At 64.3% G+C, this 55,362-nt stretch carries 50 protein-coding genes, 1 tRNA gene and 4 pseudogenes (2 of these 55 only partly in view); 29 read left to right on the top strand and 26 right to left on the bottom strand.

Annotated elements, in window-relative coordinates; genetic code table 11:
* From IVA92_RS24875 to IVA92_RS24850, 6 genes and pseudogenes are all read left to right on the top strand, one after another.
* Positions 1-764, top strand: partial view of a metal ABC transporter permease gene (locus IVA92_RS24875; RefSeq protein ID WP_247277710.1) — the 3' portion only. Its footprint begins 106 nt before the window's first position; the window shows 764 of its 870 coding nt (coding positions 107-870); its start codon lies beyond the left edge, outside the window; its stop codon occupies positions 762-764.
* 2 nt (positions 765-766) lie between these two features.
* Entirely contained in the window at positions 767-1,630 is an 864-nt protein-coding gene (locus IVA92_RS24870) for a zinc ABC transporter substrate-binding protein (protein WP_247277709.1), read from the top strand.
* A gap of 54 nt (positions 1,631-1,684) precedes the next feature.
* Positions 1,685-2,722: a GTP-binding protein gene (locus tag IVA92_RS24865; protein WP_247277708.1), complete on the top strand. Its 1,038-nt coding sequence runs from the start codon at positions 1,685-1,687 to the stop codon at positions 2,720-2,722.
* Positions 2,722-3,741: a WD40 repeat domain-containing protein gene (locus tag IVA92_RS24860; RefSeq protein ID WP_247277707.1), complete on the top strand. Its 1,020-nt coding sequence runs from the start codon at positions 2,722-2,724 to the stop codon at positions 3,739-3,741. Before IVA92_RS24865 ends, IVA92_RS24860 begins: the two co-directional genes overlap by 1 nt.
* A 30-nt stretch (positions 3,742-3,771) precedes the next feature.
* Positions 3,772-4,486 (top strand): annotated as a pseudogene (locus tag IVA92_RS24855) (MgtC/SapB family protein).
* A 101-nt stretch (positions 4,487-4,587) separates the two neighbouring features.
* The gene (locus tag IVA92_RS24850) at positions 4,588-4,917 is read left to right on the top strand and encodes a hypothetical protein (RefSeq protein ID WP_247277762.1); all 330 of its coding nucleotides are present in this window, start codon (positions 4,588-4,590) and stop codon (positions 4,915-4,917) included.
* Positions 4,918-5,031: 114 nt separating this feature from the next.
* On the opposite strand, the gene IVA92_RS24845 is transcribed toward IVA92_RS24850, so the two are convergent.
* The 5 genes from IVA92_RS24845 to IVA92_RS24825 all read right to left on the bottom strand — a co-directional run bounded on the left by IVA92_RS24845 (position 5,032) and on the right by IVA92_RS24825 (position 9,866).
* On the bottom strand, positions 5,032-6,474 hold the full coding sequence (locus IVA92_RS24845) for a homospermidine synthase (RefSeq protein ID WP_247277706.1): 1,443 nt from the start codon (positions 6,472-6,474) through the stop codon (positions 5,032-5,034).
* A 49-nt stretch (positions 6,475-6,523) separates the two neighbouring features.
* Positions 6,524-6,913 carry a RidA family protein gene (locus IVA92_RS24840; RefSeq protein ID WP_247277705.1) on the bottom strand — a complete coding sequence of 130 codons (390 nt, stop codon included), beginning with the start codon at positions 6,911-6,913 and terminating at the stop codon, positions 6,524-6,526.
* Positions 6,914-7,060: 147 nt separating this feature from the next.
* Positions 7,061-7,648 (bottom strand): N-acetyltransferase, encoded by a 588-nt coding sequence (locus IVA92_RS24835; protein WP_247277704.1) that lies wholly within the window; start codon positions 7,646-7,648, stop codon positions 7,061-7,063.
* Between the two features lie 130 nt (positions 7,649-7,778).
* The gene (locus tag IVA92_RS24830; protein WP_247277703.1) at positions 7,779-8,921 is read right to left on the bottom strand and encodes a type III PLP-dependent enzyme; all 1,143 of its coding nucleotides are present in this window, start codon (positions 8,919-8,921) and stop codon (positions 7,779-7,781) included.
* Positions 8,922-9,611: 690 nt separating this feature from the next.
* The gene (locus IVA92_RS24825) at positions 9,612-9,866 is read right to left on the bottom strand and encodes a hypothetical protein (protein ID WP_247277702.1); all 255 of its coding nucleotides are present in this window, start codon (positions 9,864-9,866) and stop codon (positions 9,612-9,614) included.
* 138 nt (positions 9,867-10,004) lie between these two features.
* Between IVA92_RS24825 and IVA92_RS24820 the strand changes: the two genes are divergently transcribed.
* The 3 genes from IVA92_RS24820 to IVA92_RS24810 are packed head-to-tail and all read left to right on the top strand — an operon-like array spanning position 10,005 to position 13,827.
* Complete coding sequence (locus IVA92_RS24820; RefSeq protein ID WP_247277701.1) at positions 10,005-12,086, top strand: M3 family metallopeptidase; 2,082 nt, start codon at positions 10,005-10,007, stop codon at positions 12,084-12,086.
* Positions 12,086-12,724, top strand: a complete 639-nt coding sequence (locus tag IVA92_RS24815; RefSeq protein ID WP_247277700.1) for a DUF1007 family protein — start codon at positions 12,086-12,088, stop codon at positions 12,722-12,724. The genes IVA92_RS24820 and IVA92_RS24815 overlap by 1 nt, the downstream gene beginning before the upstream one ends.
* Positions 12,721-13,827: a nickel/cobalt transporter gene (locus tag IVA92_RS24810; RefSeq protein ID WP_247277699.1), complete on the top strand. Its 1,107-nt coding sequence runs from the start codon at positions 12,721-12,723 to the stop codon at positions 13,825-13,827. The genes IVA92_RS24815 and IVA92_RS24810 overlap by 4 nt, the downstream gene beginning before the upstream one ends.
* Before the next feature lie 70 nt (positions 13,828-13,897).
* Here IVA92_RS24810 and IVA92_RS24805 read toward each other — a convergent pair whose 3' ends face one another.
* Complete coding sequence (locus IVA92_RS24805) at positions 13,898-14,296, bottom strand: MAPEG family protein (RefSeq protein ID WP_247277698.1); 399 nt, start codon at positions 14,294-14,296, stop codon at positions 13,898-13,900.
* An 80-nt stretch (positions 14,297-14,376) separates the two neighbouring features.
* Here IVA92_RS24805 and hemH point away from each other — a divergent pair, with 80 nt between their 5' ends.
* The 3 genes from hemH (at position 14,377) to IVA92_RS24790 (ending at position 17,095) form a co-directional block, all read left to right on the top strand.
* The gene (hemH, locus tag IVA92_RS24800) at positions 14,377-15,414 is read left to right on the top strand and encodes a ferrochelatase (protein WP_247277697.1); all 1,038 of its coding nucleotides are present in this window, start codon (positions 14,377-14,379) and stop codon (positions 15,412-15,414) included.
* Positions 15,415-15,633: 219 nt separating this feature from the next.
* Positions 15,634-16,635, top strand: coding sequence for an SPFH domain-containing protein (locus IVA92_RS24795; protein WP_247277696.1), 1,002 nt, complete (start codon positions 15,634-15,636; stop codon positions 16,633-16,635).
* Between the two features lie 16 nt (positions 16,636-16,651).
* Positions 16,652-17,095 carry an NfeD family protein gene (locus IVA92_RS24790; protein ID WP_247277695.1) on the top strand — a complete coding sequence of 148 codons (444 nt, stop codon included), beginning with the start codon at positions 16,652-16,654 and terminating at the stop codon, positions 17,093-17,095.
* A gap of 174 nt (positions 17,096-17,269) precedes the next feature.
* Here the strand turns inward: IVA92_RS24790 and IVA92_RS24785 are convergent, their stop codons facing one another.
* Positions 17,270-17,593, bottom strand: coding sequence for a helix-turn-helix domain-containing protein (locus IVA92_RS24785; protein WP_247277694.1), 324 nt, complete (start codon positions 17,591-17,593; stop codon positions 17,270-17,272).
* An 83-nt stretch (positions 17,594-17,676) separates the two neighbouring features.
* Between IVA92_RS24785 and IVA92_RS24780 the strand changes: the two genes are divergently transcribed.
* Positions 17,677-18,228 (top strand): carboxymuconolactone decarboxylase family protein, encoded by a 552-nt coding sequence (locus tag IVA92_RS24780; RefSeq protein ID WP_247277761.1) that lies wholly within the window; start codon positions 17,677-17,679, stop codon positions 18,226-18,228.
* Between the two features lie 159 nt (positions 18,229-18,387).
* Here the strand turns inward: IVA92_RS24780 and IVA92_RS24775 are convergent, their stop codons facing one another.
* On the bottom strand, positions 18,388-19,395 hold the full coding sequence (locus tag IVA92_RS24775) for a KpsF/GutQ family sugar-phosphate isomerase (RefSeq protein WP_247277693.1): 1,008 nt from the start codon (positions 19,393-19,395) through the stop codon (positions 18,388-18,390).
* A 192-nt stretch (positions 19,396-19,587) separates the two neighbouring features.
* On the opposite strand from IVA92_RS24775, the gene IVA92_RS24770 reads away from it, so the two are divergent.
* Entirely contained in the window at positions 19,588-21,342 is a 1,755-nt protein-coding gene (locus IVA92_RS24770; protein ID WP_247277692.1) for an outer membrane beta-barrel protein, read from the top strand.
* A 202-nt stretch (positions 21,343-21,544) separates the two neighbouring features.
* Here the strand turns inward: IVA92_RS24770 and IVA92_RS24765 are convergent, their stop codons facing one another.
* Positions 21,545-22,996 carry a glutamate synthase subunit beta gene (locus IVA92_RS24765; RefSeq protein ID WP_247277691.1) on the bottom strand — a complete coding sequence of 484 codons (1,452 nt, stop codon included), beginning with the start codon at positions 22,994-22,996 and terminating at the stop codon, positions 21,545-21,547.
* Between the two features lie 155 nt (positions 22,997-23,151).
* Positions 23,152-27,885, bottom strand: a complete 4,734-nt coding sequence (gene gltB / locus IVA92_RS24760; protein WP_247277690.1) for a glutamate synthase large subunit — start codon at positions 27,883-27,885, stop codon at positions 23,152-23,154.
* Between the two features lie 489 nt (positions 27,886-28,374).
* On the opposite strand from gltB, the gene IVA92_RS24755 reads away from it, so the two are divergent.
* The gene (locus tag IVA92_RS24755) at positions 28,375-29,157 is read left to right on the top strand and encodes a hypothetical protein (protein ID WP_247277689.1); all 783 of its coding nucleotides are present in this window, start codon (positions 28,375-28,377) and stop codon (positions 29,155-29,157) included.
* Between the two features lie 139 nt (positions 29,158-29,296).
* Here the strand turns inward: IVA92_RS24755 and IVA92_RS24750 are convergent, their stop codons facing one another.
* A complete protein-coding gene (locus IVA92_RS24750; RefSeq protein ID WP_247277688.1) occupies positions 29,297-30,067 on the bottom strand; it encodes an alpha/beta hydrolase in 771 nt (256 codons plus the stop codon).
* A gap of 312 nt (positions 30,068-30,379) precedes the next feature.
* A complete protein-coding gene (locus IVA92_RS24745) occupies positions 30,380-30,847 on the bottom strand; it encodes an Hsp20 family protein (RefSeq protein ID WP_247277687.1) in 468 nt (155 codons plus the stop codon).
* 206 nt (positions 30,848-31,053) lie between these two features.
* On the opposite strand from IVA92_RS24745, the gene IVA92_RS24740 reads away from it, so the two are divergent.
* A complete protein-coding gene (locus IVA92_RS24740) occupies positions 31,054-32,001 on the top strand; it encodes an alpha/beta hydrolase (protein ID WP_247277686.1) in 948 nt (315 codons plus the stop codon).
* A gap of 93 nt (positions 32,002-32,094) precedes the next feature.
* On the opposite strand, the gene IVA92_RS24735 is transcribed toward IVA92_RS24740, so the two are convergent.
* Both IVA92_RS24735 and IVA92_RS24730 read right to left on the bottom strand, forming a co-directional pair.
* A complete protein-coding gene (locus tag IVA92_RS24735; RefSeq protein WP_247277685.1) occupies positions 32,095-34,869 on the bottom strand; it encodes a di-heme-cytochrome C peroxidase in 2,775 nt (924 codons plus the stop codon).
* A 173-nt stretch (positions 34,870-35,042) separates the two neighbouring features.
* Positions 35,043-36,839, bottom strand: a complete 1,797-nt coding sequence (locus IVA92_RS24730; RefSeq protein WP_247277684.1) for a tetratricopeptide repeat protein — start codon at positions 36,837-36,839, stop codon at positions 35,043-35,045.
* Between the two features lie 210 nt (positions 36,840-37,049).
* On the opposite strand from IVA92_RS24730, the gene IVA92_RS24725 reads away from it, so the two are divergent.
* Together IVA92_RS24725 and IVA92_RS24720 are read left to right on the top strand one after the other, a co-directional pair.
* The gene (locus IVA92_RS24725; protein ID WP_247277683.1) at positions 37,050-37,682 is read left to right on the top strand and encodes a LysE family translocator; all 633 of its coding nucleotides are present in this window, start codon (positions 37,050-37,052) and stop codon (positions 37,680-37,682) included.
* A 13-nt stretch (positions 37,683-37,695) separates the two neighbouring features.
* Positions 37,696-38,160, top strand: coding sequence for a GFA family protein (locus tag IVA92_RS24720; RefSeq protein ID WP_247277682.1), 465 nt, complete (start codon positions 37,696-37,698; stop codon positions 38,158-38,160).
* Between the two features lie 29 nt (positions 38,161-38,189).
* Here the strand turns inward: IVA92_RS24720 and IVA92_RS24715 are convergent, their stop codons facing one another.
* Positions 38,190-38,942 carry a sulfite exporter TauE/SafE family protein gene (locus IVA92_RS24715; protein ID WP_247277681.1) on the bottom strand — a complete coding sequence of 251 codons (753 nt, stop codon included), beginning with the start codon at positions 38,940-38,942 and terminating at the stop codon, positions 38,190-38,192.
* A 91-nt stretch (positions 38,943-39,033) separates the two neighbouring features.
* Here IVA92_RS24715 and IVA92_RS24710 point away from each other — a divergent pair, with 91 nt between their 5' ends.
* From IVA92_RS24710 to IVA92_RS24695, 4 genes are all read left to right on the top strand, one after another.
* Positions 39,034-39,924 carry a LysR substrate-binding domain-containing protein gene (locus IVA92_RS24710; protein ID WP_247277680.1) on the top strand — a complete coding sequence of 297 codons (891 nt, stop codon included), beginning with the start codon at positions 39,034-39,036 and terminating at the stop codon, positions 39,922-39,924.
* A 506-nt stretch (positions 39,925-40,430) separates the two neighbouring features.
* Positions 40,431-41,216: a succinate dehydrogenase iron-sulfur subunit gene (locus IVA92_RS24705; protein WP_247277679.1), complete on the top strand. Its 786-nt coding sequence runs from the start codon at positions 40,431-40,433 to the stop codon at positions 41,214-41,216.
* Between the two features lie 76 nt (positions 41,217-41,292).
* A complete protein-coding gene (locus IVA92_RS24700; protein WP_247277678.1) occupies positions 41,293-41,784 on the top strand; it encodes an NUDIX hydrolase in 492 nt (163 codons plus the stop codon).
* Complete coding sequence (locus IVA92_RS24695) at positions 41,781-42,641, top strand: SIR2 family protein (RefSeq protein WP_247277677.1); 861 nt, start codon at positions 41,781-41,783, stop codon at positions 42,639-42,641. The genes IVA92_RS24700 and IVA92_RS24695 overlap by 4 nt, the downstream gene beginning before the upstream one ends.
* A gap of 8 nt (positions 42,642-42,649) precedes the next feature.
* On the opposite strand, the gene IVA92_RS24690 is transcribed toward IVA92_RS24695, so the two are convergent.
* The 3 genes from IVA92_RS24690 to IVA92_RS24675 are packed head-to-tail and all read right to left on the bottom strand — an operon-like array spanning position 42,650 to position 43,929.
* Positions 42,650-43,243, bottom strand: coding sequence for a hypothetical protein (locus tag IVA92_RS24690; protein WP_346015567.1), 594 nt, complete (start codon positions 43,241-43,243; stop codon positions 42,650-42,652).
* Positions 43,218-43,661: a patatin-like phospholipase family protein gene (locus IVA92_RS35625; RefSeq protein WP_249797078.1), complete on the bottom strand. Its 444-nt coding sequence runs from the start codon at positions 43,659-43,661 to the stop codon at positions 43,218-43,220. Before IVA92_RS35625 ends, IVA92_RS24690 begins: the two co-directional genes overlap by 26 nt.
* A 34-nt stretch (positions 43,662-43,695) precedes the next feature.
* Positions 43,696-43,929, bottom strand: coding sequence for a DUF3551 domain-containing protein (locus IVA92_RS24675; RefSeq protein WP_247277675.1), 234 nt, complete (start codon positions 43,927-43,929; stop codon positions 43,696-43,698).
* Between the two features lie 140 nt (positions 43,930-44,069).
* Between IVA92_RS24675 and IVA92_RS24670 the strand changes: the two are divergent.
* Positions 44,070-44,318: pseudogene (locus IVA92_RS24670) on the top strand (hypothetical protein); the annotation flags it as partial.
* Positions 44,319-44,329: 11 nt separating this feature from the next.
* Here IVA92_RS24670 and IVA92_RS24665 read toward each other — a convergent pair.
* The 3 genes and pseudogenes from IVA92_RS24665 to IVA92_RS24655 form a co-directional block, all read right to left on the bottom strand.
* Positions 44,330-45,299, bottom strand: a pseudogene (locus tag IVA92_RS24665) (tripartite tricarboxylate transporter substrate binding protein).
* Between the two features lie 21 nt (positions 45,300-45,320).
* Positions 45,321-46,103: a histidinol-phosphatase gene (gene hisN / locus IVA92_RS24660; RefSeq protein ID WP_247277674.1), complete on the bottom strand. Its 783-nt coding sequence runs from the start codon at positions 46,101-46,103 to the stop codon at positions 45,321-45,323.
* 520 nt (positions 46,104-46,623) lie between these two features.
* Entirely contained in the window at positions 46,624-47,514 is an 891-nt protein-coding gene (locus IVA92_RS24655; protein ID WP_247277673.1) for an N-formylglutamate amidohydrolase, read from the bottom strand.
* 329 nt (positions 47,515-47,843) lie between these two features.
* Between IVA92_RS24655 and IVA92_RS24650 the strand changes: the two genes are divergently transcribed.
* The 5 genes and pseudogenes from IVA92_RS24650 to IVA92_RS24630 all read left to right on the top strand — a co-directional run bounded on the left by IVA92_RS24650 (position 47,844) and on the right by IVA92_RS24630 (position 49,897).
* Complete coding sequence (locus IVA92_RS24650; protein WP_007597092.1) at positions 47,844-48,203, top strand: response regulator; 360 nt, start codon at positions 47,844-47,846, stop codon at positions 48,201-48,203.
* 74 nt (positions 48,204-48,277) lie between these two features.
* A tRNA-Val gene (locus tag IVA92_RS24645) sits at positions 48,278-48,352 on the top strand.
* A 172-nt stretch (positions 48,353-48,524) separates the two neighbouring features.
* Positions 48,525-48,739, top strand: a pseudogene (locus IVA92_RS24640) (DUF2945 domain-containing protein).
* A gap of 27 nt (positions 48,740-48,766) precedes the next feature.
* Positions 48,767-49,270, top strand: a complete 504-nt coding sequence (locus IVA92_RS24635) for a DUF488 domain-containing protein (RefSeq protein ID WP_346015513.1) — start codon at positions 48,767-48,769, stop codon at positions 49,268-49,270.
* Positions 49,271-49,411: 141 nt separating this feature from the next.
* Positions 49,412-49,897, top strand: a complete 486-nt coding sequence (locus IVA92_RS24630; protein ID WP_247277672.1) for an L-2-amino-thiazoline-4-carboxylic acid hydrolase — start codon at positions 49,412-49,414, stop codon at positions 49,895-49,897.
* 303 nt (positions 49,898-50,200) lie between these two features.
* Here the strand turns inward: IVA92_RS24630 and IVA92_RS24625 are convergent, their stop codons facing one another.
* From IVA92_RS24625 to IVA92_RS24610, 4 genes are all read right to left on the bottom strand, one after another.
* A complete protein-coding gene (locus tag IVA92_RS24625) occupies positions 50,201-51,292 on the bottom strand; it encodes an enolase C-terminal domain-like protein (RefSeq protein ID WP_247277671.1) in 1,092 nt (363 codons plus the stop codon).
* A gap of 198 nt (positions 51,293-51,490) precedes the next feature.
* A complete protein-coding gene (locus IVA92_RS24620) occupies positions 51,491-52,714 on the bottom strand; it encodes an ABC transporter substrate-binding protein (protein ID WP_247277670.1) in 1,224 nt (407 codons plus the stop codon).
* Between the two features lie 153 nt (positions 52,715-52,867).
* Positions 52,868-53,797 (bottom strand): carboxylesterase family protein, encoded by a 930-nt coding sequence (locus IVA92_RS24615; RefSeq protein ID WP_346015515.1) that lies wholly within the window; start codon positions 53,795-53,797, stop codon positions 52,868-52,870.
* A 301-nt stretch (positions 53,798-54,098) separates the two neighbouring features.
* The gene (locus tag IVA92_RS24610) at positions 54,099-54,668 is read right to left on the bottom strand and encodes an alpha-ketoglutarate-dependent dioxygenase AlkB (protein WP_247277668.1); all 570 of its coding nucleotides are present in this window, start codon (positions 54,666-54,668) and stop codon (positions 54,099-54,101) included.
* 79 nt (positions 54,669-54,747) lie between these two features.
* Here IVA92_RS24610 and IVA92_RS24605 point away from each other — a divergent pair, with 79 nt between their 5' ends.
* Positions 54,748-54,888 carry a hypothetical protein gene (locus IVA92_RS24605; protein ID WP_007597071.1) on the top strand — a complete coding sequence of 47 codons (141 nt, stop codon included), beginning with the start codon at positions 54,748-54,750 and terminating at the stop codon, positions 54,886-54,888.
* Between the two features lie 382 nt (positions 54,889-55,270).
* On the opposite strand, the gene IVA92_RS24600 is transcribed toward IVA92_RS24605, so the two are convergent.
* Positions 55,271-55,362, bottom strand: partial view of a DUF892 family protein gene (locus IVA92_RS24600; protein WP_247277667.1) — the end only. 1,180 nt of this gene lie beyond the right edge of the window; the window shows 92 of its 1,272 coding nt (coding positions 1,181-1,272); its start codon lies beyond the right edge, outside the window; its stop codon occupies positions 55,271-55,273.

The raw sequence follows: 55,362 nt of genomic DNA, 5'->3' as shown, positions 1-55,362 counted from the left end.
TCCTGATGCTGCGGCGGATGAGCCTCGTCGGCGATGCCATGGCACATGCGATCCTGCCGGGCGCCGCCGTTGGCTTCCTGCTCTCCGGGCTCAACCTGTTCGCGATGACCGCCGGCGGCCTGATCGCCGGCTTTGCGGTCGCAATCCTCGCCGGTGTGGTCGCGCGCTCGACCGGGCTGAAGGAGGACGCTTCGCTGGCCACCTTCTACCTGGCCTCGCTGGCGCTCGGCGTTACCATCGTCTCGATCAAGGGGACCAATATCGACCTGTTGCATGTACTGTTCGGCAACATTCTCGCGATGGACGACCAGACGCTGCTAGTGGTGGCCTTCAACGCCACGGTGACGCTCCTGGTGCTTGCGGTGATCTACCGCCCGCTGGTGATCGAGAGCGTCGATCCCTTGTTCCTGCGCACGGTGAGTCGCGCCGGGGGCCCTGCGCATCTCGCCTTCCTCGCGCTCGTCGTGATCAACCTCGTCAACGGCTTTCAGGCGCTCGGCACGCTGCTTGCGGTCGGCCTCATGATCCTGCCGGCCGGCATTGCGCGATTCTGGTCGCGCGATCTCACCGCCATGATCTGCATCGCCGTGATTGCTGCCGCGGTTTCGGGCTATGCCGGCCTCGTGCTGTCGTTCCAGACCCGAGTGCCGTCGGGCCCTGCGATCATTCTCGTGGCGACGGTGCTCTACGTGGCCTCCGTCCTGTTCGGCCGCGTCGGCGGTATCGTCCGGCAATTGTTTCCCGGCCGGCATCTGGAAGCGTGACGATGCGGCTCATCCTGCTTTGCGCGCTGTTGCTGATCGCCTCGCCGCTGCACGCCGCCGAGCGGCTCAACGTGGTCGCGAGCTTCTCGATCCTGGCCGATTTCGTCCGCAATGTCGGTGGTGACCGGATCAATCTGACCACGCTGGTCGGCGCCGACAGCGACGTCCACGTCTACACGCCTGCGCCGAGCGATGCGAAGCGGATCGCCGATGCAAAGCTCGTCGTCGTCAACGGGCTCGGCCTCGAGGGATGGCTGCCGCGGCTCGTGCAATCCTCCGGCAGCAAGGCGACGGTCGTGACTGCAAGCGCCGGTATCACGCCCCTGAAATTGGGTTCGGCCGCAGATCCCCACGCTTGGCAGTCCATCCCCAATACCAAGATCTACGTCACCGATATCGCCAATGCGCTCGCCGCTGCTGCCCCGGATGACGCGGAGTTCTTCCGCGCTCGGGCCAAAGCCTATCTGGAAACACTCGAAGCCCTCGACAGTGAGGTCCGCGAAGCCGTGGCGAGAATCCCACTGGAGCGGCGCAAGGTGATCTCCACCCACGACGCCTTCGGCTATTTTTCCGCCGAATACGGTATCCGGTTCATCGCCCCCTTGGGCGTCTCCACGGAGACCGAGCCCAGCGCGCGCGACATCGCCGCGATCATCGGCCAGATCAAGGCCGAAAAAATCCCGGCAGTATTCCTGGAAAATATCAGCGATGACCGGCTGATCCGGCGGATCGCGGCCGAGACCGGCGCAAAGGTCGGCGGGACCCTGATTTCCGACGGTTTAACCGGCGAAAAGGGGCCTGCACCCACTTACATTGACATGGTCAGGCACAATATAAAGGCCCTGATCAGCGCGCTTGACCATTAGGGCAGGGGGCCACCCCGCCTCGCGTCGCGCGAAAGCCCGAAATCCGGAGTTGTTATGTCTGAAGTGACCTCCCCAAAAATTCCCGTGACCGTCCTGACCGGCTATCTCGGTGCCGGCAAGACCACGCTTTTGAATCGCATCCTGTCGGAAAACCACGGCAAGAAATACGCTGTCATCGTCAACGAATTCGGCGAGATCGGCATCGACAACGATCTCATCATCGGCGCCGATGAGGAAGTGTTCGAGATGAACAACGGTTGCATCTGCTGCACCGTGCGCGGCGACCTCGTGCGCATCATGGACGGCTTGATGAAGCGCAAGGGGAAGTTCGACGCCATCATCGTCGAGACCACGGGCCTTGCCGATCCCGCGCCCGTCGCCCAGACCTTCTTCGTCGACGAGGACGTGCAGAAAAACGCGCGGCTCGACGCAGTGGTGACGGTCGCCGATGCAAAGTGGTTGTCCGACCGGCTGAAAGACGCGCCCGAGGCGAAGAACCAGATCGCGTTCGCCGACGTGATCGTGCTGAACAAGACCGATCTCGTCAACAAGGGCGAGCTCGCGGAGGTCGAGGCCCGCATCCGCGCCATCAATCCCTATGCGAAGCTGCATCGCACCGAGCGCTGTTCGGTGGCGCTGGCTGACGTGCTCGATCGCGGCGCGTTCGACCTCGACCGCATCCTCGACATCGAGCCGGATTTCCTTGAGGCCGATGATCATGATCACGACCATGATCATCACCACCGTGGTCACGACCATCATCACGGCCATGGCCTGAAGCACTATCACGACGAGGACATGCAGTCGCTGTCATTGAAAACCGACAAGCCGCTCGATCCGAACGTGTTCATGCCCTGGCTCCAGAACCTGGTGCAGGTCGAGGGCGGCAAGATCCTGCGCTCCAAGGGCATCCTCGCCTTCCACGATGACGATGACCGCTACGTCTTCCAAGGCGTCCACATGATGCTGGAGGGCAACCACCAGCGGAAGTGGAAGGAGGGTGAGCCGCGCGAGAGCCGCCTCGTCTTCATCGGCCGCGAACTGCCGGAAGAGGCCATCCGCAAGGGTTTTGAGAGCTGCATCGTCTCGTGATGAAAGAGTTTACGCCGGCTCCTGATTCCGCCTCGATCGTCTCCGTCACCGACCGCGTCAAGCCGATCGCGCTCGGCATGGGCGTGACCTCGGCGCATTTCCTGGCCGATCGGGCCGCCTTCGTCGGCGGCGAGGAGAAAGTCGCGCTGGTCGACGCCAAGGGCGAGATCAGCACGGTCGCCGTGCACAGCGGCGGCATTCTCTCGACCGCCTCCGACGGCAAGCGCCTCGTCATGGGCGGCGACGACGGCAAGGTCGTGTCGCTCGATGCCAAGGGCGAGGTGACGCTGCTCGCCACCGACCCCAAAATGCGCTGGATCGATGCGGTGGCGCTGCATCCAGACGGCGCCTTAGCGTGGTCGGCTGGCAAGACGGCGAACGTCAAGAGCGGCAAGAACGAGGAGAAGTCGATCGAAGTGCCCTCGACGGTCGGCGGGCTTGCCTTCGCGCCAAAAGGCCTGCGGCTTGCGATCGCACATTACAACGGCGCGACGTTGTGGTTTCCCAACATGGCTGCCACAGCCGAATTCCTCCCGTGGGCCGGCTCGCATCTCGCCGTCACCTTCAGCCCGGACAACAAGTTCCTGGTCACCGCGATGCACGAGGCGGCGCTGCACGGCTGGCGGCTCGCCGATAACAGGCACATGCGCATGACCGGCTATCCCGGCCGCGTCCGCTCGATGTCCTGGAGCGCCGGCGGCAAGGCTCTGGCGACCTCGGGCGCCGACACCGTCATCCTGTGGCCGTTTGCCAGCAAGGACGGTCCGATGGGCAAGGAGCCCGCGATGCTCGCGCCGCTCCAGGCCCGCGTGTCCGTGGTGGCCTGCCACCCCAAGAACGATATCCTTGCCGCCGGCTACAGCGACGGCACCGTGCTGATGGTGCGGCTGGAGGACGGTGCGGAAATCCTGGTCCGCCGCAACGGCACGCCACCCGTGGCCGCGCTCGCCTGGAACGCCAAGGGCACGCTGCTGGCGTTTGCGGATGAAAATGGGGACGGCGGCCTGCTGGAGCTTTAATCTGTCATGGTCCCGGCCGTATAGGGGACCATGCGGTTTCTGACGACATTCCAGATTGCCGATTTTGCAGACACGCTGATCAGCCTGTTCACGGCCTTCGTGCTGGGGACGCTGATCGGCGCCGCGGCAGTACCGCCAGCGCACCGCGGGCCTGCGCACCAATGTGCTGGTCGCGGTCGGCGCCGCCGCCTTTGTCGATCTCGCCATGCATCTGGATGGCGCCGCCGGCGCGGTGCGGGTGATCTCCTACGTCGTCTCCGGCATCGGATTCCTCGGCGCCGGTGTCATTATGAAGCAGGGCATGGACGTGCGCGGGCTCAATACGGCCGCGACGCTATGGGCCTCCGCCGCGGTCGGCTCCTGCGCCGGGGCCGACATGGTCGCGCAGGCCGCGGCGCTGACCGTGTTCGTCATCGCCGGAAACACACTGCTGCGTCCACTCGTCAATGCTATCAATCGCATTCCGCTGAATGAGCGGGCACTGGAGGCGACCTATTACTTCAAGATAGCGGTGGCGGCCGACGCTCTGCCTGACATGCGCGACCGCCTCGTCGAGAGGTTGGAAGCCGCGAAATATTCCGTTGCTGATATCGACCTGGTGGAGATCGGCGAGGACATCCTGGAGATCGTCGCAAAGCTGGTAGCGACCGCGGTCGATCCGAACGAGCTGAACGCGGTCGCGACGGATCTCCAGCACCTTCCGGGCGTGCGCCACGCCACTTGGGAAGTCAGCACCACGGATTGAGCGCGGCGTTTTAGCGCGCAGGGGTGCGGTTCCCGCCCGGGCAGGCGCGGAACCCGCGCGCGGCCATTTCGTTGGTCCCGCGGGCAAACGCGGTGATCGACATGACAGGCAATGAGAAGCGCAGACTGAAACTCGACCTGATGATCGCCTGCTCGCTGTTCGCCGCGGGCGTCGTGGTGTCGGGCCTGTCGCTTGCGCAGATTCGCGCCGAGAACCGGATGCAGATGGCGCAGGCAACGCCACCGCTCCAGGGCACTCCTTCGGACGATCAGGGCAAGACGCCTGCGGAGTCCAAGCCCGGCGGTGATCGCCCGACCACGCCGGCTCCCGAGCCCGCACGGCCCGAATCCCAGACGCAAGGCGCGGCGACCAAGCCCGCGCTGCCGGCGGCGCCTGCGGAGAAGATCGCGCCGCCGATCAAGGAGAAATAACGACAGCCAGTTGCGGCGTCACCGCTGGGCTTGTCCCGGCCATCCACGTTCTTGGCGTCCCGCGAAAGAAAGTGCGTCGATGCCCGGGACAGGCCGGACATGACGGCAGAGCCCTCACCGCACCAGAATATTCCGGAACTGCCAGGGATCGCTCGTGTCGATGTCTTCCGGGAACAGTCCCGGACGATCGGTCAGCGGCGTCCAATCGGTGTAGAAGCCCTTCACCGGGCCGAGATAGGGCAGCTGGATTTCCAAGAGACGTTCGAAATCCATCTCGTCGGCTTCGACGATACCTTCGTTCGGATTCTCCAGCGCCCATACCATGCCGGCGAGCACGGCGGAGGTCACTTGCAAGCCGGTGGCGTTCTGGTAGGGCGCAAGCCTGCGGGTCTCTTCGATGGAGAGCTGCGATCCGTACCAATAGGCATTGTTGTCATGGCCGAACAGCAGCACGCCGAGCTCGTCGATGCCATCGACGATTTCGTTCTCATCGAGGATGTGGTGCTTTTCCTGCATCTTCGCCGCGCGGCCGAACATTTCATGCAGCGAGAGCACGGCATCGTCGGCCGGATGATAGGCATAGTGACAGGTCGGCCGATAGATCGCCGTGCCCGATGCGTCGCGCACCGTGAAGTAATCGGAGATCGAGATCGACTCGTTGTGGGTGACGAGGAAGCCATACTGCGCGCCGCGGGTCGGGCACCAGGTGCGCACGCGCGTGTTGGCGCCCGGCTGCATTAGATAAATGGCGGCGCCGCAGCCCGCTTCGTGGGTCCGCGCATTCTCCGGCATCCATTTCTCATGGGTGCCCCAACCGAGTTCTGAGGGCTGCACGCCTTCCGACAGGAAACCTTCCACCGACCAGGTGTTGACGAAGACGTCAGGCTCTTTCGGGTTCCTGGAGCGCTGGGTGTCGCGTTCGGCGATGTGAATGCCCTTGACGCCGGCCTGCCGCATCAGGTCCGCCCATTCGGCCTTGGTCTTCGGCTTGGGGGCATTGAGCTTCAGATCCGCGGCGACGTTGAGCAGCGCCTGCTTGACGAAGAAAGAGACCATGCCAGGATTGGCACCACAGCAGGAAACGGCCGTCGTGGAGCCCGCCGGGCGCGCCTTCTTGGCGGCCAGCGTCACTTCGCGAAGAGCGTAGTTGGAGCGCGCTTCCGGGCCCTTCGAAGCGTCGAAATAGAAGCCGAGCCAGGGCTCGTTGACGGTATCAATGTAGAGAGCGCCAAGTTCGTTGCAGAGCTCCATGATGTCGGTGGAGCCGGTGTCGACTGAAAGATTGACACAAAAGCCCTGACCGCCGCCTTCGGTGAGTAGCGGGGTCAGCAACTCGCGATAATTGTCCTTGGTCACGCCCTTCTGGATGAAGCGTACATTGTGCTTCTCGCAATGCGCCTTGCGGCCCTCGTCCTTGGGATCGATCACGGTGACGCGCGACTTGTCGTAATCGAGATGCCGTTCGATCAGCGGCAACGTGCCTTTGCCGATAGAGCCGAAGCCGACCATGACAATGGGACCGGTGATCTTCGCGTAGATCTGCGAGGCGGGGCTCATGGGATGGTTTCTCCGGAACGTGATGGCAGACAAAGAGTGAGGGTGTGGATCAGGCGCTGCGGCGCTTGGCGGTGACTTCGATCTCGACCTTCATCTCAGGCTTGTAGAGCGCCGAGACGACCAGAAGCGTTGCGGCCGGGCGGATGTCGCCGAGGACTTCGCCGCAGACGGCGAAATGGGCGTCAGCGTCTTTGATGTCTGTGAGGTAGTAGGTCGCGCGGACGATGTCGGCCATCTCGAAACCACCCTCCTTCAGGGCGGCTTCAATGGTCTTGAAGCAGTTGCGTGACTGGCTCGTGACGTCGGCCGGCATCGTCATGGTCGTGTAGTCATAGCCCGTGGTTCCCGCGACGAAGGCGAACTCGCCGTCGATCACGGCGCGGCTATAGCCGGCGGCCTTCTCGAACGGGGAGCCGGTGGAAATCAGGCGACGGGACATGCTCTCGGACCTCAACTGAAGGGAGGGATGTTTCGCGGGTTTAAAGGGCGTTTCTCGGGCCCGTGCAACCCCAAACGAACAGCATCAAGTCAGCAGCCGGGCATGGCCGCTGGCTGCGGCTTCGGTCGTTGCGATCACCGCAATGCCTTAGGCCGCGTGCGCCTGGAGAGCGCGAACCGCCCTCCGTTTGGGCAGGGCCGCTCCGGTCGGAACGATCATCCCTTCCGCGCCGTCGAGCGCGCCTTCCGCAAACTCGATCGCCAGCAGCCGGTTGCGCTCGAACGGGCCGGGCAGCGACAACGCGCCGGTTTTCTCGGGCGAGAAGCCGAAGCGAGCGTAGTACGGGGCGTCGCCGAGCAGGATCACGGCACCATGCCCGCGCGCCCGGGCGGCGGCCAGCGCTTGATGCATCAGCGCGGCGCCGATCCCGAGTTCGCGGCAGGCAGAGTCGACCGCCAGCGGTCCAAGGACCAGAGCGGGCCTGCCTCCGGCGCTGACGTGCCACAGCCGCACGGTTCCCACGAGCTGTCCCTCGCGCACGGCCGACAGGGCAAGGCCTGTGGCAGGCGCGCGTCCGTCGCGCAGGCGCTGGCAGGTCCGGCCATGGCGGTTCTCGCCAAAGCAGGCATCGAGCAACGCTTCACGCATCGCGACGTCGGCAGCACGCTCCGCTCGGATCGCGAACGGAGCGGCTTTCGAAGTGAGGGCGATCTGTGGCTTCCGAGGAGCAGTCATGGCGCGTCAGTCCCCGCTTGAACGGACATGCGAGAGGCACATCGGTCCAAGACGTCGTCAGAATTGAAATTGTGAGGGAGGAGCCGGCAAGCCGGCTCCCGGGTTCGTCAGGCCTCAAGAGAGAGGCGGATCAGATGTGGTACGTCTTCAGCGGCGGGATGCCGTTGAACGCCACCGACGAGTAGGTCGACGTATACGCCCCGGTGCCTTCGATCAGCACCTTGTCGCCGATCTCGAGCGTCACGGGGAGTGGATACGGGGTCTTCTCGTACAGCACGTCGGCGCTGTCGCAGGTCGGGCCCGCGAGCACGCACGGCGTCATGTCCGCACCGTCGTGACGGGTACGGATGGCGTAACGGATCGACTCGTCCATCGTCTCGGCGAGACCGCCGAACTTGCCGATGTCCAGGTACACCCAGCGCACCTCGTCCTCGTCGCTCTTCTTCGAGATGAGCACGACCTCGGATTCGATGATACCGGCATTGCCCACCATGCCGCGGCCCGGCTCGATGATGGTCTCCGGGATCTGGTTGCCGAAGTGCTTGCGCAGCGCGCGGAAGATCGACCGGCCGTAGGTCACTACCGGCGGCACGTCCTTGAGGTACTTGGTCGGGAAGCCGCCGCCCATGTTGACCATGGAGAGGTTGATGCCGCGCTCGGCGCAGTCGCGGAACACCTGCGAGGCCATCGCCAGCGCACGGTCCCACGCCTTCACCTTGCGCTGCTGCGAGCCGACATGGAAGGAGATGCCGCACGGCTCCAAACCAAGGCGCTTGGCGACGTCGAGCACCTCGACCGCCATCTCCGGGTCGCAGCCGAACTTGCGGGACAGCGGCCATTCGGCGCCGGCGCAGTCATAGAGGATGCGGCAGAACACCTTCGCGCCGGGGGCGGCACGGGCGACCTTCTCGACCTCGGCGGCGCAGTCCACCGCGAAAAGCCGAATGCCCAGCGCGAAGGCGCGCGCGATATCGCGCTCCTTCTTGATCGTGTTGCCGAAGGAGATGCGGTCGGGCGTCGCTCCAGCGGCCAGCGCCATCTCGATCTCGGCGACGGTCGCGGTATCGAAGCAGGAGCCCATGGAGGCGAGCAGGGCCAGCACTTCCGGCGCCGGGTTCGCCTTGACGGCATAGAACACGCGGCTGTCGGGCAGCGCCCTGGCGAAGCTCTGGTAATTGTCGCGCACGACCTCGAGGTCGACGACGAGGCACGGCTCGGTGTCGAGGCCATCCTTGCGGCGGTTGCGCAGGAATTCCTGGATACGTTCGGTCATGGCACTCTCCCAAACGGCCCAGCGACGGGCCCGTTCAAAACATGACGTCGGATAAGAGCGCTCTGGCCAAATCGCGCGATGGAGGCGCGACGAAGCCAAAAAACTCAAACCAGACTGTGCTGCCGTGGATTGGTTGGGAGTGTTCCCGCCCGCACACCTGGCAATGAAGGACAAGCCTTTTCAGTAGCCCGCGCCGGCGTTGGACTGCCGGTAGAGACCAAAAAAGCCCGATCCGTCGTTGCTTTAAGTCGCGTCCCCCGTTGAGAGCGGGGTGCGCCGGTTCGCCTCCGGCTGCCAGTCACGGTTGCAAAGAGTGAAGTCACCTTCGACAAGGCATCCCTTGAGAGAGATGCTGGGCGCTCCGGGTTTGCTTTCAGTCCGTCGGCTTTTCAGTCTTTCGACTTTCAAGTCTTCCGGCTTCTGCACGTCCGAAGAGCCCCTCGGCTTCTTCACCCCTTGGCGGCTGTCCGGCCTCTTGTCCGGATACCTACCGACTGACACACGACCACAGGCACGTGCGAAATTGGGCAAGTCCGCACATAAGCGTTTTGAATCGGCTTCGCAAGAATTTTTTTAGGCTGAGAACAGAATTGCCTAACATCTACTTGCGCAGTGCTGCGCGAGCGACGCGGAAGATGAACACGTGTTAAGTTTTCTGTGCCGCGCGCGCGTGTCTGTCGCGCGCGAGCTTCAGCGGCGCGTCGTGAACGGCTCGATGCGCTGAGCTGTGCGGATGAACGCGGTCATCACCAGCACGCCGAGTGCGAACAGCACGGCCTGGAGGATGTGCGCGCCCTGGTCGCCGAGCCCGAACAGGATCGCGAGCGCCCAGCCGCCGGCAAACGCCGCGCCGAACACCTCCGCGCCGATCAGGATGGCGGCGCTGATAACGGTGATGACGCTCGGCCAGGCGATCTGGCGGGAAGAGGAGGCAGGCGCGTTCATGAGTTCAGGGACCCCGTGTCTTCGAGGGCCGCAATCTCCCCGAAAAGGCGGTCGGGAGCAAGGGCAAACGGCCCAAAAAAGCCCCATCGCGTGCTATAGCTGGCCACAACAAATTCGGCTCAAAAACCGGGACTTGTGATGTCAGAACTCCGCCAAATTACGGATGCCGAGACCAACCCGCTCCTGAAGGCCTGGGTGACGCCGTTCGCGACCCCGCCTTTCGACGAGATCAAGCCGGAGCATTTCCTGCCCGCCTTCGAGCAGGCCTTCGCCGACCATGCCGCCGAGATCGCGGCGATCACCAACGATCCGGCCGCCCCCGACTTCGCCAACACCATCACGGCGCTGGAGCGCTCGGGCAAGCTCTTGAACAAGGTCGCGGCGGTTTTCTACGACCTCGTCTCGGCGCATTCCAACCCGGCCATCCTGGAGATCGACAAGGAAGTCTCCTTGCGGATGGCGCGGCACTGGAATCCGATCATGATGAACGCCGTGCTGTTTGGCCGCATCGCCCAGCTGCACGAGAACCGCGCCAATCTCGGTCTCACGCCCGAGCAGCTGCGCCTCCTGGAGCGCACCTACACCCGCTTCCACCGCTCCGGCGCCGGCCTCTCCGACGAGGCCAAGACGCGGATGGCAGAGATCAACGAGAGGCTCGCCCAGCTCGGCACCAGCTTCAGCCATCACCTGCTCGGCGACGAGCAGGACTGGTTCCTGGAGCTCGGGGAGGCGGACCGCGAGGGCCTGCCGGAGAGCTTCGTCGCCGGCGCCAAAGCTGCGGCAGAAGAGCGCGGCATGGAAGGCAAGGCCATCGTCACGCTGTCACGCTCCTCGGTCGAATCGTTCCTGAAGAGCTCGGCGCGGCGCGACCTGCGCGAGAAGGTCTACAAGGCCTTCATCGCGCGGGGCGACAACGGCAATTCCAACGACAACAACGCAACCATCGTCGAGATCCTGAAGCTGCGCGAAGAGAGCGCCAAGCTGTTGGGCTACCCGACCTTCGCCGCGTATCGACTCGAAGACTCCATGGCCAAGACGCCGGAAGCGGTGCGGAGCCTATTGGAGCGGGTCTGGACGCCGGCGAGGGCGCGCGCGCTCGCCGACCGCGACGACATGCAGGCATTGATCACGGCCGAAGGCGGCAACTTCAAGCTCGCCCCCTGGGACTGGCGCTTCTACGCCGAGAAGCTGCGTCTTCAGCGTGCCAATTTCGATGACGCTGCGATCAAGCCGTATCTTTCGCTCGACAACATGATCGCCGCCGCCTTCGACTGCGCCACGCGCCTGTTCGGCATCACCTTCGAGGAGCGCAGCGACGTTCCGGTCTGGCACCCGGACGTCCGGGTTTGGGAGGTGAAGGGCAAGGACGGCAAGCACAAGGCGCTGTTCTATGGCGACTACTTCGCCCGGCCCTCGAAGCGCTCCGGCGCCTGGATGACTTCGCTGCGCGATCAGCAGAAGCTCGACGGCGAGGTCGCGCCGCTGGTTCTCAATATCTGCAATTTTGCCAAGGGAGCCGGGGGCGAGCCTTCGCTGCTGTCGCCCGACGACGCCCGCACCCTGTTCCACGAATTCGGCCACGGCCTGCACGGCATGCTCTCCCACGTCACCTATCCTTCGCTGTCGGGCACCTCCGTGTTCACCGATTTCGTCGAGCTGCCGTCTCAGCTCTACGAGCACTGGCAGGAGCGGCCCGAGGTGCTGCAAAAGTTCGCGCGCCACTACCAGACCGGCGAGCCGCTGCCGGACGACCTCCTGCAACGCTTCCTTGCTGCGCGAAAATTCAACCAGGGTTTTGCCACGGTCGAGTTCGTCTCCTCGGCGCTGATCGACCTCGAATTCCACACTCAGCCGGCTTCCGCCGCGCAGGACGTGCGCGCCTTCGAGAGACGCGAGCTGGAGAAGATCGGCATGCCCGAGGAGATCGCGCTGCGTCACCGGCCCACGCAATTCGGCCACATCTTCACCGGCGATCATTATGCCGCCGGCTATTACAGCTACATGTGGTCGGAGGTGATGGACGCCGACGCTTTCGGCGCGTTTGAGGAGGCCGGCGACATCTTCGATCCTTCGGTCGCCAAGCGCCTGCATGACGACATCTACGCCTCGGGCGGATCGGTCGATCCGGAAGCCGCCTACGAGGCCTTCCGCGGCCGCCCGCCGGAGCCGGACGCGCTGCTGCGCCGGCGCGGCCTGCTCTACGCCGCGAAGGCGGCGTGATGGGCATGCGCATCCTTCTCGGTCTGCTGCTCGCCGCCGGCCTGTCGCTCGCAGCGGGGCCGGCGCGCGCGCATCCGCATGTCTGGATCACCGCGACCAGCGAGTTGCTCTACGCGGCCGACGGCACCATCACCGGCGTGCGCCACGCCTGGACCTTTGACGACATGTTCTCGGCCTATGCGGTGCAGGGGCTCGAGAGCAAGACCAAGGGCGCCTATACGCGCGAGGAGCTAACGCCGCTGGCGCAGACCAATGTCGAGTCGCTGAAGGAATACGCCTACTTCACCTTCGCGAAGGCCGACGGCAAGAAGGAACGGTTCCAGGAGCCGGTCGACTACTTCCTCGACTACAAGGATACGGTGCTGACCCTGCACTTCACCTTACCGCTGAAGAACCCCGTCAAGCCCAGGCAGCTGGTGCTCGAAGTATTCGACCGCTCCTTCTTCATCGACTTCCAGATGGCCAAGGACAATCCGGTCAAGCTGGTCGGCGCGCCCGCCGGCTGCCAGATGAAGCTGGAGCGACCGAACGACGGCACCGCGAGTGCGCAGAAGCTCAACGAGCAGACCTTCCTCAATGGCGAGAATTCAAACTTCGGCATGATGTTCGCCAACAAGATCATGGTGGATTGCCCTTGAAGTCGCAACTCTCCGGGTTCGCGCTCGGGCTTCTCACTTGCGCCGCCGTTCTGCTGGTCGTGTCCGTGGCCGACGCCGCGCTCCACGATCTCCTCGCGCAGAATCCGTTCGGCGCGCCGCGCGCCCAGCAGGCGGCGGAGCCTGAAGCCAGCGGCCTCATCGGCTGGCTGTTGGCAAAACAGTCGGAGTTCTATCGCCAGATGTCGGCGACCATCCGCGCCGCGAAGTCCGACGGCTCGGCGGTGTGGACGCTGCTCTTTATCTCGTTTGCCTATGGCATCTTTCACGCCGCCGGCCCCGGCCACGGCAAGGCGGTGATTGCCTCTTATCTCGTCGCCAACCGCGAGACTGCGCGGCGCGGCATCGCGCTGTCGTTCGCCTCCGCGCTGATGCAGTCGCTGGTGGCGATCCTGATCGTCGGCATCTCCGCCTGGATCCTGAATGCGACCGCCAAGACCATGTGCAAGGCCGAAGGCGCGATCGAGATCGCGAGCTATGCCCTGATTGCGCTGTTCGGTCTGCGCCTGGTCTGGGTGAAAGGCGGCGCCTTCATCCGCGCGCTTCAGGTAGCCCAGCCGGTGCCAGCGATGGCAGGCGTGCCGCATGACCATGACCACGGCCATGATGCGGATGATCATCATGGCCACGATCATGATCACCATCACGGTCACAGCCACGCTCGCCATGAGCATGGGCATGGCCACGTCCATGACGAGCACTGCGGTCATTCCCACGGGCCTGCTCCGAGCGAGCTCGCCGGCCCCGGCGGCTGGCGGCGCGGCTTTGCCGCGATCCTCGCCGTCGGTATCCGCCCGTGCTCGGGGGCGATCCTGGTTCTGGTGTTCGCGCTGGCGCAGGGCCTGTTCTGGGCCGGCATCGCCGCGACCCTCCTGATGGGACTGGGCACCGCGATCACGGTCGCGTCCATCGCGGTCGTCGCCGTGTCCGCCAAGGACATCGCGCAGCGCCTCAGCGCAAGACGCGACGGGGGCGGCGCCCTCGTCATGCGCGGCATCGAGTTCGGCGCCGCTGGCCTGGTATTGCTATTCGGCGTCGGCCTGCTGTTCGGCTACATCGCCGCTGAACGGACAACCTGTTTTTAAGCCGCGCTCGCGGGCCCCGGCTCTGCGGAGCAGCGCACAGGGCGCTGCACCGCGTGCGGGGCACGGCACCTTAAACCGGCAGAAACCGCTTCAAGGCCGGCATGAAGAAGATCCCGAGATTGATCGCAAAGCCGATGCTCCAGAGGATCGAGCGCAGCGTCGGGCGGTTGCCGAGATAGGTCAGCACATAGGCGATCCGCACGATCAGGAACAGTGCCGCGAGCTCGTCGATCAGCCGCTGCGGCGAATCCCGGAATTCGGCGAGCAGCACCGCGAAGGCGAAAAACGGGAAGGTCTCGATGCCGTTCAGGTGCGCGCCGAGCGCGCGCTGCGCGAGGGCGTCATCGAAGAAGGCGGGGTCGCGCGGCTGGGAATTGTCGAACGTGCGAAACCTGGCCCATTTGATCGAGACGATCGTTGCAAGGTAAAGCAGCAGCGCTCCCAGGACGCACCATTCCGCGAGTGTCATCTTCCCTCCCGCTTGGGTGCAACCGTAGCCAAATCGGCCTCATCTTGACAAGTTCGGAGCAACGCGCGACCCACGGAGCCATGACCAGCGTCGTTCCCATCGACAGCGCGAAACCGGCAGCTCAATCCGCTCTGCCCCGCGTTGGCGTGCTTCTGATCAACCTTGGAACGCCCGATACTGCTGACGCGCCCGGCGTGCGGGTCTATCTGAAGGAGTTCCTCTCGGATGCCCGCGTCATCGAGGACCAGGGCTTGGTCTGGAAGCTCGTGTTGAACGGGATCATCCTGCGCAGCCGCCCCCGCACCAAGGCGCTGGACTACCGCAAGATCTGGAACAACGAGCGGGACGAGTCGCCGCTAAAGACCATCACGCGCTCGCAGGCCGACAAGCTCGCGATCGCGCTGTCGGATCGCAGTCATGTCGTCGTGGACTGGGCGATGCGCTACGGCAACCCGTCGATCCAGGCGGGCATCGACGCGCTGATCGCAAAAGGCTGCGAGCGCATCCTCGCCGTCCCGCTCTATCCGCAATATTCCGCCTCGACCTCGGCAACGGTCTGCGACGAGGTGTTCCGCGTGCTCGCCCGCCTGCGGGCGCAGCCGACGCTGCGGGTGACGCCGCCTTACTACCAGGATGCGGCCTATATCGAGGCGCTCGCGACCTCGATCCAGACGCATCTGGCGAGCCTGCCGTTCAAGCCGGATCTGATTGTGGCATCCTTCCACGGCATGCCGAAATCCTATGTCGACAAGGGTGATCCATACCAGAACCACTGCATCGCCACGATCGAGGCGCTGCGCCGCCGGCTCGGCATGAACGAGACAACGCTGCTGCTGACCTTCCAGTCGCGCTTCGGCAATGACGAGTGGCTTCAGCCGTATACGGACAAGACCATGGAGCGTTTGGCGAAAGACGGCGTGCGCCGCATCGCGGTGGTGACCCCGGGCTTTGCCGCCGATTGCCTGGAGACGCTGGAGGAAATCGCGCAGGAGAATGCCGAGATCTTCAAACATAATGGCGGCGAGCAGTTTTCCGCGATCCCCTGCCTCAACGACAGCGAACCCGGCATGGACGTGATCCGCTCCCTGGTGCTGCGCGAGCTTCAGGGCTGGATCTGACGTTTACGATGGGGCGGCAAATCTAACGTTTGGCGCTAGGTCCGCGCCGGCATCCTTTCAAGAGCGTTCTCGCAAACACATAATCCTTGCCATTCCCCTTCCGTACGCCTTGTGCAGAATCGCGCCGGTACCGACGTTAGTCGCGACCGCTGAACCGATAGGGTTGCGATACCGACCAATGACAGCGCGGGAAAGGGCCTTTTCCCGTTTGGAGGAGATATGAGCGGTTTCGACATTTTCGCGATTGTTCTGGTGTTGCTCGTCATCGTCACGCTGGTTGCCGGCGTGAAGACGGTGCCGCAGGGCTATGATTGGACTATCGAACGTTTCGGCAAGTACACGCAGACGCTGAGCCCCGGGCTCAATCTGATCGTGCCCTATTTCGATCGCGTCGGGCGCAAGATCAACATGATGGAGCAGGTGATCGACATTCCCGAGCAGGAGGTGATCACCAAGGACAACGCTACGGTGACGGTGGACGGCGTCGCCTTCTATCAGGTGTTCGACGCCGCGAAAGCGAGCTACGAGGTTTCCAACCTCACCCAGGCCATTACCGTCTTGACCATGACCAACATCCGCTCGGTGATGGGGGCTATGGATCTCGATCAGGTGCTTTCGCACCGCGACGAGATCAACGAGCGCCTGCTCCGCGTCGTCGATGCCGCGGTCTCGCCCTGGGGTCTCAAGGTCAACCGCATCGAGATCAAGGACATCGTGCCGCCGGCCGATCTCGTCGAGGCCATGGGCCGGCAGATGAAGGCCGAGCGCGTCAAGCGCGCCGACATTCTCGCCGCCGAAGGCCAGCGCCAGTCGGAAATCCTGCGCGCCGAGGGCGCCAAGCAGGGCCAGATCCTCCAGGCCGAAGGCCGCAAGGAAGCTGCGTTCCGCGACGCCGAGGCCCGCGAGCGGTCGGCTGAGGCCGAGGCCAAGGCAACCCAGATGGTCAGCGAAGCGATTTCGAAGGGCGATGTCGCCGCGCTGAACTATTTCATCGCCGACAAGTATATCAAGGCGTTCGGGCAATTGGCCGATTCGCCAAACCAGAAGGTCATCATGCTTCCGGTCGAAGCGATGAGCATGCTGGGTTCGCTCGCCGGCATCGGCGAGATCGCCAAGGCGACGTTCGGCGAGAGCGCCGCGTCCGCTGCGCTCGCTCGCCGTCCCGGCTCGGTGCCGCCGACCGGTGGCACGCCGCCGGCGGTGCCGCCGCGGCAGGGATAATCAAAGAGGTCGTATCATGGCCGACATGTTGGTATCGCTCGGCACCTGGAATTGGCTGATCTTCGGCTTCATCCTGATGGCGCTGGAGGTGCTGGCGCCGGGCATCTTCCTGTTCTGGCTCGGGCTCGCCGCGCTGCTGGTCGGCCTGATCTCGTTCACTGTCGCCGTGTCCTGGCAGATCCAGCTCGTGATGTTCGCAGTCTTCGCTGCCGCCGCCGTGCCGGTGTGGCGCCGCCTGGCTCGGCCGAAGCCGGACGCCAGCGCCGGCCCCTTCCTCAACAAGCGCACCGAGGCGCTGTTAGGGCGCGAGTTCACGCTGGAGAAACCGATCATTGACGGCGCAGGCACCGTCCGCATCGGCGACACGGTGTGGCGCGTGGCTGGGCCCGATACGCCGGCGGGGACGCGCGTGAAGGTAGTGCAGGTCGACGGCGCGAATCTTACTGTGGCCGCGGCGTAGCTTCCTTACCTCTCCTGGAGGGGGAGGGTCGATCGCGCGCAGCGCGAGCGGGGTGGGGTGATCTCTCCACTCGGGCACTGCCCCCGTGGAGGAACTGTCACCCTGCCCCGCTACGCATTTCGCGGCACTGCATGCGTAGCGACCCTCCCCCTCCAGGGAGGGTAAACAAGAGCGCTACCTTTTCCATCGCTCGGCAAATCGGTGCAATGGCATGAATGTCTCGCACAGCTCGCGTCCGTGCGGCGTCAATGCGTAACCTCCGCCTTCGCCAAGCTCGACGAATCCCGCTGCACGCAGCTCCGTCAGCCGCGCCTGCAGCACCGTCGGCGAGGCTTCGTCGCAGGCGCTGCGCAGCGCGCGCGAGGTGAGGGGCTCGCCGCGCAACTCCCACAATATCCGCAGGCTCCAGCGCCGGCCGAGCAGGTCCAGCAGCGCCATGATCGGCCGCCCGGTGCGCGAGCCGCGGACGCGGCGTTCTGATGCTGGCTGCTTTGCCATATCGGCCTCTTGCGTAGCGCTACAGATAATGTAGCGTATTGCTACGATAATTGTAGCAACGGAAGCAGTCCATGTCTTCTGCCATGTCACCCTCCTCGCCGCGTATCGCGCCCCTCGATCCGCCTTATCCCCCGGAGATCCAGGCGCAGTTCGACCGCATCATGCGCGGCGCACCGCCCCTGGTGCTGTTCAGGGTGATGGCAAGCCACAGCCGCGCCTGGGACAAATTTCGCGCCGGCGGCCTGCTCGATCCCGGCCCGCTGTCCCTCCGCCAGCGCGAGATCATCATCGACCGCACCTGCGCGCTGAACGAATGCGAGTATGAATGGGGGGTGCATGTCGCCATCTTTGCCGGGCCGGCAAAGCTCATGGAGGATGAAGTGCGTGCGACGGTGCTGGGCGATGCCATGTCACCGTGCTGGTCGCCGGCCGAGCAGGCGCTGATTGCGGCCGTCGACGCGCTGCATCATCGTGCGACGCTTGATGACGAGGAGTTCGCCGCGCTGTCCGCGCATTACGACGAGGCGCAGATCCTGGAAATCATGCTGTTGTGCGGCTTCTATCGCACGGTGTCGTATCTGGCGAACGGGCTGCGCTTGCCGCTGGAGGAGAACGCGGCGCGGTTTCCGGCGTAGGTCTCTCCGCCGTCATTGCGCGCCACACCCTCGGTGTCATTCCGGGGCACGCGAAGCGTGAACCCGGAATCCATTGGGCAGAGATCTCGGAGATGAATGGATTCCGGGTTCGCGCCCAAACGGGCGCGCCCCGGAATGACTCCCTGGAGTGTGTGCGCCTTACGCGACGCCCGCCCGCAACAGATCGTGCAGATGCACGATGCCGACCACCTTGCCCGCTTCGGTCACGACCAGCGTTGTGATCTTGCGTGTGTTCAGCACCTCGATCATCTCGGTCGCGAGCATCGACGGCGGCACCGTCTTCGGTTCAGTGGTCATAATCTCATCGACCGACGCAGCCAGCAGGTCGGGCCGCATGTGGCGGCGCAGGTCGCCGTCCGTGATGATGCCGACGGCCTCATCCGCATCATTGACGATACAGACGCAGCCAAGCCCCTTGGCTGACATCTCGACCACGGCCTCCGACATCTTGGTGCCGAGCGGCTTGACCGGAATTTCCGTGCCGGTGCGCATGTAGTCACGGACGAATTTCAGCATCGCCCCCAGCTTTCCGCCGGGGTGGAAATGCGCGAACTCCAGCGCGGTGAAGCCCCGGCCTTCGAGCAGCGCGATCGCGATGGCATCGCCAATCGCCGCCTGCATCAGCGTCGAGGTGGTCGGCGCCAGATTGTGCGGGCAGGCTTCGCGTGCCTTCGGCAACTCGATCACGATGTCGGCGGCCTGGCCCAGTGAGGACGCCGCGCTCGACGTCACTGCGATCATGGGAATCGCAAAGCGCGCCGAATAATTCACGAGGTTCTTCATCTCCGGCTGCTCGCCTGACCAGGACAGCGCCATGATGACGTCGTCGGACGTGATCATGCCGAGATCGCCATGGCCGGCCTCGGCCGCGTGCACGAAGAAGGCGGGGGTGCCGGTCGAGGCCAGCGTCGCCGCGATCTTGCGGCCCATATGGCCTGATTTGCCGAGTCCGGTGACGATGACGCGACCCTTGGCGTTGCGGATCAGGTCCACCGCTCTCGCAAATGTCGCACCCAGCGGGCCGCGCAAGGCGGCGGCGAGCGCGTTGATGCCGCCGCTCTCCGTCTCCAGCGTGCGGAGCGCGGATTCGACGCTATCAGCAATGGAGCCGGATGATGCGGTCATCAGCGGTTTCGAACTCGGCATGTTCAGGTCCAGGGAGGAGGAGCGTTCGCCCGTTGGCACCTGCTTAGCACGCCCGGGCAGGCGAGGCGACGCGCCGGCCAAATCCCTCAACTGGTCATTAACCATAATTGTTTTAACTCCATTAACGATGGTTCCCGCCAAGCGGTGGGAGCTCGTCGTGAAAGTATTTGATTTCGTTGGAGTTCTTCCATCGTGGGGTCGCCTCCAGGCACTGGCCGGAGCAAACGCGCGCATTTCCTGCGCGCCGTATTGCCGTGCCTGATGCTGACGGCCCTCGAGAGTGCACCGGCTCTGGCCCAGAGCCTCACGCCTGATCTGTTCAATCCCAACCGCGGCGGCTTCGCCGCGCCCGAGACGCTGCCGACACGGCGCACCGCCGGCGTGCCGCAGGCGCCTTCGGACGCGCTGCCGACGCTGCCCGATCCCAACGATCCGCGCAGGCGCCAGCAGCCCCCGGCGATCTCGCGCGCCGGCCAAAGCCCGGCCGGTCAGGTCCCGACCTACGGCCTGCCCGCGGCCAACGTCGCGAGCGGCTCCGGCTACGATTCGCTCAACCGCAAGCGGCAGCAGCCAAAACTCTATCCCGGACAGCCGAAGCCGAAGCGCCCCGCCGGCCCCGACTCAAAGGTAGCGCCGGCAACGCCGGAGCGGACGCTCGGCCCGCCGCGCATCGCGCCGCCACCCTCCGAAACCGCGCACAGGACGCCAGTGCCGCCGGCGATGGCCGGCAACGTGCCCGGCCAGCCGCTGCGCCGCCGCCTCAAGCTGGACGAGGATCCGTTCGGCGCGGTGGGCGACTATGCCGGCAGCTTCCTGATCAAGGGCGGGCTCGAGCTCTCCGCCGGCTACGATACAAATCCCGCGCGTCTCAACAGGCCTGTCGGTTCGCCGGCCTATGTGGTCGCGCCTGATCTCCTTGTAGTGTCCGATTGGGAGCGCCACGCGCTGGTCGCCGATCTGCGCGGCTCGTTCTCGGGCTACACCAACAACATGCCGGCGACCATCAACGGCTTCGCCTCGCCGTCGCCGGTCGAGGTCGATCGCCCCGATTTCACCGGCCATGTCGACGGCCGCCTCGACGTCACCCGCGATTTCAAGTTGACCTCGCAGCTCCGCCTGCGGCTCGCCACCGACAATCCCGGCAGCCCGAACGTGCAGGCAGGTCTTCAGAAATTTCCGGTCTACGCCGCCTATGGCGCGACCGTCGGCTTCGACCAGACCTTCAACCGTTTCCAGGTCGCCGCCGGCGCCACCGTCGATCGTACGGCCTACACCGATTCAAAGCTCATCGACGGCTCGACCTTTGCCAATACCGACCGCGAGTTCAACCAATATGGCGGCGTGGGCCGGTTCTCCTACGATCTGAAGCCGGGCCTCAAGCCCTTCCTGGAAATCCAGGGCGACACCCGCGTGCACGACCAGGCCGCCGACCGCAACGGCTACTTCCGCGATTCAAACGGCGGCTATGCCAAGGTCGGCTCCTCCTTCGAGTTCTCGCGCATCCTCACCGGCGAGATCTCGATCGGCTATTCCGCGCGCAACTATGTCGACCCGCGCCTCAGCCAGCTCGCGGGCTTCCTCACCACGGGCTCGCTGATCTGGAATGCGAGCGGCCTGACGACCGTGAAGTTCTTCACCGACACGCAGATCGCCGAGACCACGATCCCGGGCTCTTCCGGCGTCCTGGTGCGCACCTATTCGGCCGAAGTCGACCACGACTTCCGCCGCTGGCTCACCGCCGTGGGCAAGTTCACCTACGGCACGCTCGACTACCAGAACCAGAATCGCAACGACAAGACTTACTCGCTCGAAAGCAATCTGATCTACAAGCTCAACCGCAACATCTGGATCAAGGGCACGCTGCGCCACGACATCCTGGATTCGAACGTCGCGGGGGCGAGCTCGTCGGGGACGGTGGTGATGCTGGGGGTGAGGTTGCAGAATTAGGTAAGACGGGGCGCGTCGTTCGAGGCTACGCTATCTCGTCCCCACTCCGCTGTCATGCCCCCGCGCAGGCGGGGGCATCCAGTACGCCGCGGCGGATGTGGTGAGTGCGTGCCCTCTAAGGAGAGCCTCTGGAATACTGGATCGTCCGCCTCCGCGGACGATGACAGCGTCATTTGAAGCTTGGCTGCTGCGCGAGCCGCGACTACCGCGGCAGATCCGTCTTCCCCATCAGGAACGTATCGATCGACCGGGCGCACAGCCGGCCCTCGCGGATCGCCCAGACCACCAGCGATTGGCCGCGGCGCATGTCGCCGGCGGTGAACACGTTCGGGCGCGAGGTCTGGTAGTCCAGCGTGTTAGCCTTGACGTTGCCGCGACCGTCGAGCTCGACCGCGAGCAGGTTCAAGAGGCCCTCGTGCACGGGATGCACAAAGCCCATCGCGAGCAGGACGAGCTCGGCATCGAGCACGAACTCCGTGCCGGCAATCGGTTTGAACTTGTCGTCGACGCGCACGCAGTGCAGCTTCTTGACCTTGCCGTTCTCGCCCGAGAACTTCTGCGTCAGCACGGCGTATTCGCGGATCGCGCCTTCGGCCTGGCTGGAAGAGGTGCGCATCTTCAGCGGCCAGTTCGGCCAGGTCAGGCCCTTGTTCTCGCGCTCGGGCGGGGCGGGCATGATCTCGAGCTGGGTCACCGAGAGCGCGCCCTGGCGCAGCGAGGTGCCGATGCAGTCAGATCCGGTGTCGCCGCCGCCGATGACGACGACGTGCTTGCCGCCGGCCAGGATCTCCTGGACGCCGCGGAGCGGCTCCTCGGAGACGCGGCGGTTCTGCTGCGGCAGGAAGTCCATCGCGTAGTGAATGCCTTCGAGATCGCGGCCGGGGATCGGCAGGTCGCGCGGAGCTTCGGCGCCGCCGGTCAGCGCGACAGCGTCGTACTCGTTGAGCATCTCGCGCGGATCGACATTGCCGTCGGCGCCGACATGGCTGTTGTAGTGGAAGGTGACGCCTTCGGCTTCCATCTGCTTGACGCGGCGGTCGATGATGCCCTTCTCCATCTTGAAGTCGGGGATGCCGTAGCGGAGCAGGCCGCCGGCCTTGGCGTACTTCTCGAACAGATGCACGTCGTGGCCGGCGCGGGCGAGCTGCTGCGCGCAGGCCATGCCGGCCGGACCCGAGCCGATCACGGCGACCTTCTTGCCAGTCTTGACGGTAGCCACTTCCGGCTTCACCCAGCCATTGTCCCAGGCGCGATCGACGATCGCGCATTCGATGGTCTTGATGGTGACGGGGTTGTCGTCGATGTTGAGCGTGCAGGAGGCTTCACACGGCGCCGGACAGATGCGCCCCGTGAACTCCGGGAAATTGTTGGTCGAGTGCAGGTTGCGCGAGGCTTCTTCCCAGTTGCCCTGGTAAACGAGATCGTTCCAATCCGGGATCTGGTTGTTGACCGGGCAGCCTGGCGTGCCGGGCGCGACCGAGCCTGTGCCGTGACAATAGGGAATGCCGCAGTTCATGCAGCGCGCGGCCTGGTCGCGCACCTCCTTCTCGGAGAGGGGAACGACGAACTCGTGAAAATGCTTCACGCGCTCGGCGACCGGGATGTACTTGCGGTCATGCCGTTCGATTTCAAGAAAACCGGTGATCTTGCCCATTAAACCCGTAGTCCCTGCCGCTTAGTCGTTTGTTCTCTCACTCCTCATCCTGAGGAGCGGCGCCCTTTCGCGCCGCGTCTCGAAGGATGAGGTCCCGGATGGTGGCCTCATGGTTCGAGACGGCGCTCCGCGCCTCCTCACCATGAGGTTATTCTCTACGCCCCGATTGCGATCTTCGGCTCGGCGTCAGCATTGGCGGCCATTTCGCGCAGCGCGCGCCGGTACTCGACCGGCATCACCTTGCGGAATTTAGGCAGCCATTCCTTCCAATTGGCAAGGATGTCGGCGGCGCGCTTGGAGCCGGTCGCTTTGGCATGGCGCGAGATCAGCACGTGCAGCCGCTCGACGTCGGAGGCGAGCAGGTTCTTGAACACGTCGACCCGGCCATGCGCCTCGAGGTCACCGGCGTGGTGATAGGTGCCGGCATTGATCAGCTCTTCCGACAGCACCGGCTCGAGCTCGACCATCGACAGATTGCACAGCCGGTCGAAATCGCCGGCCTCGTCCAGCACGTAGGCGATGCCGCCGGACATGCCCGCCGCGAAGTTGCGCCCGGTCTTGCCGAGCACGACCACGATGCCGCCGGTCATGTATTCGCAGCAATGATCGCCCGCGCCCTCGACCACCGCGACCGCACCCGAGTTGCGCACGGCAAAGCGCTCGCCGGCGATGCCGCGGAAGTAGCATTCGCCTTCGATCGCGCCGTACATCACGGTATTGCCGACGATGATGCTCTCTTCCGGCACGATCGCAGAGTTCCTCGGCGGCTTGACTATGATCTTGCCGCCCGAGAGGCCCTTGCCGACATAGTCGTTGGCCTCACCCTCGAGCTCGAAGGTGACGCCGTTGGCGAGCCAGGCGCCGAAGGCCTGTCCGGCAGTGCCCTTGAGGCTGACATGGATGGTGTCATGCGGCAGGCCGGCATGGCCGTAGATCTTGGCGACCGCACCCGACAGCATGGCGCCGGCGGAACGGTTGGTGCTGTTGATCGCGGCCTCGATCTTCACCGGCGCGCCGCGGTCAAGCGCAGGCGTCGCCTTCTCGATCAGCGTGCGGTCGAGCACGGCCTCCAGATGATGGTTCTGGCGCTCGGAATGATAGATCTTCTGGCCGTTCTCTTCCTTCTGCTTGACGAACAGCTTTGAGAAGTCGAGGCCCTTGGCCTTCCAGTGCGCGACCAGCTTGGTCTGGTCGAGCAGCTGCACCTGGCCGACCATTTCGTTGAAGGTGCGGAAGCCGAGCGAAGCCATGATCTCGCGGACTTCTTCCGCGACGAAGAAGAAGTAGTTGATCACGTGCTCGGGCTGGCCGGTAAAGCGCTTGCGCAGCACCGGATCCTGCGTCGCGACGCCGACCGGACAGGTGTTGAGGTGGCACTTGCGCATCATGATGCAGCCGGCCGCGATCAAGGGCGCGGTGGCGAAGCCGAACTCGTCGGCGCCCAGCAGCGCGCCGATCACGACGTCACGGCCGGTGCGGAAGCCGCCGTCGACCTGGACCACGATGCGGCTGCGCAGCCGCTCGCGCACCAGGGTCTGATGGGTCTCGGCGAGGCCGATCTCCCAGGGCGAGCCGGCGTGCTTGATCGACGTCAGCGGCGAGGCGCCAGTGCCGCCCTCGAAGCCCGCGATGGTGACATGGTCGGCGCGCGCCTTGGCGACGCCCGCGGCGACCGTGCCGACGCCGATCTCGGAGACGAGCTTGACCGAGACGTCGCCCGCCGGGTTGACGTTCTTGAGGTCGTAGATGAGCTGCGCCAGATCCTCGATCGAGTAGATGTCGTGGTGCGGCGGCGGCGAGATCAGGCCGACGCCCGGCGTCGAGTGCCGGACCCTGGCGATGGTCGCGTCGACCTTGTGACCGGGCAGCTGGCCGCCTTCGCCGGGCTTGGCGCCCTGTGCCATCTTGATCTGCATCATGTCGGAGTTCACGAGATACTCCGTGGTGACGCCGAAACGGCCCGAGGCGACCTGCTTGATCGCCGAGCGCATGGAATCGCCGTTCGGCATCGGCTTGAAGCGGTCGGCTTCCTCGCCGCCTTCACCGGTGTTCGACTTGCCGCCGATCCGGTTCATCGCGATCGCGAGCGTGGTATGGGCCTCGCGCGAGATCGAGCCGAAGCTCATCGCACCTGTTGCGAAACGCTTGACGATCTCCTTGGCCGGCTCGACCTGGTCGAGCGGCACCGGCTTGCGCTTCTCCTCCTCCGCGTTCTTGATCCGGAAGAGGCCGCGCAGCGTCAAAAGGCGCTCCGACTGCTCATTGAGGATTTTTGCGAAGGCGCGGTAGCGCTCCTGCGAATTGCCGCGGGCGGCGTGCTGGAGCAGCGACACTGACTCGGCGGTCCATGCATGGTCCTCGCCGCGGCTGCGATAGGCGTATTCGCCGCCGACGTCGAGCGCGGTCTTGTAGACCTGCGCCTCGCCGAACGCGTCGGCATGGCGGCGTACCGCTTCTTCGGCGATCTCGGAAAGACCGACGCCCTCGACGCGGGTGTGCGTGCCGGCGAAGAACTTTGCGACGAAGTCCGCCTTGAGGCCGACTGCGTCGAAAATCTGCGCGCCGCAATAGGACTGGTAGGTCGAGATGCCCATCTTGGACATCACCTTGAGCAGGCCCTTGCCGATCGACTTGATGTAGCGCTTGACGATCTCGTAGTCGTCGAGCGAGCCGGGCAGGCGGTCCTTCATCGCGATGATGGTCTCGAACGCGAGGTAAGGATTGATCGCTTCGGCGCCGTAGCCTGCAAGGCAGGCAAAGTGATGCACTTCGCGCGGCTCGCCGGATTCGACGACGAGGCCGACCGAGGTGCGCAAGCCGGTGCGGATCAGGTGGTGATGCACGGCGGCGCAGGCCAGCAGCGACGGGATCGGCACCCGGTCGGTGCCGACCATGCGGTCGGACAGGATGATGATGTTGACGCCCTCGCGCACCGCGCTCTCAGCGCGCGCGCAGAGCTCGTCGAGCACCTGATCCATGCCGGCCGCCCCGAGGCCAGCGTGGAATGTGGTGTCGAGCGTGCGCGACTTGAAGTGCGACTCGGCGACCTCGGAGATCGAGCGGATCTTTTCAAGGTCCGCGTCGGTCAGGATCGGCTGGCGCACTTCGAGGCGCTTGGTCGTGGCCATGCCTTGCAGATCGAACAGGTTCGGCCGGGGCCCGATGATTGAGACGAGGCTCATCACCAGCTCTTCGCGGATCGGGTCGATCGGCGGGTTGGTGACCTGCGCAAAGTTCTGCTTGAAGTAGGTGAACAGCGGCTTGGCCTTGTCCGACAGCGCCGAGATCGGCGTGTCGTTGCCCATCGAGCCCGCGGCTTCCTCGCCTGTGGCCGCCATCGGCGTCATCAGGATGGTGATGTCTTCCTGGCTGTAGCCGAACGCCTGCTGGCGATCGAGCAGCGACAGGTTGGAGCGCACGCCGGTGGTCGGCACCTTCGGCAACTCCTCCAGCACGATCTGGGTCCGCTCCAGCCACTCCTTGTAGGGATGGCTCTTGGCAAGCTCGGCCTTGATCTCGTCGTCGGGAATCAAGCGGCCCTGTTCGAGGTCGACCAGCAGCATCTTGCCCGGCTGCAAGCGCCACTTGGTGATGATCTGGTCCTCGGGGATCGTCAGCACGCCCATCTCGGACGCCATCACGATGCGGTCGTCTTTGGTCACCAGATAGCGCGCCGGCCGCAATCCGTTGCGGTCGAGCGTGGCGCCGATCTGGCGGCCGTCGGTGAAGGCGATCGCGGCGGGGCCATCCCACGGCTCCATCAGCGCGGCGTGATATTCGTAGAAGGCGCGGCGCTTCTCATCCATCAAGGGATTGCCGGCCCACGCCTCCGGAATCATCATCATGACGGCGTGCGGCAGTGAGTAGCCGCCCTGCACCAGAAATTCGAGCGCGTTGTCGAAGCAGGCGGTGTCCGACTGTCCCTCATAGGAGATCGGCCAGAGCCGGTTGATGTCCTTGCCGTAGAGCTCGGAGCTCACCGAGGCCTGGCGCGCCGCCATCCAGTTGACGTTGCCGCGCAGCGTGTTGATCTCGCCGTTATGCGCGATCATGCGATAGGGATGCGCCAGCGACCAGGCCGGGAAGGTGTTGGTCGAGAAGCGCTGGTGAACGAGTGCCAGCGCGCTCTCGAAGTCCTTCTCGTGCAAATCGGGATAGTACTTGCCGAGCTGGTCGGCGAGGAACATGCCCTTGTAGATCACAGTGCGGCAGGACATCGAGCAGGGGTAATAGCCCGCAAGTCCGCGGTCGCGGCGCTGGTAGATCGCCTGCGAGATCGACTTGCGCAGGATGTAGAGCCGGCGCTCGAATTCGTCCTCGGTCTTGGCGGTGCCGTTGCGGCCGATGAACACCTGCATGCAGGCCGGCTCGGTCGGCTTCACGGTGATGCCTAGCGAGGAATTGTCGGTCGGCACGTCGCGCCAGCCGAGCAGCGTCAGGCCCTCTTCCTTGATTTGGTCGGCGATGATGCTCTTGATGACGTTGCGCCAGGCGGTGTCGCGCGGCATGAACAGCGCGCCGATGGCATATTCGCCCGGATTCGGCAGCGCGAAGCCGAGCTCCTTCGCCTTGCGGCTGAAGAAGGCGTGCGGGATCTGCACCAGGATGCCGGCACCGTCACCGGCGCGCGGATCGGCGCCGACGGCGCCGCGATGCTCGAGGTTGCAGAGGATGCTCAGCGCGTCCGCGACGATCTCGTGCGACTTCTTGCCCTTGATGTTGGCGATGAAGCCGACGCCGCAGGAGTCCTTCTCCAGGCTCGGATCGTACAGGCCTTCGGCTTCAGGGCGCGAATTGTGTTCCTGAATCGGATCGGTCGTTTTCGAGGCGACCGTCGCCGACAGCTGTTCTGCCACGATGTTTGCGCGCCCGAATTGCGACCCGTTCATTGTCCTGTCCTCTCCATGCGGCAAGCTGCCTCACCGCCATCTTCGGCGCACCTTGGGCGTTCCGCGGCACCCGCCTCTGGGTCACCGCTCGTCCGCTAGCGAGCCGCATTTTCTTAAATTCAGGCCTAGGCGTTCTTCGTCCCCGAGAACGGCTTTGCCTGGTACCTTCCCGGCGCTCGAGAGCACCGCTTTCGCTGCAATCCCCATGCCGGGGACCGCAAGCAAAATTGAGACAGCTTTCCTGTCCTAACCATCACCTTGCCAAATTTTTGTCTAGCACACAAGCGCGCACAAGTCCCGATTCCCGAGGTGTCAATTCCCGCTTTCCGTAGGCCGGCAGCCCCGGTTTTGAAGCAAACGTGCCCCGATCCGGCCCCGCGGGCGCCGAAATCCCGAATGAAGCTTCGGATCAACCCTTCGGAAGGCGCGCCACGCCGCGCGAAGCGAAAGAGGGCCGCCGTCGGGGGGCCTGACAGGAGCGTCTCGACCATGAAGTTTTTCACAGGATGTGTGGCTGCCGCCGCGCTGGCGCTGGCCGCAAGTGCGGGGCATGCGCAGGCTCCTCCGAACGGTATCGGGAGAGGGGGCGTTATCGCAGTGTCGGATTTCGACGGACCCTATGCGCCGCCGGAGGCCGCGCCGCCACCGCCGCCGCGTTACGGCTATGGCTACGGCTCCGAGGGGCGCGGTCCGGCCCCGGTGCTGCTGCCGTCGACCGAGGTCTATGCGGTGCTGCGCGAAAACGGCTTCTCGCCGCTCGGCATCCCGCGCCTGCGCGGCAGCGTCTACACCATCGCAGTGATCGACCATCGCGGCGACGATGGCCGGCTGGTGATCGACGCCCGCGACGGACGGATCATCCGCTTCATGCGCGCCAGTGACGCCTACGGCATGGCGCCCGCCTATGACGAGCACGCGGTCGCGCCTTACGGCCCGCAAAGCGCGCTCCCGCCGCCGACGGTGATCCGCAGCGGCCCGCCGCGCCCGCCGGCTTCGATTCCGCATGTCGCCAGCCGCACGGTGCCGATGCCCAAGGCTGCCCCGCGGCGCGGGGCGACGCCGGTGGCCGCGGCGAAGCCGGCCGAACCCGCGCGGCAGGAGGCTCAGGCGCCGCCGCCGGTACAGGCACGGCCCGCGCAGCAGACCACTGCCGTGGCCGCAAAGCCTGCCGAGGCCGCTCCGCAGGCGGCCCCGCCAACCGTCGCTCAGGCCAAGCCGGCGCCGGCGATCATGCCGACCCAGGAGATGCCGGCCGCACAGGGCCTGGATTAGCGAGCTGCTGCTTGACGCGACGGCCCGTCTTAAATTCCTCGGTGTCGTCCTGGCTTTCACCAGGACGCTGCGGAGAGATGTGGGCAAAAATGAAAGGCGCCCGACAATCTCGGGCGCCTTTGCATCAGGCCATCGTTCCTCAGCTATGCCCATACCCCGCCGCGTTCAGGATCAGCTTCGCCACTTCCCTCGGATGCGACACCAGCGAGAGGTGGCCGGCATCGAGCTCGATCGTGGTGGCGTTCATGCGCTTGGCGAGGAAACGTTCGAGATCGGGATTGATGGTGTAGTCGTTCTTCGACACCGCGTACCAGGCCGGCTTGCTGTGCCATGCAGCTTCCGTGGTGCGGCCGGCGAAGATTGAGGCTGCGGTTGGCCATTGCACCGCGTAGAGCTCCTTGGCCTGCTCCGACTTCACGCCATTGGCGAAATATTTCAGGAAGGCGTCTTCCGAGAGTTTTGTGTAGCCGTCGCGCTCGACAATGCCTGCGCGGGCAGGTCCCGCCGGAAACTGCTTGGACAGCGCGACGAAATCCTCGTTCGCGTCGGGAGCACGTGCAGCGACATAGACGAGGCCGGTGACCTTCGGGTCAGTGCCGACCTGGCTGATCACGGTGCCGCCCCAGGAATGCGCGACCAGCACGGTCGGTCCGTCCTGTTCAGCCAGTACGCGCTTGGTCGCGTCGACCGAGTCCGCAAGCGACGACAGCGGATTCTGCACGGCGGTCACGTGCAGGCCTGCGGCCTGGAGGATCGGGATCACCTCCGACCAGCTCGAGCCGTCGGCCCAGGCGCCGTGCACCAGCACGACGTTGTTGGCTTTCACTGTTTGCGGTGTCTGCGCGTCGGCAAGGCGGATGGGGGCCGCTAAAAGGCTCGCGGCGACGAAAAGGCTGCGCCAGAGTGTCATGATCGTTTTCCGTCTCGTTTTGGTTTCGATGACCATAGGACGGAGGGAGGGGTGGCCGCGTTACGCGACTTCACTGCTCTGTGATGCGGTGCAATAGCGGCACAGAAACGGTGTCGTGGCGAAGGCCAGAACCCATACCGCGAGGTCTATCGGCCGAAGTGAGGTGTTCGTGCCGGAGGCGAGTCTTCGCCAATCGTCTCGCTAGGGTGTGGGTCGTCGCCTTCGCCAGAACGACGGCGGGAGGCGCGATCACGAACGAAAAAAACGCCCCGGGGCACCGGGGCGTTCTCGCAACTTGGAAGTGACGTGCCTTTACGCGGCGGCTTGCGCGGAGCTCTCGATCACCTGCGCCTTCGGGGCGCTGGTGTTGATCGCGATCTGGCGCGGCTTCTTGGCCTCGGGAATCTCGCGTACGAGGTCGACGTGAAGCAGGCCATTCTCGAGCGAGGCGTCCTTCACCTGCACGAAGTCGGCAAGCTGGAAGGCGCGCTCGAAGGCACGCGCGGCGATGCCGCGGTAGAGCACTTCGGATTGCGAGTTCTCGTTGGCGACTTTCTCGCCCTTGATCGTCAGCGTGTTTTCCTTCGCGACGATGGAGAGCTCATCCTTGGCGAAGCCAGAGACCGCAACGGTGATGCGGTAGGCGTTCTCGCCGGTGCGCTCGATGTTGTAGGGGGGATAACCGGGGCTGCCGTCCGATGTTGCCTGGTCGAGCAGGCTGAAGAGGCGGTCGAAGCCGACGGTGGAACGATAGAACGGGGTGAGATCATAGCTACGCATGGTCAAGTCCTCCATAGAGCGACTGTTGGGTAACCCGCCCGCCAATCGGGCCGGGCTTTCGTCTGTGTGCAGCCTGATGTTCCGGTTCCGAAACACTGGTAGCGGCCTGCACGAAAATGATATGGGTGGAACGAGACGGCGTTCAAGAGGGCGGCATTTGCGCCTTTTCGGCGCTTTAGCCCCTTGATTTGCAGTACTTCCCGCCTATGACGCTGGTCTCGATCCCGTCCAATCCCGTCCCCGAAAACGTCGTCAGCGGCACCATCAAGACCCCCGATGGCGCCGAGTTGCGCTTTGCGCGCTGGGCGCCGCCGGCGGGCCGCAAGGGCACGGTCTGCGTCTTCACCGGGCGCAGCGAGCAGATCGAGAAATATTTCGAGACGGTCCGGGATTTGCGCGACCGCGGCTTTGCGGTGGCGATGATCGACTGGCGCGGACAGGGCCATTCCTCGCGCCGCCTGCGCGATCCGCGCAAGGGCTATGTGCGCGACTTCGCCGATTTCGAGGTGGACGTCGAGACCTTCGTGCAGCAGGTGGTGTTGCCGGATTGCCCGCCGCCGTTCTTTGCGCTCGCCCATTCCATGGGCGGCACGGTGCTGCTGCGGGTCGCGCATGCCGGCAAGCGCTGGTTCGACCGCATGGTGCTGTCGGCGCCGATGATCGACCTGCCTGGCCGCACCACGTCGTTTCCGGCCCGCGCGCTCATAAAGACGATGCGCCTGTTCGGGCAGGGCAGCCGTTATGTCCCCGGCGGCAGCAGCCGCATCACCGGGCTCGATCCCTTCATCAACAATCCCTTGACCAGCGATCCCGTGCGCTATGCGCGCAATGTCGCGATCCTGGAGGAGGATCCGACGCTGGGGCTGGCGTCCCCGACGGTGGCCTGGGCCGACGCTGCCTTCAGCGCGATGCAAACCTTCAAGCGCGTGAAATATCCGTCAGAGATCCGCCAGCCAATCCTGATGCTGGCGGCCTCCAGCGACACCGTGGTCTCCACCGCTGCGATCGAGGAGTTCGCCTATCATTTGCGCGCCGGCTCGCATCTCGTCATCGCGGGCTCGAAGCACGAGATACTCCAGGAGCAGGACCGTTACCGCTCCCAGTTCTGGGCCGCCTTCGACGCCTTCGTGCCGGGCACGCCGCTGTTCAAGTGAGAGCCCTGGTTCCGCAAGAGTGGTGTGGACCTGCAGAGAATCCTCATCCTCCGTTATTGCGAGGAGCTCTTGCGACGAAGCAAATGGCGGTGCTCACAGCGTCTTCAAATACTCGATCAAATCGTAGCGCTCGGCATCGTCCTTGAACGCGCGGCCGATGACGCCGGGGCGCTTCGGATCGCCTTCCTTGCGCTCGAAGGAATGGCCGAGCACGCTGTTGCCCTGGATCGGCTTGCCGTCCGATCCCGTCGCAGAGAATTCCGTTTCGCCGGTCTTGCAACGCTCGTTGTCGGTGACTGCAAAACCGACGGTCTCGGGATCATAGTCGCGGCGGCCCATGCAGAATTTTTGCGGGCGCTCGCCCGCCGGCTTCAGCAACCAATACAGTGAAGGTACCGAACCGTTGTGCAGGTAAGGTGCGGTGGCCCAGATGCCGTTCAGTGGCCGCGCGCGATAGCGCGGATCAGGCGCGGGATTGAGACAGTTCTTGCGCGCGAGATTCCATAATTTCGCCCGCTCGGCCTCCGGCATCTTCTCGTCGTCCATCCATTTGCGGGCGACGAGATCGACCACCGTCATCAGGCCGAGCGCATAGATCATCTCGTTGGGCGAGGTGCTTGCGGTCGGGATGTCGCATTGCCACCATTTCTGGAGATCGGCCGTGTTCACCTTCAGGAAGCCGGGCACATCGACGGTCCTCTTGCTGAGGACAAGGGACTGTTCGGGATCCGTCTTGATCTCGTCGAGGGGGATCGTCACCGCGTTCAGGACCTTGCTGTCGCCGCTCGGCTCCCAATGCTTCGATGACCAGAAGGCCGGGCTGTCGACGGCGGGCAGATGGCATCCGGAGCACATCTCGGTGTAGATCGCACGGCCGCGTTCGACGCGATCAGGCTTCAGCCTCCAGGCATCGCCGAGGATCTGCGAGGGCCATTTCGGCGCGAGCAGGCCGCCGAACTTCGGACCGGAGGAAGGATCGGCGGCCTTGAACGGATCGGGGCCTCTCAGCAAGTCCTCGATCCAGCCGAGTGTCGTGATGTTCACCGAGGAGCGCCACAGCCTGTCCTCTGGATAGGCATCGGACAGGTTAAGCAGGGCCGTCACGCCGAGGGCTTCGCCGGCGTTGCGGATCAGCGGCTGCTCGATCGAGGCGTCGTACTGGGCGAACTTGAACCACGGCACGGTCCAGATCGCGGGGTAGCTGACCGGCGCGTCCTGGGCGTGCAGGTTCTTCTCGAATCCCTTGACGCCGCTCAGAGCGAGATCTTGCGAAAAGACCTGATTGCCGATGCGGTTGAGGGCATCGAGCCGGCCGAACCCTTCCTCGGTATCCTTCTGCTGCTTGCCGTCCCAGGTTGTCTTGCCTTCGATCGTTTGTTGCTGGGTTTTTGCCCAATCGATCAGGAAGGTGCCGATCGTGCTGAGCTTCTGCTTGAGCGCGGCGCGGTCCGTCTTGCTGGCCTCAGCGCCGAGCACGCGATCGGCGAAGCGTTGAAAGCGGAACGGAACGTGCAGCGTGTAGGCGATCGACAGGCCGGTCGCGAGCTCGAGCTTCTTCAGGTCGGTCATCGCCGGACCGCCGTCGAAGCGGACGTCGACGTCCTGATAATGGATCTGGCCGGTATGACAGGCCGCGCAGGTCAGCCCGATCTTATCCTCTTCGCGGCGGCCCGTCGCGGGATCGACGACACCGGTCATCCGCGCGAAGCCAACCGGCAGGCCGTCGACGTTCTCCGTCGGCGTCCATCTCGTCGACCAGTCCGACACCGGCGTCGTTTCGTAGACATTGGCGTAGCCGAACCGGCGCAGCGTCGCCGTGTCGGTCAGGATCGACTGCGGGCTCGGGATGAAGCCGAAGCGCTCGAGATAGGCGCTGTCCTTCATCATGCCCGGCTTCGAGAACAGATGAAGGCGCGGCTGCTCCAGCGCCACGAACCACTCATAGGGCACCGGGAAGGTCGCAGTGCCTTGGCTGGCATGGTGGAACCAGTGCCGGTCCTTCAACGACCAGTTTTGCTCAAGCCAATAGGCCGCTTTCGTCTCCGGCAGCTGCGGCAACGGTGGCGGCAGAAGATTCACGAGAATGCCCTTCTGCGGCAGCAAGGCGCGGACCTGGTTGGGGAATTCGGCGACCGCGACGAGGGCGAGGAGACCGAGACCGATCACGACCGCTGTGAGCGCGACCGTCCAACGAAAGCCGAGCTGGCAGGCCGACAGCAGCGGCTGCGACACGATCCGCTGGTTGATACGGTCCGGGAATTTGCGCTGCTCGAACAGCGTGCGCACGTCGGCCACGCTGAGATAACGCTCCTCGCCCTTCTTACCCTTGCCCATGATCTTCAGGAGGATGGGCCATTCGAACTTCATCAGCAGCGGGTCGTACCAGCGTGCGGCGCTGCCGGCGCGCTGAAGGTTGTCGTGCATGAAGGTCTTGATTTCGACGGCGTTGAGGCCAACCTCGCCGATGCCGGTGTTGGGATCGGTGTAGGTCCGGCCGAAGCTCGCGAGCCGCGCGATCTCGTCCTCGTTGACCTTGCCGTCAACGCCGAGGATGCGCGAGCCGGCGCCGCGCTTGTCGAGCGGACCGCCGCGCAACGCGTCGAGCTGCGGGCCCGACCAGATGGTCTTCAGGATGTGACTGATACCGTTGGCGATGAGCGCAACGCCGCGAACCTGGATGCGGGCCGATATCTTCTTCACCCCCGTCTCGCCGCTCGCATTCGCAATGGTCTGCGATAGCGTGTTGAGCGGGACGGTCTCGCCGTCGATGAAGCCTTCGCCGACGAGGCCGCGAAGGAACGGACAGGGATTATTTGGCGAAACCTGGATCGAAGGGTCAAAGGGCGGCTTCGAAGCGGCGTGATGCATGGCCCAAATCCGAATCGTGAAAAAGCAGGCGCGCCGTTAGAGCGCGAAAGTTTTAACAAACCGACAGCACGATATACGACTTCAGCGTGTGACGAAGTGTGGCGGATTTCACTGTCCTGGAAACAAGAGCAGACGTGAGGCTGCCAATGGACTGCAATGGACCCGTGGCCCTGTCAGGACTCGGCGGCGCGCTTGAGGTCGCTCTGCACCAGGGTCAGCTTGCCGAGCGGCACGCCAGCCTTCAGCAGACCCTCGCGGTAATGGGCGATGTCCTCAGGCCGCTTCCAGTGGAAGTTGCGCAAGTGCCTGTCGACATTCAGGGTTGGATAGTTTGCCATCAGCACGCCGACGGCCTCGTTCGCCTCGCCGCTCCGTCCCATTTGGGCCAACGCCGCGGCGCGGATCGCCAGTGCCTGCATGTGGTTCGGGTTGATGTAGAGCTGCTCGCGCGCCCATGACAGGGTCGCATCATATTGGCGCAACAGATAGTGACTGAAGGCGTTCAGCGCCGCCCATTGGTAGCGCGGGTCGCTGTTGTCGCGCTGCGCCGCCATCGAGAACAGCTCGATCGCCTCGCGGTGTTCGCCGATGACGAAATGGCAGATGCCGAGCACGCCCCGCGCGCCGTTGTCGTAGGGGTTGAGTGCGACCGCGCGCTTGGCGGCGTCCATCGCGGCGTCGTAATGCCCCTCCATGGCGTGGGCCCAGGACAGGATCGAGAACGCGAAGGAGGAGCGCGGGTCCAGCCGGACGCTGGTCTCGGCGAGGTCCATCGCCTCGGCCCACATCTCGCGCGTGCCCTTGACCCAGCCGAACTGGATGCTCTGGATCTGGATCGTGCCGAGATAGGCATGCGCGATCGACAGTTTGGGGTCGAGCCTGATGGCCTCGCGGAACAGCTCGACCGCGACGGCCAAATCCTCCTTGGTCTGCCGGTAGTAGTGCGACAATCCCTTGAGAAAGCGGTCCCAGGCGCTCACGTCAGTCGACAGCCGCGCCGGCGCCGAGGCTTCGGCGCGGACGATCTCGGTGGCGATGGCGGCGGACAGGTTGGTGGTGATCTCGTCCTGCATCGCGAACAGGTCGCCAATGTCGCGGTCGTAGCGGCCGGTCCAGAGCTGCTCGCCGCTCTCCGGCGCGATCAGCTCGGCGGTGACGCGGATCTTGGCACCGGCACGCCGCACCGAGCCCTGGATCAGATAGGTGGCATCGATCTCGCGCGCGATCAGCCGCGTGCTGGTGTTCTTGCCCTTGAAGGCGAAAGTCGAGTTGCGGCTCAGCACGCGGTAGAAGGATTGCAGCGACAGCGCGTGGATCAAATCCTCAGTGAGCCCGTCGGAGAAATATTCGTCCTGGGCATCGCTGAGATTGGCGAAGGGCAGTACGCCGACGATCGCGGTGCGGTACTGCTGCGAAAGGGCGGAGGCCTCCCTCAGCTCGGGCGCGAGCGGCGGCGCGCCCTCGGGCGTCCAGGTCCAGACTCCGACCGCATCCTTGATGTTCTTGAATCGATGGTTGCCGGCGTCGGTGAGCGGCACGGTGAGATGCTTGCTCGCCTCGCGATAGGCCTTCGCCGAGATGGCGAAGCCGCCGGGGCTCGCCACCGATTCCAGGCGGACGGCAATGTTGACGTCGTCACCGAACACTTCGTCCTCGTCGGCGATGACGTCGCCCATGTGGATGCCGAGCCGGAACTGCATGGCGCGGTCGGCGGGCAGATGATGGTTCCGCTCCGCCATCAGCGTCTGCATCGCAATCGCCGCCTCGGTGGCGCCGACGATCGAGGGAAACTCGAGTAGGAAGCCGTCGCCGGTGTTCTTCACGACACGGCCGCCGTGATTGAGGATGATGGGGTGGATCGCGCTGCGATGGGCCTTGAAGGCAGCATGGGTGCCGGCCTCGTCGCTGCCCATCATGCGCGAATAGCCGGCGACATCGGCGCAGACAATGGCGGCCAGACGTCTTTCCATACCCCAGGAGCTCCAAAGGACCTGCGATCGGCCACGGCGTGGCAGTCGCCCCGAATCCCGCATTTCAAGAACCCTGCCTTTATAAAGCAGATAGGGCCGCGCGAAAGTATGATCCGCATTGCAAATTCGAGTTAATTCCCACGCAATTGCGGCAGTGGACGGGGAGGGGCGAACCGATTAAGCCGCTTCAGGGCCGACGGGGGGCATCACATGCTGGGCATTCACGAGATCTGGCTCTTCATCCTGTCGGGCGTGCTGCTCAACGTCACGCCGGGCCCTGATACCGTCTGTGTCATCGGCCGCAGCATGCAGATGGGCTGGCGGGGCGGCGCCGCCGCCGCGCTGGGCATCAGTTGCGGCTGCTTTTTCCATGTCGCGGGCGCCTCGATCGGCCTTTCGGCCCTGCTGATGGCCTCATCGACTGCGTTCTCGATCCTGAAGTTGGTCGGCGCGGCCTATCTGGTCGTCACAGGACTTCAGATGCTGTGGTCGCGCCCGGCGCTGGCGGCGGTCAGGGACGAAGGCGAACGGAGCTCGCTGCGGCGGGTCTTCCTCCAGGGCGTCTTCACCAACGCGCTCAACCCCAAGGTCGCGCTGTTCTTCCTCGCCTTCCTGCCGCAATTCGTCGCAGCCGATTCACCGCACAAGCCGCTCGCCTTCCTGACCCTCGGCTTGGTCTTCATCTGCACGGGGACGCTGTGGTGCCTGGTGCTGGCGGCCTTTGCGGCAAGGGCGGCCCATCGCTTGCGGAGCTCCGAGGGCGCGATCGCCTGGGTCAACCGCGCGCTCGGCGGCCTCTTCATCTATCTCGGCATCCGCGTCGCCATGCTGGAGACGCGGTGACTCGTTCGAACGAATGGCTGAAGCATCGCGCGGTTCGCTCGATCGAAGCCGCGCTCGGGAGGTTTTGATGATTCGTGGTAGCTGTCTGTGCGGCGCCGTGCGGTTCGAGATCGATCAGGTACGTTGGCTGACACATTGCCATTGTGCCAATTGCCGCAAGCTGACCGGCGCGGCATTCGCCACCTACGCCCATGTCGACGCCGACAAATTTCGCTTTGTTGCAGGCGAGGAGCTAACGGTGGCTTATGAATCCTCGCCGGGAAGTTTCCGCCATCGGTGCAGGACCTGCGGCTGCCTGACGCCGGGCAAGGCGAGCTATCTCCCGACAGTCAGCATTCCCGCTGGTCTGCTTGATGACGACCCGGAAGTCCGGCCTCGCCTCCACGTTTTCACCTCGTCGCGCGCGCCGTGGTGGACGATCCAGGACGATCTGCCTCAGCACGAAAAATGGGTGCCGGGTTACGCACCCGAGGCGTAAGTCTGTTCGAGTAAAGATGGCGCAGGCCTTCAGGCGAACTCCTTCGCCAGCGCGCTGCCGGCAAGATAGAGGCCGAGCAGGATCATCGCGATCAGGAACCAGCGGCGGAACGCTTCCGCCGGCATCCGCGCCCGTACCGACTGGCCGATGAACATGCCGGCAAAGGCCATGGCGAGTCCCACGGCGCCAGGCACGGCATTGGCGGGCGTCAGTAATCCGACGGCAGTCAGGTTGAAGGCGAGCGCCAGCGTCGCCGTGGTGAAGAACACGCCGAGCGCCTGCACCAGTTCGTCCTTCTCCATGCCGATCGCCTGCATGAACGGCATCGAGGGGATCACCTGCACGCCGGTCGAGGCCGAGATCACGCCGGTGACGACACCGACCACGCCGCCGACCCATTTCTCGTTCTCAGGCGCGACGCGGACCTGGAATTTGTTCAGGCCGATCACCGCGTAGATGACCAGCAGGGCGCCGAGCACGATCGTGCCGTAGCGCGCATGCGGGCCGGTCAACGCGCCCGCGTTGAGCCAGCATCCAATCACGGTGCCGATCATCAGCGGCCACAGCCGCCTCAGAATGTCGCGCAAATGAGGGCCGACGAAAGTCTGCCAGATGTTGGTGATAATCGCGGGCACGATGACGATGGCGATCGCGCGGCTCGGCGCCATGCTCACCGCGAGCAGGCCCATGGACACCGTCGGCAGGCCGAGCCCGACGACGCCCTTGACGAACCCGGCGATCAGGAACACAGCGGCGACGGCAATGAGAAGGGGGTCGAACATAGCCGCACATTGACCGAAGCCTTGCGCCGGCACAATCTGGAGGTTACGGAGACAGCCTTCGCTTGATGCGAAGGCTGGGGAGAAAACCGTCATGCGCTTCGACCTCGTCGACCTCCAGCTCTTCATCGCGGTCGCCGATCAGCGCAGCATCACCCGCGGCGCGGAGCGGTCGCACCTGGCGCTTGCCTCGGCCAGCGCACGCATCAAGGGCCTCGAGGATGCACTCGGCGTCGCGCTGCTCAAGCGCGGGCGCCGCGGCGTCGAGCTGACGGCGGCGGGCGAGAGCTTGCTTGATCACGCGCGCCTCGTCATCCACCAGATCGATGCCATGCGTGGCGATCTCGCCGGCTTTGCCAGCGGCGTGCGCGCCAGCGTGCATTTCCTCGCCAATACCTCAGGGCTCTCGGAGCACTTGCCGAAGGCGCTGGCCGCCTTCCTGCGCGAACATCGCGACGTCGCCGTCGACATCGAGGAGCGCGAGAGCACCGATATTGCGGCGGCGATTACCGCGGGCGCCGCCGACCTCGGCTTTGCCGCCGAGCACGCGCTGCCAGAGCATATCGAGCGCTTCCCCTTCAGCGAGGATCGGCTGACGCTGGTGACGTCGCGCCGTGGCCCGTTCGCGGGCCGCCGCCAGATCGACTTTCAGGAAGCGGGCGCCTGTGACTTCGTCGGCCTGACCAGCGCCACCGCGCTTCAGATGCACATATCGAAACATGCGGCGCGGCTCGGCATGCGCCCGCATTTCCGCGCGCGGCTGCGCGACTTCGACGCGATCTGCCAGATGGTCGCCGCCGATGTCGGCGTGGCGCTTGTGCCCGAAGCCGCCGCCCGCCGCTGCGCCAAGACCATGCCGCTCTCCATGGTCCGCCTGCGCGATGCTTTTGCCAACCGGAAGCTCGTGATCTGCGCGCGCAGCTTCAAGACGCTGCCAAGACCGGCGAAGATGCTGGTGGAGCATTTGCGGGCCACGGCGGCATAAGCCGGGTGTTGCCGCGGAATTGCGGTGCGCGAAGGCAAGCTGACTTGTCTGCATCGCGCCCGCGCCGCCCATGTGGTTCTGGCGCTTGCAGCGTAGGTCGACAAGCCAGGCCCGCCAAGAGCGGGCAAAAATGGTTCTCGCAGCAGATTGCATCTCCAACGTGCGGACGACAGATGCATCGCCGCGTCGAACGTTCCTACTTCATCGAGAAGATCGACGTAGAGCAGGCGTATGTCCGTTTAACGCATGTTAATCTCGATGGATTGGCTATTTAGATGCGCAAGCTTCGCGCGGCGGAAGCGCGATTGTCATAGGAACGCTTGCGCGAGAGATGGCTTGTTCTCGCGGCAAAAGTTCCGGTCCGCGCACGGGTTCATTAATGCAAGGCATCAGATGCTGCTCGCGCTCGCGACAGCGCCGGCATTCACGGTCGTCCTGTTCGGTCTCTCGCTGGATGATCTCCTGCAGATGCGTTGCTCTGTGCCGATCTGACGGAGGAGGTGACCATGGTGGAGTTCAGGCTTCCAAGAAACTCCCGCATCGGGAAAGGAACGGTCTGGCCAAAGCCGCACAGCAAAAGCTTGCGCGAGTTTCACATCTATCGCTGGAATCCCGACGATGGCCGCAATCCCCGGCTCGACACCTACTTTGTCGACACGACGGATTGCGGGCCGATGGTGCTGGACGGCCTGATCTGGATCAAGAACAACGTCGACTCGACGTTGACGTTCAGGCGATCCTGCCGCGAGGGCGTGTGTGGCTCATGCTCGATGAACATCGCCGGCCAGAACACGCTGGCCTGCACCAAATCCATGAGCGAGGATATTCGGGATGGTGAGCCGCTCCGCGTGCTGCCCTTGCCGCATCAGCCCGTAGTGAAGGATCTGGTGCCCGACCTGACGAACTTCTATGCGCAGCTCGCCATGATCGAGCCGTGGCTGCAGACCAGTTCGCCGACGCCCCAGAGGGAATGGCGGCAAAGCCTCGAGGATCGCGCAAAGCTCGATGGACTGTACGAGTGCATTCTCTGTGCCTGCTGCTCGACGTCGTGCCCGAGCTACTGGTGGAATTCCGAGCGCTTCCTGGGGCCGGCGGCCCTGATTCAGGCCGCGCGCTGGATCAACGACAGCCGGGACGAAGCCACCGGCGAGCGCCTCGACATGCTCGAGGACCCCTTCAGGATCTATCGCTGCCACACCATCCTCAATTGCGCCAAGGCCTGTCCGAAAGGTCTCAATCCGGGAGAAGCCATCGCCGCTCTGCGCCTCAAGATGGTCGAGCGGAAGTTCTGATCGCTGCAGACGCCACTCCGCAGACAGGAACCATGCCTGCGGCGCTTGCTTATCAATCTCCGAACGGAGGAGTTTGATGGGAAAGAAGCAGTTCGCCGCTTTGCCGTTTCGTCTGGATAATTCCGAACTGCGCGTGATGCTGATCACGACCAGGCGCAAGCGCAGATGGAGTGTCCCCAAGGGATCGCCGATGCGCAACAAGGAGCCGCACCTCACGGCTGCGCTGGAAGCCTACGAGGAGGCGGGGCTGGTCGGCATCATTGCGACACGCGCGATGGGCAGCTTCAAGCATCGCAAACGGAAGGGTGACCGCAAGCGGACCATGGACGTTGCCGTCTTTCCCATGAAGGTCCATGGTCAGGAGCGTTGGTGGCCTGAAAAAGGGGAGCGGGAAGCGACCTGGGTCTCCGCGGAAACGGCGGCGCGTCTGGTGCACAAAGCGGAGCTCCGGCGGTTGATTGCCCGCTTCGCGGCGCAAACGGAAAAGGGGTGCGTCCTCGCTGCTGAGCGGCAGGCGGGCTTTCTTGTCCAGGAACCAGCGTCCCGCGCAATCATTCAAGCTAGATGAAGCAAAGACCGACAAGGCTCGCATCTGAGGAGCGGCCGCCTCACGAAGTTCTGGCTGCGGCGATAGAACGACGCCGCGCGGTCCTGTTCGTCGGCGCCGGTGTCTCGATGGCTGTCGGATTACCATCCTGGCAGTCCCTGATCGAGCATCTGCTGGACGATCTCGGTCTCGAACGCGACGTCCTCGACGGAATGCACGGCGGCTATCAGATGCTTGCGGAGTATTACCGGCTGAAGCGTGGGGGCATCGGACCGCTCCGCAGCTGGCTCGATCGCAATTGGCGCGTCGATCCAGAGAGAATCGCCACCTCGGAGCTCCACCAGATCATCGTCGAGCTCGATTTTCCGGTCATCTACACAACGAACTACGATCGCAATCTCGAGACTGCCTTTGATGTCCTGAAAAAGCCATACGCGAAGATCAGCAACGCGAAGGAGATCGCGAGCGCTGGCGCCGGCGTCACGCACATCATCAAATTCCACGGCGACTTCGACGATGATGCCTCGCTCGTTCTGACCGAGACCGACTTTCTCAACCGGCTCGCATTCGATTCCCCGCTGGATATCCGTTTTCGCGCCGATGCTTTGGGAAGCACGCTGCTCTTCGTCGGCTACAGCATGTCCGATCCAAACATACGGCTGCTGCTGCACCGAATTTGGCAGATTTGGGATGAATCCGGGCACCGACAGGACCGGCCGAAATCCTTCGTGTTCGTCGCCCAGCGCAATCCGGTGCAGGAAGCCGTATTGGCGAACTGGGGCATCACGACCATTGCGCCGCCTGAAGGAATGGCCGCCGACGATGGTCTGACCCGGTTTCTCCTCGACGTCCGCCAGCGTATCGATCGAAGCTCCTAGAGTGATCGCTATCGCCGGCGCACGGTGCAGATCCCGTTCCGGATCGGGGCGACGCTTGCTGCATATTGCATATCCAGAAGGCCCGCCCGCCACCGCTGCGCCATCGCCGCTTCCGAAAGATCAAAGGATTTTTCGGGTCCGGCCTCCTCGCGACCCGGGCGGCAGCTCAGGAGATAGACGACGTCGTCGCAAACAAGCCCCTGCAACTCTGCGCGGAGCTGGCGGGCTTCCAGGGCATGGTCCAGGCGCTGAAATGTCTGGTTGCCGTAGGTCAGGTCGCTTTTGCGCTCGGCTGCGGCTTCGATGCCATCAGGGATTTTGCCGTCGCGCGCAAAGAGGTCGATCACATAGAGGCGAAGCGGGCTCGGGGATTCCAGGATCGGTTCAAATGGTGCGTTCAGAGAGAACCCGCCATCGCCGAGCCAGCGGCTGGCAATCTGCACTGGCGCGAACTCAGGGAGGAAGCCGCAACTGGCCAGGATGTGATCCATTTCGATCCGTTCCGACGAGGAGTCGAAGAGCACGGCGTCGCCGCTTTCGAGGTCGGTGGCGCAGATCGTGATGCGGGGATCACCGTCATTCAGGCGGTCGAAATCGACCAGCTGACGAAGGCGTTCGCGCGTCGGGCCGAGATCGTACAGGCCGCCGAAGTGAGGTGCCGGAAGCGGGAGACGGGGATGGAAGAAGCCGGCATGGCCAAGTAGGCGCGTATTGATCGAGCTCAGTCAGGCGGACAGATGACGGGGGGGCGCTCGGCGGACCGGCACGACCGCCCGGTCCATGCCAATAATTACTTAGAGTCCGGATCCGATCGGCGCTCGGGCTTCCCGCGATCAGTGCGGCCGTGATCGCACCGGACGATGAACCGGCCACCCAATCGATCTGTGGCGAGAGAGAAGTGAGCGCTTCGAACGTACCGCCATGATACGCCCCGAGCCCAAGGCCGCCGGAGAAGACAACGGCGGTGAGCTGGCGCTCTGCTGTCTTGGCGCCGCTCGGCTCAGCGGCGCGGTCAGTCAAGGCGGGCCCCGGTTGTCAGTCTGATTCAGGCCGATCACCGGTATCCCCTGTGGCGGCGTGCATAGGCATGTCGAGGGTTGATGCCGCAATAGGCCTGCGTGCCCGATGCGGTCGCCATGCACTGAGCGTAGCTGGCGAACTGGCAATTGCCCGGATAGCCCCAAATGCGGCCCTGGAGGCAGTAGCGATCCTGTGCGACCGCCGTCGAAGGGCCGAAGCTCGTCACAAACGACAGGACGGCGGCAATCATCAGCAAACGATGTTTCATTGAAAATCTCCAATTTCGACAATGAACGCAGCCGGTGAGGCTGCGTTCCAAAGCGGCGCGCAGCACGCGCATCCCAGGGATTCAAGCGTGCGATTAACCTGTATGAAGCCGCTCGCGGTGGATCGCGGCTACGGTAATCGCTGCGACGTTTCGATCGGAAGCAGGATACCCGAACAGTCTTCGAGCCTCAGAACTTCAGCATCAATTTCGGTCCTCAGCATCCGGCGGCCAATGGCGTGCTGCGGCTCGTGCTCGAGCTCGACAGCGAGGTCGCCGCGCGCGTCGATACCCATATCGGATTGCTGCGTCGAGGCAGCGAGAAGCTGATAGAGGCCAAGGCATACCTCCACGCAATTCCGTATTTCGACCGGCTCGACCAACTATTTCCGGTCTGTGGGCTTTACTTCGCCGTCTCCACGCCGGCGTCCTTGATCACCTTCGCCCACTTCTTGGTCTCATCCGCGATGAAGCTGCGAAAATGCTCCGGCTCATCGCCGATCAGCGTCGCGCCTTGGGCTGCGAGCTTCTCCTTCACCGCCGGATCGGCCATCGCCTTCGTCGCAAGAGCATGCAGCGCGGCGACGATTCTCGTTCGGCGTGCCCTTGGGTGCGACCATGCCGTACCAGTTCTCGATACGTAGCGCGGGAAATCCCGTTTCCGCGGTGGTCGGCACGTCGTGCGCGGTCGGTGCGCGCTCGGCCGAGCCGACCGCAATGGGGCGCAAGGCGCCGGCCTTGACCTGCGGCAGCAGCACCGGCAGGTCGAGGAACGTCATCTGCACCTGCTGTCCCAGCAGATCATTCACCGCCGGCGCGGCGCCGCGATACGGCACGTGCACGATGTCGATCTTCGCCGTCAACTTGAACAGCTCGCCGGCGAGATGCGGCAGGCTGCCGGGGCCGGAGGAGGCGAAGTTGAGCTTTCCCGGCTGCGCCCTGGCGAGCGCAATCAACTCGCCGATGTCCTTGGCGGGCACGTTGGTTGCGACCACCAGCATTTCCGGCACGGTCGCAACCAGCGTCACCGGCGTGAGGTCGTTGAGCGTGTCGTAGGCGACCTTCTCCATGCTCGGGCTGATCGCCAGCGCGCCGGCTGAGGAGATCGCGACGGTGTAGCCGTCGGGCGCGGCCTTGGAGACGGCGTCAGTGCCGAGCACGCCGCCCTGGCCACCGCGATTGTCGATCAGCACCGGCTGCCCCGACAGTTCCGACATGCGCTGGCCGATCACCCGGGCGATGATGTCGTTGGGACCGCCGGCCGGGAACGGCACGATCAGCTTGATCGGCTTGGCCGGAAAATTCTGCGCGGAGGCGAGTGTCGGCAGCAGAAGCAGGAACAATCCGAGGAGCAGCCTGCGTGAGACGGTCATGCAAGCCCTCCGCTCGCGTTGTTATTGGTTCAATAGCTTGAGTGCTTCTTCGTGGACCCTGGGGTCGCCGGCCGCAATGATGCGGCCGCCACCCTGGGCCGGCTTGCCTTCCCACGTGGTGACGATGCCGCCGGCGCCGGTCACGATCGGGATCAGCGCCGCGATGTCGTAGGGCTTCAGCTCGGTCTCGACCACGAGGTCGACATGGCCGGCCGCGAGCATGCAATAGGAGTAGCAGTCACCGCCATAGCGCGACAGCCGCGCGCCCTGCTCGATGCGGCCGAAGATGGCGCGGTCGCGCTCGTTCATCAGCAGCGGGCTGGTGGTGTAGGTCGTGGCTTGCGAGAGCGAGGTGCAGCGGCGGACCTGGAGCCGCCGCTCGCCGGAGGGGCCCTTGTAATTGGCCGAGCCGTTGTCGCCGGAGAAGCGTTCGCCGATGAAGGGTTGGTGCATCATGCCGAACACCGGCGCGCCCTTGTGCAGCAGCGCGATCAGGGTGCCCCAGATCGGAAAGCCGCCGATGAAGGACTTCGTGCCGTCGATGGGGTCGAGCACCCAGACATAGTCGGCGTCGTCGCGCTCATTGCCGAACTCCTCGCCGACGATGCCGTGCTGGGGGAAGCTGGCCTTGATCAGCCGCCGCATCACTGCCTCCGCGGCGCGATCGGCTTCCGTCACGGGATCGAAATCCTTGGTTTTGCTCTTGTCGTCGACCGACAGTGAGGTGCGGAAGAACGGCAGGATGGTTTCGCCCGAGACGGTGGCGAGCCGTCCGATGAAAGCTGAGAAGTCGATCACCGTCACGGCGTATCCTCAAAAGCGAAAGTCGAATGAAGCTCGCTTCTGCCTAGCTCAAATCGGCAGAATCTTGCAGCGCTGTCTTTAAATGCTCCCTGGTATTTTGAATGCCGCAGCCGGCTGCCTTATCTCAGTCATCTCTTGGCCATTCGATCACAGCGTTGAAAACTAAGTTCCAATCATGCCTCGTTCGTATGCAAACATCTATCAACCCATTGAATTCTCTTATTAAAGAAAGTGAATCTGGGTTTCCATAGAAGCAACTGAGCCATGTGTGTTTTGCATGGGAAATCGCTCAAAAGCCCTTGCACTTTGTGCGGCGCGGTCGCATATTGTTGCGGTGCGGTAGCGCTTTGCGTTACCGCTGCCCTCCTTGGGCGTTTCCTCCCTAGACTTGGGCCGCTTCTTCATCAGAAGCGGCCCTTTTTTCTTTCCGGGTCTGCTTTCGTTTTCAGCGCGCGGCGCTGCGCAGCGAAACGCGCGCGCCGTTGCTCATGGCACGGATCGTTCGGGGAAAAATCCAAGCCTATTCCGCTGCGGCCTGGAACGGGCCGAGATCGCCGAACGGGATCGTGGCCGCCAGCACGTCGGCGAGGATGGCGAAGTCGCTTGCGACTTGCGCAAAGCGCGGACCGCGCTCGCGCCGCCGTTCGTCCATGTAGATCGCGCGATTGAGCTCGAGCTGCACCGCATGCAAGCCGCTTGCGGGGTTGCCGTAATGCTCGGTGATGAAGCCGCCGGCATAGGGCTTGTTGCGGCCGATCGAATAGCCGAGCCCCGTCATGGTCTCCTCGATGCGGTCGGGAAGCAGCGGCGTGCAGCTCGTGCCATAGCGGTCGCCGATCACGATGTCGGGCCGGCGCGGCTCGTCGCGGGAGACGCCGACCGATGGCATCGAGTGGCAGTCGACCAGCACCACGGTGCCGAACATCTGGTGTACCTTGTTGATCAGCCGACGCAGCGCGCGGTGGTAGGGCTTATACAGCGTCTCGATGCGCCCCAGCGCGTCGTCGACCAGGATGCGGTCGCGGTAGATCTCCTGTCCGTCACCGACCACGCGCGGAATGGTGCCGAGGCCCCCAGCGACCCGCATCGAGCGGGTATTGGCAAAGCTCGGCAGACGGCCGGTGAACATGCGCGGGTCGAGCTCATAGGGCTCGCGGTTGACGTCGACATAGGAGCGGGGAAAGTTGACCCGCACGGTGGGAAAGCCGCGATCGCTCAAATGGCCGATCAGCTCGTCCATGAAGGAATCTTCGGACCGCCGCAGCGTCGGCAGGTCGATCCTGGAGGCGCTGAGGAATTCGTCCGGATAGGTCGAGCCGGAATGGGGCGAGTTGAAGATGACCGGGGCACGCCATTGCGCGGGCTCCACGATCTCGAAGGCTGGCGACGTCGCGCCGTCAAACCGGGTCATCTTCTCAGGCTTCGTCCCTTCGCGCCGGGATCTGGCGTGGTCCAGATCGCATTGATTCGGCCGATCGAGCGGCTCTTATGTGTCGTCATTGTCCGGAATCGCAACCATTCTGCCAAGCGAAAAGATGCGATGGACGTTGGAACACGTCTTAACCGTGCGGGCAGGGAGGCGGGGATGCGGTGGCGGCTCGATTGATTCGAACTGCATTCCGGTTCACAAGGGACCGGCAGTGGCAGCCGTCTCAGGGTTAAGATTTTCACCCCAAATTTACCCTCTGTCGGGCTTAGTGACCTCTGCTGATATCCTCTGGGGATTCGACGTTTCCTGCCATGCCAAAGATACTGCTCGCCGAAGACGACAACGACATGCGCCGCTTCCTGGTCAAGGCGCTGGAAAACGCCGGTTTTCAGGTCTCGTCCCACGACAACGGCATGGCCGCCTATCAGCGGTTGCGGGAAGAACCGTTCGAGATGCTGCTGACCGACATCGTGATGCCGGAGATGGACGGCATCGAGCTCGCCCGCCGCGCCTCGGAACTCGACCCCGACATCAAGATCATGTTCATCACCGGCTTCGCCGCGGTCGCCCTGAACTCGGATTCGGACGCCCCCAAGAATGCCAAGGTGCTGTCCAAACCCGTCCATCTGCGCGAATTGGTCAGTGAAGTGAACAAGATGCTGGCGGCCTGAATCGGCCCCCTTCCGTCCTTGCACAGGCTCCCCTGAGCCGTTATAGGGACCCCACCCGATCTAGACGACCTCTAGGGCACGTAGCTCAGCGGGAGAGCACTACCTTGACATGGTAGGGGTCACAGGTTCGATCCCTGTCGTGCCCACCATCCTTCGCTCGCGAAGCGAGAGAAGGATGCCACGCCGAAGCCCCAAGGGCGCAGGCGGGCTTATCGCCGCGAGCTACGGCTCGGCAAGCCACGATTCAACGTATCCTAACGCGAAGCGTAGACGGGCTGGGGTGTCCTTGGAACAGTCCGATGCCATCGATATTGGTCCGCCATGCCGAAAACCTTCAAGCGCGGCGATCACGTCAGTTGGAATTCGGAGGCCGGCCGCGTGCGCGGCCGTATCCTGCGCGCGCACACCGAGGACGTCGACTACAAGGGCTACGTCCACACGCTACGCCGGACGATCCGCAATACGAGATCAAGAGCGACCAGACCGATCACGTCGCCCTGCACAAGGGCAAGGCGTTGCGATTGTTGCAGAGCTGACGAACGTGAGGTGAGCAAGGCATCCCCATGGCTCATCCCTTCTTCACCATCGGCCATGCCACGCGTTCGATTGGGGAATTCGTCGAGTTGCTCCGAGGCAGCTCGATCACATATCTGGCCGACGTTCGCACCGTTCCCCGCTCGCGCACCAATCCGCAGTATAATCGCGACACGCTGCCGCAGTCGCTCGCGGCCGTTTCGATCGGCTACGAGCATATCGCCTCGCTCGGCGGCCTGCGCAGCCGCAAGCGCGAGGTGCCGCGCGAGACCAATGCTTTCTGGCAGAACGGCAGCTTTCACAATTATGCGGACCATGCCATGAGCGCGGCCTTTCACCATGGTCTCGCTCATTTGCGCGATCTCGGGCAGACGCAGCGCTGCGCCATCATGTGCGCGGAAACATTGTGGTGGCGATGTCACCGACGCATCATCACCGATTATCTGCTCGCCGCCGGGGAAACCGTGTTTCACATTCTGGGACCAGGGCAGGTCAATCCGGCCGAGATGAATCCGGCGGCGCGTCATGGCTGACGGCAGCTTGGTCTATCCTGCGGAAAGTTAGCCAATCGTCCCTATCGCGGCTATTCTTGCCGCAGTCGTAGATCCTCTGCGGTGATGGTCTTCACCGTCACTCATAAATCTACGGCCTTGATCCAAGACGCGAGGCTGCCCATGAGCGTGTCCGTCATCGAACAGGCAAAAATCCAGGCGCAGGTGCTGGTGCCGCTGGTCAAGGCATTGCAGGCCGAACTCGGCGAGGCGCGCGCCAACACGCTGGTGCGCAAGGCGCTCGGCGATCTCTATCGCGGCTTCGGCGAGGAATTCTGGAAATCGAAGAACCTGAACAAGGACGAGACAGACCTCGGCCAGCCGGTCGCGTCCGCCTTCAAGACCTATGCCCGCGGCGACGCGCTCGCCTATGACGTCATCGAGCAGTCGAAAGACGTCTTCGCCTTCGATGTGAAACGATGCGCCTATGCCGAGTTCTACAAGGCGCTCGGCGAGCCCGAGCTCGGCTTCCTCCTGATCTGCACCGCCGACTTTGCGACAGCAGATGGCTTCGGCCCTGACATCACGCTCACGCGCACGCAGACCATCATGCAAGGCGCCGATCATTGCGACTTCCGCTACCGGCGCGACTCCGGTGAGCGCCGGTGAAGGGAGCGCCTCTCACGCAGACGCGTCTTCCACACATCGAGATCAGCCAGGTGAACCAGCGGCGACGACGTGCGCGCCGTTGACGTCCCTGAAGTCGATCTGGGTCCTGATCGCGGAATGCGGCATCGGCTAACTCGACCTCGGAGATGAACATCACTCGTCCACGAAGATATTCTCCAGCATCAAGGGATCGCCCTTGAGGGCGACGACCCGAGCTCTTAGTTGAATTCGCGCGAAGGGCAGCCCGCCGACTTTCGCAAGCTCGATCTCGCCGCCGAGCGCCGTTACCCGCGGTAGGCGCGATTAGCTGACGAGATATTTGGTGACTGCCGCCTCGTCCCACGCAATCCCGTTGCCGGGCTCCTCGCTCGGCAACGCAAAGCCGTCCTTGATCGCGAGGCGCGTCGACAGCACCGCGTCCGCCCAGTCGACATATTCCAGCCAATGTGCGGTCGGCGTCACGCACAAGAGGTGCGCGCTGACTTCCGAGAACAGATGCGTCGATATCTCGATGCCGGCGGCGTGTGCCAGCGAGGCAGCGCGCAGCCAGCCGGTGACGCCGCCGATGCGCTGGACGTCGGGCATCACGTAGTCGCAGGCTTCTGCGGAGAGTGCCGACTGCATCGCAAATGCGCTGTCGAAGTTCTCGCCGATCTGGACCGGCGTATGCAGCGCGTCCGCAATGCGGGCGCAGCCCGAATAGTCGTCGTGGCGGATCGGCTCCTCGATCCAGCTCAAGCTCTCGTCGTCGAGCATCTCGCCGCGGCGGATGGCTTCCGTGACCGTCAGCGCCTGATTGTAGTCGCACATCAGCGTCACCTGATCGCCGACGGCCTTGCGCACCGCGCGCACGACGGCGAGATCCTCCCGCGCATCGGGCCGGCCGACGCGGATCTTTGCCGCCCGAAAACCCTCGGCCAGCAGCTTGTGCGCTTCATCCACCGCCGCGCCTGCAGGCATGAGGCCGAGCCCCTTCGAATTGTAGGCCTTGACCGGCTTCGGCGCGCCGCCGAGCAGGCGGGCCAGCGGCAGGCCGCGTGTGCGCGCGAGAGCGTCCCAGGCCGCCATGTCGATGCCGGATTGCGCCAGCCGTTGCAGGCCGGCGAGGCCCAGCAGCGTGAAGCGCTGGGACAGCTTGCGCTCGATCTCGAACGGCAGCAGTTCGTCGCCGGCGACGAGGTCTGACATCTCCGTGACCATGGCGGTCAACGGCTTCAAGGCCGACGGCGTGATCGAGAACAGATAGGCGTGGCCGCGCACGCCCTGGTCGGTCTCGCAGTCGATCAGCACCAGCGGCGCTTTTGCGATTGCCCCCGTCGAGGTCTGGAGCGGCAGGTTCATCGGCACGATCACCGGCCGCGCATGGAAGCGCCTGATGCGGATAGTCTCGGTCATGGGTCTCTCCCGGCGGAGCGGATGCAGGAAGGCGCCGATCTTAAGCATTCGCGATCAAACGAAAAGGTGCCTGTTGCGACTCTCATAAAACGCAGAGCGATTATGAAGCGGTCGAGGCGCGCGCTGTGGCTGCCGCCAAGATCATATGCGATAGGCCTGCCTTCTGCGGGGATGGGTAGCCCAGCGGTGCGCGTGAGCTCACCGCGCCGCGCCTTCCGTGAAGGCGGTCTCGATCACGTCGCCAAAAGGCTGCCAGGAGCGGCCGTCGAACTGGACGAGCCGCATCTGCTTGATCGGCAGATAGCTATTGGGCGAGGTATTCATCCTGATGTCGGGCAGCGCAACGGAGGGGTGATGACCCCTAATCGACGCCGCCTGACGCATGATGTTCTCGCGCGAGAAGTCGTCGCCGCATTGCTTCAGGACGAGCGTCAGCGCCTCGGCCGCGGCGTAGCCAAAGACGGCCGCGCTGTTGTTCGTGCTTTCGACTTGATGGTATTTGTCCATGAAGGCAAACCATTCCTTCATGGCGGAATCGTCCTTCCATGCGGGATCGCTCGGATCCTTCAGAAAGGCCGCGGAGATCACGCCGGCGGAGTTCTCCAGGCCCGCTGGCGCCATTGCATTGGCGATCGAGGCGGAGGCATCGTTTACGATGAACACCGGATGCCAATTAAATGAGGCCGCCAGCTTGATCACCTTGGAGGCCGTCGACGGCACGCCGAGAAAGACGAAGATGTCGGCGCCCGCGCGCTTGAGAATCGAGACGTGCCCCTCGAGATGCTCGTCGGCAATGTCGAAGGCGATGTCGACGAGGACATGACGGTTCAAATCGCCAAGGCCCTCCTGGACGCCCTTGTAGAGCATGCGCCCGAACTGGTCGTTCTGCCAGAGCACCACGATCTTCTTCCGGGGATAATAGGCTTGGATGTAGTTGGCGTAGATGCGCCCCTCCGACCGGAACGACGGCTGCCAGCCCATGGTCCAGGGAAACGCGCTTGGCTGGCTCAGCTCCTCGTCGCCGGAGGCGACGAACAATTGCGGGATCTTCTTCTCGTTCAGATACCAGCGCGTGGCGAGATTGCCGGGCGTGCCGAACGACCCAAACATCAAGTGCACATCGTCGGTCTCGACCAGGTTGCGCGTCAGCTCCAGCGCAGTCGCCGGATCGGAATTGTCGTCGCGCGAGATGAAGCGGATCTTGCGGCCGTTGATGCCGCCGCGCGCGTTGATCATGTCGAAATAGGCGGCCTCCGCCTGGCCGATGGCGCCGAACTCCGACAGCGGTCCCGAATACGGCATGACATTGCCGATGCGGATTTCCTTGTCGGTCGTGGGTTGCTCCGCACGTTGCTGCGACATCGCCCCGAGGGAGGCGTAGGCGACGATCAAAACGAAGGATAGTCTGCCGGTGACGCGCATGGTCGGCACCTCGACGTTGGCCCCGGAGAGGTCGGCTCGATCCCCACCAAGGCTGGTTGGTGTAGGTCAAGCGTTTGGCGATCGCATGGCTTGATCGCCCGCTTCAACGCAGCGCAGGGACCGAATGAAATGGCAGCCCTGCTGTCACGCCCTCTACGGCAGTCCCCGCGCCTCGAGCTGATGCACCAGCAGCAGCGTCGGCTCGGCGAGGCTGTCGCCGGAGCCGTCGAGGCCGAAGGCGCTCGCGATGCCGTCGCGGCTGCGCAGCAGCGCGCTGCGAGGGCAATGGCCGGCGCCGCAGAGCGTCTTCTTCAGGGTCTCGCCCTGCGCCACAACACCGGCGGAATCGTCCGCGGCCCAGGCCAGCACGATCGGCACGTCGACATTGAGGATGCCGGGGAAGACCGAGCGCTTGTTATATTGGCTGGCGTCGCTGCCGAGATACGCCTTCTCGCTGTCGCTGGCGTCCTTGCCCGCACGGTAGATGCCGGACACCAGGATCACGGCGGCCACATCGGCGCGGTCGGCCTGAAGCTCGGGATGCGCCAGCAGGGTGGCGACATGGAAGGCGCCGGCGCCGTAGCCGACCGCGACGATCTCGCGGGCATCGCCGTTGAACAGGTCGATATTGCCGTGGACCCAGGACAGCGCCGCCGCCACGTCGCTCGCGCCGGCGGGCCAGGTCGCGCCGGGCGCCAGGCGATAGCCCACGCGGACCCCGATCATGTCATTGCGCGCGGCAAAGCACATCGCCTGGTCCTGGATCTGGCGAGCCAGCTCCGGCGCGGCGCGGTCGCCGGTGAAGGAGTCGCCGGCCACGAACAGCAGCACCGGCCGCGGGGTATCCGCCTTGGTCGCGCTGGTCGCGACGTCGAGCACATTGGCCTCGCTCTCGCCATAGCGCAAACCGCGCGAGAAGGTAACCTGCTCGCACAGCCGCGCGGTGCCGCCGGCGGTCGTGTCGGAGTCGGTGAGGCCCACTTGGACGAGATCGGACGGCGGCGACAGCCGCGCCGGCAAGGGTCCGTGCGCGGAGGCCGAGGTCATGGTCAGAGTTAGGAAAAATGCCAGATAATTCTTCATGGTGATGCCGGCCTTGCGTGCCTCATATTGGCTTGCCGGTTTGGCCTGTCTATTCAATTCGCCCCATTAGTTGGCTCGGCTTGAGGCGATTTCACGGCACCTCGGTCGGCACGGGACGGGCATCCAGCCCGGCCTGCAGCCGCTCTTGGCACGCAAGTTGGCGGGCCGCGGGACGATTGCGCGGCGCAGCCGTTTTATCTCGATCTGTCAAGCCGTTGCCCAGCGCCGCAAAGCCTCGAGCCGGAAACGGCTTTCTACTGTGCATGGGGTTGTTTTCGCAGTTTTTGTTTTGGACCGCCCGTCAGGCCCGCTTCATGGTCCGGAAGGTGATCGAATAGCGGCGCGCCTCGACTGGCGGAATGCTGTGCTCCCATTGCGACCGTGCCTCGCCGTCCATCATGTAGAGCGAGCGCGGCATGGCTTCGAGCGTGTGACGCTCCCATCGGTCGCCGTTGCGGCGGCGAAAGCGGAATTTGCAGGGCGCGCCGAGCGACAGGCCGAGGACCTTGTCGAAATGCGGCTTGTCGCGGTGCCAACCGATGCCGACGCCAACCTCATATTCGGTGCAGAGCACCTGCCGGATGTCGCCCGACGGCAGACCCGCCCACGCCTCGACCTGGCGCGCGACGGGCGCCACCCAGTCCGGGATTGGCTCCGCCTCGGCCAGTCGTTGCAGGGAGTAGTCGTAGCGATAGCCGAACGAGGCCACCCGGCGATTGCCCTCGAAGACGCCGAACTGGAAGCGCTGGAGCGGCAATGCCGCGATGCGGCCGATCAAGGCCTGCTCGTTGGCCGCCTCGATAAAATCGTCCGTGTAGCGAAGCCCAGCGGGCCCTTCCTGCGGTTCTGCGAACAAGCCTAGCTGCGTCATTCCTCGCACGTCCGTGATGGAACCTAATTGCGGCTGATGCGACTTACATAGGACGCGGGGAGTAATGTGCGAGGCCGTCATGGCAGAGAAGCATACCGCCGATCCGGCAGAGATCATGCGGGCGACCGGTCATCCGGAGCTGGAATATGCCGCCGGCTGGACCATCGCCGGTCTGGTCACCATCGGCACCATCGTCGCCGCCTGGGTGTTCGCCATCTAGGCTACAGGGAATAGGCGACTGGGAATTGAAGTTCGAAAGCCGCGGCCCTGGTCGGCCGGCTTGAGCCGGATCGCCATGGCTCGCCATTACCGCGAGTGCCATCGCCAAGCCCATCCTGGTGCCACCCTGTTGCGGGCGGCTGGTGCAGAAGGCGTCGAAATCCGCTCGCGGTTGCGCAAGAAGATCGGTTCGGCGCAGGGTCGATTGCGGCATAGTTGAACAGCACCGGCACGTAAGCAGTTCGATCGTCAAGAGCGTCATCGACGGCGCGATCCACTCGCCAAAGAACAGCCAGTCAGCCAGCGCAGTACGAGGAGCAGCGCGTACCGCCCCCGTAGAGGGGGCGGTTGAACTCAGTGCGCACACGCGTTGGGCTGGCTTCCTATTCGGCCTGCTCCAGTGCGGCGGGCATCTTCGCCACCGACATCAGCGACCGCGCCACCTGATTGAGCAGGAGATCGGCATTCTCTTCTT

Origin of the sequence: Bradyrhizobium sp. 154 (assembly GCF_023073875.1) — a bacterium.
Classification (GTDB): domain Bacteria; phylum Pseudomonadota; class Alphaproteobacteria; order Rhizobiales; family Xanthobacteraceae; genus Bradyrhizobium.
The sequence above is the reverse complement of the archived record's forward strand: the minus strand, read 5'-3'. Positions and strand labels throughout refer to the sequence as shown.

Excerpts from the sequence above, each read along its gene's own strand:
- IVA92_RS24755 (WP_247277689.1), top strand. The coding sequence starts at position 28,375 with ATGAAGTTTTTCACAGGATGTGTGGCTGCCGCCGCGCTGGCGCTGGCC.
- IVA92_RS24860 (WP_247277707.1), top strand. The coding sequence starts at position 2,722 with ATGAAAGAGTTTACGCCGGCTCCTGATTCCGCCTCGATCGTCTCCGTC.
- IVA92_RS24705 (WP_247277679.1), top strand. The coding sequence starts at position 40,431 with ATGGTGGAGTTCAGGCTTCCAAGAAACTCCCGCATCGGGAAAGGAACG.
- IVA92_RS24650 (WP_007597092.1), top strand. The coding sequence starts at position 47,844 with ATGCCAAAGATACTGCTCGCCGAAGACGACAACGACATGCGCCGCTTC.
- IVA92_RS24765 (WP_247277691.1), bottom strand. The coding sequence starts at position 22,996 with ATGGGCAAGATCACCGGTTTTCTTGAAATCGAACGGCATGACCGCAAG.
- IVA92_RS24870 (WP_247277709.1), top strand. The coding sequence starts at position 767 with ATGCGGCTCATCCTGCTTTGCGCGCTGTTGCTGATCGCCTCGCCGCTG.
- IVA92_RS24815 (WP_247277700.1), top strand. The coding sequence starts at position 12,086 with ATGGGCATGCGCATCCTTCTCGGTCTGCTGCTCGCCGCCGGCCTGTCG.
- IVA92_RS24830 (WP_247277703.1), bottom strand. The coding sequence starts at position 8,921 with ATGACCGAACGTATCCAGGAATTCCTGCGCAACCGCCGCAAGGATGGC.
- IVA92_RS24735 (WP_247277685.1), bottom strand. The coding sequence starts at position 34,869 with ATGCATCACGCCGCTTCGAAGCCGCCCTTTGACCCTTCGATCCAGGTT.
- IVA92_RS24695 (WP_247277677.1), top strand. The coding sequence starts at position 41,781 with ATGAAGCAAAGACCGACAAGGCTCGCATCTGAGGAGCGGCCGCCTCAC.
- IVA92_RS24795 (WP_247277696.1), top strand. The coding sequence starts at position 15,634 with ATGAGCGGTTTCGACATTTTCGCGATTGTTCTGGTGTTGCTCGTCATC.
- IVA92_RS24620 (WP_247277670.1), bottom strand. The coding sequence starts at position 52,714 with ATGCGCGTCACCGGCAGACTATCCTTCGTTTTGATCGTCGCCTACGCC.
- IVA92_RS24725 (WP_247277683.1), top strand. The coding sequence starts at position 37,050 with ATGCTGGGCATTCACGAGATCTGGCTCTTCATCCTGTCGGGCGTGCTG.
- IVA92_RS24820 (WP_247277701.1), top strand. The coding sequence starts at position 10,005 with ATGTCAGAACTCCGCCAAATTACGGATGCCGAGACCAACCCGCTCCTG.
- IVA92_RS24625 (WP_247277671.1), bottom strand. The coding sequence starts at position 51,292 with ATGACCGAGACTATCCGCATCAGGCGCTTCCATGCGCGGCCGGTGATC.
- IVA92_RS24675 (WP_247277675.1), bottom strand. The coding sequence starts at position 43,929 with ATGAAACATCGTTTGCTGATGATTGCCGCCGTCCTGTCGTTTGTGACG.
- IVA92_RS24715 (WP_247277681.1), bottom strand. The coding sequence starts at position 38,942 with ATGTTCGACCCCCTTCTCATTGCCGTCGCCGCTGTGTTCCTGATCGCC.
- IVA92_RS24805 (WP_247277698.1), bottom strand. The coding sequence starts at position 14,296 with ATGACACTCGCGGAATGGTGCGTCCTGGGAGCGCTGCTGCTTTACCTT.
- IVA92_RS24630 (WP_247277672.1), top strand. The coding sequence starts at position 49,412 with ATGAGCGTGTCCGTCATCGAACAGGCAAAAATCCAGGCGCAGGTGCTG.
- hemH (WP_247277697.1), top strand. The coding sequence starts at position 14,377 with ATGACCAGCGTCGTTCCCATCGACAGCGCGAAACCGGCAGCTCAATCC.
- IVA92_RS24845 (WP_247277706.1), bottom strand. The coding sequence starts at position 6,474 with ATGAGCCCCGCCTCGCAGATCTACGCGAAGATCACCGGTCCCATTGTC.
- IVA92_RS24730 (WP_247277684.1), bottom strand. The coding sequence starts at position 36,839 with ATGGAAAGACGTCTGGCCGCCATTGTCTGCGCCGATGTCGCCGGCTAT.
- IVA92_RS24750 (WP_247277688.1), bottom strand. The coding sequence starts at position 30,067 with ATGACACTCTGGCGCAGCCTTTTCGTCGCCGCGAGCCTTTTAGCGGCC.
- gltB (WP_247277690.1), bottom strand. The coding sequence starts at position 27,885 with ATGAACGGGTCGCAATTCGGGCGCGCAAACATCGTGGCAGAACAGCTG.
- IVA92_RS24785 (WP_247277694.1), bottom strand. The coding sequence starts at position 17,593 with ATGGCAAAGCAGCCAGCATCAGAACGCCGCGTCCGCGGCTCGCGCACC.
- IVA92_RS24610 (WP_247277668.1), bottom strand. The coding sequence starts at position 54,668 with ATGACGCAGCTAGGCTTGTTCGCAGAACCGCAGGAAGGGCCCGCTGGG.
- IVA92_RS24865 (WP_247277708.1), top strand. The coding sequence starts at position 1,685 with ATGTCTGAAGTGACCTCCCCAAAAATTCCCGTGACCGTCCTGACCGGC.
- IVA92_RS24615 (WP_346015515.1), bottom strand. The coding sequence starts at position 53,797 with ATGAAGAATTATCTGGCATTTTTCCTAACTCTGACCATGACCTCGGCC.
- IVA92_RS24655 (WP_247277673.1), bottom strand. The coding sequence starts at position 47,514 with ATGACCCGGTTTGACGGCGCGACGTCGCCAGCCTTCGAGATCGTGGAG.
- IVA92_RS24745 (WP_247277687.1), bottom strand. The coding sequence starts at position 30,847 with ATGCGTAGCTATGATCTCACCCCGTTCTATCGTTCCACCGTCGGCTTC.
- IVA92_RS24710 (WP_247277680.1), top strand. The coding sequence starts at position 39,034 with ATGCGCTTCGACCTCGTCGACCTCCAGCTCTTCATCGCGGTCGCCGAT.
- IVA92_RS24790 (WP_247277695.1), top strand. The coding sequence starts at position 16,652 with ATGGCCGACATGTTGGTATCGCTCGGCACCTGGAATTGGCTGATCTTC.
- IVA92_RS24605 (WP_007597071.1), top strand. The coding sequence starts at position 54,748 with ATGGCAGAGAAGCATACCGCCGATCCGGCAGAGATCATGCGGGCGACC.
- IVA92_RS24780 (WP_247277761.1), top strand. The coding sequence starts at position 17,677 with ATGTCACCCTCCTCGCCGCGTATCGCGCCCCTCGATCCGCCTTATCCC.
- IVA92_RS24635 (WP_346015513.1), top strand. The coding sequence starts at position 48,767 with ATGGCTCATCCCTTCTTCACCATCGGCCATGCCACGCGTTCGATTGGG.
- IVA92_RS24840 (WP_247277705.1), bottom strand. The coding sequence starts at position 6,913 with ATGTCCCGTCGCCTGATTTCCACCGGCTCCCCGTTCGAGAAGGCCGCC.
- IVA92_RS24835 (WP_247277704.1), bottom strand. The coding sequence starts at position 7,648 with ATGACTGCTCCTCGGAAGCCACAGATCGCCCTCACTTCGAAAGCCGCT.
- IVA92_RS24775 (WP_247277693.1), bottom strand. The coding sequence starts at position 19,395 with ATGCCGAGTTCGAAACCGCTGATGACCGCATCATCCGGCTCCATTGCT.
- IVA92_RS24720 (WP_247277682.1), top strand. The coding sequence starts at position 37,696 with ATGGCTGAAGCATCGCGCGGTTCGCTCGATCGAAGCCGCGCTCGGGAG.
- IVA92_RS24740 (WP_247277686.1), top strand. The coding sequence starts at position 31,054 with ATGACGCTGGTCTCGATCCCGTCCAATCCCGTCCCCGAAAACGTCGTC.
- IVA92_RS24850 (WP_247277762.1), top strand. The coding sequence starts at position 4,588 with ATGACAGGCAATGAGAAGCGCAGACTGAAACTCGACCTGATGATCGCC.
- IVA92_RS24825 (WP_247277702.1), bottom strand. The coding sequence starts at position 9,866 with ATGAACGCGCCTGCCTCCTCTTCCCGCCAGATCGCCTGGCCGAGCGTC.
- IVA92_RS24700 (WP_247277678.1), top strand. The coding sequence starts at position 41,293 with ATGGGAAAGAAGCAGTTCGCCGCTTTGCCGTTTCGTCTGGATAATTCC.